Genomic DNA, 55708 nt, shown 5'->3' with positions numbered 1-55708 from the left:
CCGCTGTCCGCCGGTGGTGCGGCTGGGGCTGACCACGTCGTGCTGGTCGAGGCGGCGCAGGTAGGCCTGCTGCACCTGGAGCATCTCGGCGACCTGCCCGAGGGAGTAGAGGGGGGCGTGCTCGTCGTGGAAGGGCAGCTTGGCCATCGGTCCTCCTGGGCGGTGGGGGGCGGGCGAGCGGGCCCGCCCCGCCCGCCCGGATCAGGCCTTGATGGCCTTGGCGTCACCGGTCTGGATCTCGACCTTGCGGGGCTTGGCCCGCTCGAGCACCGGGATGCGGACGAGGAGGACGCCGTTGTGGTAGCCGGCGTCGATCTTGTCACTGTCGAGGTGCTCGGAGAGGTAGACGCGCCGGGTGAAGGTGCCCATCGGGCGCTCGCGGACGAAGACCCGCTCCTGGTCGCCGCGCTCCTCCTCGCGCCGGGCGCTGACGGTGAGCACGCCGCGGTCGACGGTCACCTCGATGGAGCCCGGGTCGATGCCCGGCAGGTCGAAGCGCAGCACGACGTCGTCCGCGCGCCGCACGCCGTCCATCGGCATGATCGACGTACCGCCGGCGGCCTGCTGGGCCAGCCGGTTGAACTGGCGCTCGAACTCCTGGACGAACGGGTCGATCGAGGTCAACAGCATCTCGAACCCTCCTCGCTCTCCTACGGAACCGTTAACCTCTAGTTCGATTTGTAGGTTATATCCTTAAGAGATTTGATGCAACCCGCGACTTCGGCGGTATGCCGTGGGGAACTCCGGCACCCCCGCTGTGTTGGACCGGTCCCGTCCAGGTAGAAAGGACCCAGGACGACAAGGGAGCGGCCGGTGGACGACAACGGTGAGCGCATGCTCGGCGCGCTGATCGCGGCCCACCACCTCGCCACGATCGAGCAACTGCCCGGCCTGGTCGCCGCGCACGTACAGCCACTCGGCTTCACGCACCCCGTCCTCTACGTGGCCGACCTGCAGGAGACGTTCCTCGAACCGCTGCCCGGCCAGCTTCAGCCGGACGGCGAACCGCCGGAGCGGCTGCGCATCGACGGGACCGTGGCGGGCCGCGCCTTCCGCACCTTCGACTGGGTCCGGACGCGGCACACCGAGGACCTCCTCGTCGACGAGACGACCCAGCCGCCGGAGGCGCGCGAGCCGCAGCGCGTCTACGTGCCCTTGCTCGACGGCACCGAGCGCGTCGGCGTGCTGGCGCTCACCGTGCCGCGCGACGACGAGGCCGTCCGCTGGAACGCCGCCCAACTGGCGGGCCTGCTCGCGCTGATCCTGTCCAACAAACGCACCACCAGCGACACCTACGCCCGGCTGGTGCGCGCCCGGCCCATGCAGCTGTCGGCCGAGGTGCTGTGGACGCTGCTGCCCATCCGCACGTTCGCCACCGAACGGGTCGTCGTCAGCGCCGCGCTCGAACCGGCCTACCTCGTCGGCGGCGACGCCTTCGACTACGCCAAGACCGGCGACACCCTGCACCTGGCGATCTTCGATGCGATGGGGCACGACACGGCCGCCGGGCTCACCGCCACGATCGCGATGGGCGCCTGTCGCAACAGCCGCCGCGAGAATTTCGGCCTGCGGGCGACGGGCGAGGCCGTCGACGCGGCCATCGTCGAGCAGTTCGGTGGCACCCAGTTCGCGACCGGCGTGCTGGCCGAGCTCAACGTCACCACCGGGCGGCTCGACTGGGTCAACCGGGGCCATCCCCCGCCGCTGGTGCTGCGCCAGGGTCGCCTGGTCGCCGTCCTGGAGGCCGAGCCGGACCCGCCCATGGGGTTCGGGATGGAGACGTTTCACGAGCCGGCCCACTACCAGCTCGAACCGGGCGACCGGCTGCTCTTCTACACCGACGGGGTGACCGAGGCGCGCAGCCCCGGCGGGGAGGAGTTCGGCCTCGACCGGTTCGCGGACTTCGTGATCCGCCGCGAGGCGGACAACGTGCCCCCGCCCGAGACGCTGCGCCGCCTCATCCAGACGCTGCTGGAACACCAGCAGGACCGGCTGCAGGACGACGCCACCGTGCTGCTCGTGGAGTGGAAGACCCAGCGCCAGTACCAGCTCCTGCTCTGAAGCGGCCCCGCGCCGTCAGTCCACCCCGTCAGCCAGCCCCGTCAGCCCGCCCCGTCGACCCCTGCGCCGCCGGCCCGGACCGCCGAAGCGGGCCGGGCCGGTGCCGGCCTCAGGCGGAGGTCGTCTCCTGCTCCTCGGCCGGGCGCCTGCCGCCTTCGATCGCCTCCACCGTCTCGTGCTCCTTGTCGCGCCGGTACGCGCGGACCGAGTAGGCGACGGCCCCGGCCCAGATCGCCGCGATGACCAGGTAGGCGGCCGTCTGCACGCCGCCGGGGGCGTCGATCCAGTCGCTGCGCAGCAGGGTGCGCACGTTGGTCAGCACGATGACGCCGCCCACGGCCGAGCCGAGGATGCGCGGCGGGATGTGCCGCACCAGCCAGGCCGCGATCGGCGCCGCGATGACACCGCCGAGCAGCAGGACTGCCACCCAGGCGAAGTCGATGTTCTCCGAACCGATGCCGACGAAGAAGCCGACGCTGGCGGCGATCGCGACGAGGAACTCGCTGGCGTCGATCGAGCCGATCACCTTGCGCGGCGCGAGCCGCCCGCTGGCCAGGATGGCGGGCGTGCCGACCGGACCCCAGCCGCCTCCGCCGGTCGCGTCCACGAAGCCGCCGAGCAGGCCGAGCGGGGCGAGGAAGCGCCTGCGCAGTGGCTTGCCCAGGTTGCCGCGCGGCAGCCCGAAGGCGGTGAACCGGACGAGGATGTACGTGCCCAGCGTGAGCAGGATGAGCGACATGACCGGCGCCGCCACTTCGGTGGACAGGCTCGACAGGAACGTGGCGCCGGCGAACGCGCCGATCGCGCCGGGGATGCCGATCCGGGCGACGACCTTCCAGTCGATGTTGCCGAAGCGCCAGTGGGAGATCCCCGAGGCGAGGGTGGTGCCGATCTCTGCGAGGTGCACGGTGGCCGAGGCGGCCGCCGCGTTGGTGCCGACGGCGAGCAGCAGCGTGGTCGAGGTGACGCCGTAGGCCATGCCGAGGCTGCCGTCGACGAGTTGCGCAGCGAATCCGACCAGTCCGAGCAGAATCAGGGCCCGCACGGCGTCCCCTTTCCAAGTTTACCTACTATATAAGTAGGAATATAGGAGTGCTTGATGGGCACGTCAAGACGTGCTTCGTCGACAGGGCGGCGGGCGGCGTGGCGAGCCGAAAATCGATTGAACCCGCGTACTAGCCTGGAAGCGATGCCTCCGGATACCCGCTCATCTCGCCGTCCCCTGCTCTCCACCAACTCCCTGTGGCGGATGAAGTCCTATCTCCGCCCCTACGTGCCCAGACTGGTGTTCATCTGGCTCGTGGCACTCGTCACCATCGGCACCGGCATCGCCCTGCCGCTCGTCGGCAAGGAGGTGATCGACGGGCCCGTCTCCAGCCGCGATCCGGGCGGGCTGCTCTCCCTCGGCCTCGTGGCGCTCGGCGTCGGCGTCGTCGAGGCGTTACTGATCTTCCTCCGCCGGTGGATGCAGATCAGGGCCGTGCTCGGCCTGGAGACCAGCCTCCGCGACGACCTGTACGAGCACCTGCAGCGCCTGCCCATGGCCTTCCACGGCGAGTGGCAGTCGGGCCAGTTGCTCTCGCGCGCCACCACCGACCTGTCGACGATCCGGCGCTTCCTCGGCTTCGGCATGCTCTTCCTGGTCATGAACATCCTGCAGCTCATCACGGTCACGGTGCTGCTGCTGAACATGTACTGGCCGCTGGGACTCCTCGTGGCGGCCTCGGCCGTACCGATCGTGCTGGTGTCGATGCGCTTCGAGAAGCGCTACATCAAGATCTCCAGGCAGGTGCAGGACGAGCAGGGCGACCTCGCCACGTTCGTCGAGGAGTCGGCCCTCGGCATCCGGACGATCAAGGCGTTCGGCCGCCGGCACCACGTCTACGACCGCTACGACGACGCCGCCCGCAAGGTGTACGGCACCTCGATGGACAAGGTGCGCCTGTCGGCCAGGTTCTTCACCTTCCTGGAGGTCATCCCGAACGTCACGCTCGCACTGGTGCTGCTGCTCGGCGCGCTGGCCGTGGGCGGCGGGGCGCTGACGCTGGGCACCCTGGTCGCGTTCACCACGCTGATGCTGCAGCTCGTGTGGCCGATCGCCAGCCTCGGCTACATCCTGGCCATGGCGCAGGAGGCGATGACCTCGGCCGACCGGGTCATGGAGGTCATGGACACCGTGCCCGCCATCGAGGGCGGCACCGCGACCATCGCCGAGCCACGCGGCCACCTGCGCTTCGAGGGCGTCGAATACCGCTTCCCCGGCGCCGAGCAGCCGGTGCTGCGCGACGTGCGCCTCGACGTGCGGCCGGGCGAGACGGTCGCCGTCGTGGGCGCCACCGGAGCGGGCAAGACGACCCTGACCGCGCTGGTGCCCAGATTGATCGACCCCACGGCCGGCCGGGTCACGATCGACGGGCACGACGTGCGAGACCTGGCGCTGCCGTCCCTGCGGCAGATCGTGGCGACCGCGTTCGAGGAGCCCACGCTCTTCTCCATGAGCGTGCGCGAGAACCTCACGCTCGGCCGCCACGACGCCACCGAGGAGGAGCTCGACGACGCCATCCGCACCGCGCAGGCCATGTTCGTCCACGACCTGCCGTGGGGTCTCGACACCCGCATCGGTGAGCAGGGCATGTCCCTGTCCGGCGGCCAGCGGCAGCGCCTGGCCCTGGCCAGGGCGGTGCTGAGCAGGCCGCGCGTCCTCGTGCTCGACGACACGCTGTCGGCGCTGGACGTGGAGACCGAGGCACTGGTGGAGGAGGCGCTGCGGCACGTGCTGCGCGACGCCACCGGCATCGTGGTCGCCCACCGCGCCTCCACGGTGCTGCTCGCCGACAAGGTCGCGTTGCTGCGCGACGGCACCATCACCCACGTCGGCCGGCACCACGAGCTGCTCGACACGGTGCCCGAGTACCGCGAGCTGCTCGCGCAGGACGCCGACCTCGACCCGTCCGAAGGAGCCCTGCGATGACGCCCTCGGTCACCGACTGGCGCGGCGTCGCCTCCGAGGAACGCGACGAACTGCCGGACAAGGTGTCCATCCTGCTGCGGGAGCGGTCCCGCAGGCTGCTCGGCGACCTGCTGACGCCGCACCGCAAGGCCATCGCGGCGCTCACCGCGATCATCGTCGTCTCCAACGCGGCCGGACTGGCCATCCCCTACCTGGTGAAGGTCGGCATCGACTCGGGCATCCCGCCGATGCTGCGCGGCACGGGCCCCGGCACGCTGCTCACGGTGATCGGCGTGATCCTGGCCTCGGCCGCCACCCAGGCGCTCACCCGGCAGGCGTTCCTCAAGCTGTCGGGCCGGATCGGCCAGAGCATCCTGCTGGAGCTGCGCCGCCGGGTGTTCGACCACTTCCAGCGGCTGTCGCTGAGCTTCCACGAGAAGTACACCTCTGGCCGGGTGATCTCGCGGCTCACCTCCGACATCGAGGCCATCGCCGAGATGCTGCAGTCGGGCTTCGACAGCCTCGTCACGGCGGTGCTGACGCTGTTCGGCACGGCCGTGGTGCTGCTCGTGCTCGACGTCCACCTCGGGCTGGTGGCGCTGCTGCCGCTGCCGGTCCTGCTGCTGTTCACCCGGTGGTTCCGCCGCCAGTCGGCGATCGTCTACCGGCGGACCCGCGAGACGGTGGCACTGGTCATCGTGCACTTCGTCGAGTCGATGACCGGCATCCGCGCCGTCCAGGCCTTCCGCCGCGAGCCGCGCAACCAGGAGATCTTCCAGCGGCTCAACGACGACTACCGCGAGGCCAACGCCCGCAGCATGAAGCTGATCGCGGTCTTCATGCCGGGCGTCAAGCTCATCGGCAACGTCACCGTCGCCGTGGTGCTCGTGTACGGCGGCTGGCTCGCCCTGCACGGCGAGGTCACGGTCGGCGTCCTGGCCGCGTTCCTGCTCTACCTGCGCCAGTTCTACGAGCCGATGCAGGAGATCAGCCAGTTCTACAACACGCTCCAGTCGGCGGGCGCCGCCCTGGAGAAGCTGTCGGGCGTGCTGGAGGAGGAGCCGGCCGTGCCGGAGCCGCGCGAGCCGCGCCCACTGCCGGAGCCGCGCGGCGAGGTGCGCTTCGAAGGGGTCCGCTTCGCCTACGTCGAGGAGATGCCGATCCTGCCGGGCCTCGACCTGACCGTCCCGGCCGGGCAGAGCGTGGCGCTGGTGGGCGCCACCGGCGCCGGCAAGACGACACTGGCCAAGCTCATCTCCCGCTTCTACGACCCGACGGCGGGCCGGGTGCTGCTCGACGGGGTGGACCTGCGGGAGCTGGACGAGCCGACGCTGCGCTCCGCCGTCGTCATGGTGACGCAGGAGAACTTCCTGTTCGGCGGCACGGTGGCCGACAACATCCGGTTCGGCCGGCCCGGCGCCACCGACCGGCAGGTGCGCGAGGCCGCCATGGCGATCGGCGCGCACGACTTCATCTCCTCACTGCCCGACGGTTACGACACCGAGGTGGGCAACCGCGGCGGCCGGATGTCGGCGGGGCAGCGGCAGCTCGTCGCGTTCGCCCGGGCGTTCCTCGCCGACCCGGCGGTGCTCATCCTGGACGAGGCCACGTCGAGCCTCGACGTGCCGAGCGAGCGGCTGGTGCAGCGGGCGCTGCGCACCATCCTCGCCGACCGGACCGCGCTGATCATCGCCCACCGGCTGTCGACCGTGGAGATCGCCGACCGGGTGCTCGTCATGGAGCGCGGCGAGATCGTCGAGGACGGCGCGCCCGACCGGCTCGTCGCCGCCTCGGGCCGGTACGCCGGACTGCACCGGGCGTGGCTGGACAGCCTCAACTGAGGCCGCCGGTCCCGCGGCGCCCGTCGGGCCGTCGGCAGACCCGCCGGCACCGGCGGCGCGCCCGTCCGGGCGTCAGTAGAGCCGCCGGGGCACCGGGCTGTGGGGGCTGCGGAGCGGGGTCGCGTCCGGCGCGGCCGGCTCGGTGGGCGGGATCAGCTCGGGGTGGCGGCTCAGGTACCCCTCGGGGAACGTGGTGCACTGCTGGCAACCGCACCGCGGGCAGACGGCGCCCTCCCACGGCGGCGGCACCGGCACGCCGCCGCGCAGCCAGATCTCCCGCTCGTGGCCGTGGGCGTCGGCGCCGTGCCGGACCACGTACTCCTCTTCCCACACGTGCCAGCAGCCGCGGCATTCGAACGGCAGCGTCCTGCGATCCTCGTCCATGGGTCACCCCCTTCTCCGAGTGTCGTCCCGCGCCCGCCTCCCCCGCAAGCGGCCCACCTGCGCATCCATGAGACTCTAGAGTTCCTTAGAGTCATTAAGCCGGATGAGGGGAGTGCGATGGCAGGGCATGGCACCAGCCGCCGCGACAGGCTGCGGCAGGCCACGCTGGCGGAGATCCACGCAGCCGCGCGGGAGCTACTGGTGACGCGCGGGTCGGCCGCGGTGACGATCAACGCGGTCGCCCGCGCGATCGGGATGAGCGGACCCGCCCTCTACCACTACTACGCCGGGCACGAGGAGCTGGTCGGCGCGGTGACGGCGGGCTTCTTCCGCGAGCTGACCGAGGCGATGGAGGAGGCCCGCGACGCCCGCGCCGGACAGCCTGTCGGTGAGCGGCTGTTCGCGGTGTGCCGGGCCATGCGCTCGTGGGCGGTCTCCCATCCGGCCGAGTTCGGCTGGATCTTCGCCAGCCCCGTGGCGCCGCCGGACCGGCGGCCCGGCTCGCCCCGGCACCAGGCGGGCCAGCACTTCGAGCAGGTCCTCCTCGACCTGGTGGCCGAGCTGTGGCGGACCGACCCGTTCCCGGTGCCGCGCCTGGCCGACCTGGACCCGTCGCTGCGCGAGCAGCTCACGGCCTACTCGGCGCTGGTCGAGGGGGCGCTGCCGCCCGAGGCGGCGCACGTCTTCCTGTCGAGCTGGATCAGGCTGTACGGCCTGCTCAGCATGGAGGTGCTGCACCAGCTCGACTTCGCCTACTCCGACCCGGCTCCGCTGTTCGAGGAGTGCCTGCGCGACCTGTCGGCCCTGCTCGGCCTGGACCCGCCCGCCGCTCCCCCGGTTTCCCCGGCGCGCCTCACGGGCTGAGCACGAGCACCACCGCCGAGGCGAGCACGAACGCCACCGCGCCCGCGATTGCGCAGAGCGTGCCGATCCAGGCGAGCAGCGCGTCCGGCCGGCTGTCGATGGGCCGGCCGCCGTGCAGCGCTTCCTGGACGCGCCGGAACCTCACTCCGGTGCGCGTCAGCAGCACGGCGCCGGCGAGGGTGGCGAGCGCGAAAGCGCCGGCGGCCGCCGCGAGGGCGACGGGCGGCAGGCCGTGGCGCAGCACGAGCCCGGTGGCGGCGATGCCGCCGGTGGACAGCATCACGGCGGTGCGGACCCAGGCCAGCCGGGTGCGCTCGCTCTGCAGGCCCGGGTCCCAGATCTCGTGCGACCTCTCCGGCCGGGACATCTCGGCGGCGCCCCCGTCAGGCGGCGAGCAGGATGAGCACGAGGGCGAGGACGGCCACCACCGCGACGCCGTAGCCGAACACGGCCGCGAGGGCGGGCGGCGGCAGCGGCGCCTGGTCGCGCAGCGCCCGCTGGATGTTGCGCCAGCGGGGATAGGCCATGCCGGCCGCCAGCGCGGACAGGGTCACCAGGATGACGGCCAGAGCGGTGCGCGCCCACGGGACGAACACGCCTTCCGGCACCGCCGCCATGGCCACGCCGCCGGCGCTGAGCGCCAGCGCGGTGCTGAGCCACGTCAGGAAGGTGCGTTCGTTCGCGAGCGTGAAACGTGGATCGGGCTCCATGTTCTCGACGCTAGTTGGTCCCCATTCCCCCTAGAGAAGCCGGGGTTCAGCTGCAGGCCTGGCGGATCCGGTCGAGGTAGGCGGCCGTGTCGGTGGTGACCTTCTGGGCGGCGTCGACGGCGTCGTTGACGTTCGTGACGTTGATGTCGCCGAGGGTGGTCGCGAGGTTGTCGGTGGCCTCCTTGAGCGTGGTGTTGGACGCCTTGTCGGCCACCTCGTTGAGCTTGCCGGCGGCGTCGTCGATGGCCTTGTCCATGGCCTGGGGATCGTTCTGGTACTTCGCGATCTCGGCGCCCAGCTCAGTGATGATCTTGGGAGCCTCTAGGCAGGCCTGCGCCTTGTCGATGGTGCTGTTGACCTCGGCGCACCCTGCGGCCAGCACGAGGAGGGCGGATGCGGCGAGGGGCACGAACCGGCTCTGGAAGCGTCGCATGCCTCGACACTACCCAACCGGTCCGCGCCCCAGGCGATCTAGAGCTTGGCGTAGCAGGGGCCGTCGAAGCTGTGGGACTGGGCGGTCGGGCCGACGAAGAAGTCCTTCACCGTGGTGACGCCGGTGGGGGCCTTGTCGTCGACCTTGTTGACGAGGGTCTGCCGGAACGTCGCCGCGTCGGGGTCGCCGGCGAAGTTGCCCGCCTCGGGCGGCAGCATGCCCTCGTAGTCGACGGTCCGCAGGCTCTTGACCGCGGCGAGCAGGCCCTTGCGGCTGACGTCGCCGCTCGCGACCATCTTCTCCAGCGCCGCCTTCATCGGGTACGCCCACGCCCAGCCGGAGGTGTAGCCGTCGTTGGGGGTCACGCCGGGCAGCGCCGCGCGCATGGCCTGGTGGCCGGGCGTGTCGGCGTCCCACGGCCGGCCCGGCGCCGACTGCTCGTACAGAGCCTTCAGGGCGGGGGCGGCGGGCGACTTGAGCAGGGCGGGGTTCCAGGTGGGGCCGGTGCCGATGAACCGGCCCTTGAAACCGGCCGCGGCGGCCTGGCCGACGATCGTGGCGGCGTCGGCGGGCCCGGTGGTGAGGAGGACGAGGTCGGGCTTCTTCTTGGTGATCTCGGTGATGGCGCGCCCCTGTTCGGTGGCCCCGGAGGGCGTCTCGACGCCGGTGAACGTCAGGCCGTGGCGCTCGGCGGCGATCTTGGCGCCGGCGGCGGCGTCGGCCCCGTAGTCGCCGGCCAGGTGGACGGCCATGACGCTCTTGGGCCGGTGGACCTCCATCGCGTAGTCGACGGAGTTCATCGCCTCCACGCAGTAGTTGGCGCCGGTCTCCAGGATGACGTCCTCGAACTCCCACGCCGAGGTCCACGACGCCGGGGCCGCCACGACCCTGTTGGCCTTGAGGTCGCCGAGGATGGCCGCGGTGGTGGGCGAGCCGAGCGTCTGGGCCAGGCCGAGCACCTGGTCCTTCATCTCGTTGTAGACCTGCCGGTGAACCTCGGGGTTGTACTTGTTGTCGCGGACGAACGTGGTGACGTCCACCTCGTACGTGCCGCCGATGCCGCCCGCCTTGTTGACCCGCGCCCAGAACGCCTTCTGCGCGTCGGTGATCGGCACGGCCAGCGCCGCGAACGGCCCGGCGGTCAGGTCGGAGACCGTGCCGAGGTAGATGCAGCCCTTGTTCTTGTCCACCGCCGCGGGGCAGGGCTCGCTGGTGACTCCTGCCGCCTGGGCGCCCTTGCCGCCCTCGTCGTCCCCCCGGATGACGCCGCACGCGGACAGCAGCGCCACTAACGCGACAGAGGTCACTACGTAGCGACTCTTCATGAAAAATCCCTCTCTAGTAGGAGAACGGCCAGGACTTCCAGTAGTTGCGGGCGCGGACCCACAGGCCGAACAGCCCACGCGGCTCGAAGACCAGGAACAGCACGATGAGCAGCCCGTAGAGCACGGTCTCGACCTGGAACACGTTGGGCGTCTGCGTGGTGTCGGCGCTGATCACCGGCAGCAGCGACGGCAGCGCCCGGGTGAGCGGCTGCAGCAGTGAGACGAACAGCGCGCCCGCGATCGCGCCGGACACGGTGGCCACTCCGCCGATCAGCACCATCGCGATGAACTGCACCGACAGCAGCAGGTTGAACGAGCCCGGCTCCACGTACCCGGAGACGCTGTACAGCAGCGCCCCCGCGCAGCCGGCGTAGCAGGAGGAGATACCGAACGCCAGCACCTTGTAGCGGGTGAGCGGCACCCCCATGACCGCCGCTGCGATGTCGCGGTCACGGATCGCCGCGAACGCCCGGCCGACCCGCGACCGGGCGAGGTTGCGCGCCGCCACCGCGAAGGCGACGAGCAGCACCAGCATCAGCAGGTAGAGCACCTGCTCCCGGGTGCCGAGCGGCCCGTCCTGGTCGAGCCGGTAGCCGAACAACTGGGGCACCGCCGCCTCCCGCCCGACGCCGGGCCCGCCGGTGAGCGCCTTCCACTCCTTCAGGACGTGCTCGCCGAGGAAGACCAGGCCGAGCGTGACGATGGCCAGGTAGAGGCCGCGTAGCCGGGTGGCGAGCGGCGCCACCAGCATCCCGGCCGCGGCGGCGACGAGCCCGGCGACGGGCAGCCAGATCCAGATCTCGGCGACGCCGAGCCCGATGACGTCCCCGCCGGGCGGCCCGGACAGGGCGGCCGCGGTGTAGGCGCCGATCGCGACGAAGAAGGCGTGCCCGAGCGACACCTGGCCCGCGTACCCGGTGACGATGTTGAGCCCGATCGCCCCGATGGCCAGCACGTACGCCCCGGCCAGCACCTCCAGGGAACGGTCGGCGAGCACCACGGACAGGCCGAGGGCGAGCAGGACGAGCAGCCCGGCCGAGACCCGCTTGGCCGGGGTGTCGAGCAGCGCCATGTCCTGCGCGTAGGAGGTGTAGAGCTGCGGCCGGCCGCGCACCCGACGAGACCGTCCGGTCGGTATGTTGGGCGCGGACGGCGCCGGCCCGGATTTCGTCTCTGTCATACCCGCTCGACCTCCCGGGTGCCGAACAGGCCGTACGGCCTGACCAGCAGGACGACCAACATCACCACGTACGGCGTGACGACGGCGAAGTTCTGGCCCAGCCACGGCGCGTACTCGCCCTGGTAGGACTGGAACAGCGACTCGACCACCCCCACCACCAGCCCGCCGGCGACGGCGCCGCCGAGCGAGTCGAGGCCGCCCACGATGATCGCGGGCAGCGCCTTGAGCGCGACGACCCAGGTGCCCTGTTCGATGCCCTGCCCGGTGCCGACGAACATCCCGGCGACGGCGGCCAGGAACCCGGCCAGCCCCCACGACAGCGCGAAGACCATGCCCACCGACACGCCCTGGGCCAGGGCCGTCTCCTGGTCGAACGCGGCGGCCCGCATCGCCAGCCCGTACCTGGTGTACCGGAAGAACGCGAACAGCAGTCCGACCAGCACCGCCGTCACCGCGAGCATGGCCAGCCAGCGCTGCTGCACGACCAGCGGGCCGAGCGTGACCTGGTCGAACCCCCACGGGTCGCCCACCTGCCGCACGTCCCTGCCGATGAAGGCGTTCACCACGACGCGGACGACGATGTCGACGCCGAGCGTGATGATCGCCACCACGAACACCGGCCGCCCCACCATGGGCCGGATCGCGACCCGCTCGACGGCCAGGGCCACCCCGGCGATGAGCAGCCCGGCCAGCAGCACGGCGGTGTAGAAGCCGGTCACCTCCGCCAGGTAGCTGACCGCGACCGCGCCGGCCAGCATGAGGGCGGGCTGGGCGAAGCTGATCACGCGGGTCGCCTTGTAGATGATCACGAATCCGAGCGCCAGCAGCGCGTAGACCGAGCCGTTGCCCAGCCCCCTGATGACCGTTTCCAGCAGCGCCTTCACCGCGCGTACATCCCTTCGACGAGGTCCTCGAACAGCCTGGCGACGGCGGAGCGCCTGACCTTCTGGGTGGCGGTCAGCTCGCCGTCCTCGTGGTCGAGCTCCTTGGGCAGGAACGCGAAGCGTTTGACCTGCTCGACGCGGGCGAAGCGGGAGTTCACCTCGTCCACGACGCCCTGGACCAGCTCCCGGACCTCAGGTTTGCCCGAAAGGTCGCGGTAGGTGGTGTAGGTGATGCCGCGCCGCCGGGCCCACTCCCCCACCGTGTCGGGTTCGACGCCGATGAGCGCGACGAGGTAGGGGCGCTGGTCACCGACGACGACGGCCTCCTTGACGTACGGCGACGCCTTGAGCGCGTTCTCGATCTCGCTGGGGGCGACGTTCTTGCCGCCGGCGGTGATGATGATGTCCTTCATCCGGTCGGTGATGCGGACGTGCGTGCCGTCCACCCACTCGCCGACGTCTCCGGTGTGCAGCCAGCCGTCCGGGTCGAGGACGTCGGCCGTGGCTCGCGGGTTGCCCCAGTAGCCGGCGAACGTGCCCGGATGCCGGGTCATGATCTCGCCCGTGGTCTCGTCGATGCGCAGCTCGACGCCGGGGTGCGGCTCGCCGACCGTGCCCAGGCGGACCCGGCCGGGCCGGTTGGCGGTGGCGACGGCGGTGTTCTCGCTCATCCCGTACACCTCGTGCATGGGGATGCCGATCCCCATGTAGAACTTGAGCACGGCGGGGGCGATCGGAGCGGCGCCGGAGGCCGCGTAGCGGACGCGGCGCATGCCGAGCCGCTCGCGCAGCGCCCGGTAGCAGCAGAACCAGCCGGCGGCGTAGAGCAGGCGGGTGGCGGCGGTGTGCCGGCCACCGGTGCGCACCAGCGTGTCGCCGACGCGGTCGGCCACCCGCAGCCAGAACCGGGTCAGCGCCCGCTTGACCGGGGTGGCGGACTCGCGCCTGATGTCCACCTGGGCGAGCACCTTCTCCCACATGCGCGGCACGCCGAACAGGATCGTCGGCTGCACCTCGCGCAGGTTGGCCTGGACGGTGTCGAGGGACTCGGCGAAGTTCACCTGCACGCCGGCCGCCGCGTTGAACCACACGGTGAACGCCCGCTCGGCGACGTGGCACAGCGGCAGGTACGACAGCGCCAGGTCCCGCTCGGACGGCGGCGGCGAGGTGAACCCGCCGCCGGTCACCAGCGTCTCGACGGCGAACTCGACGTTGCGGACGGTCAGCATCACCCCTTTGGGCGGGCCCGTGGTGCCCGAGGTGTAGATGAGCGTCATCACGTCGCCGGGCTCGGCGGCGGCCATCCGCCGTTCGACGGCGTCCGGGTGCTCGGCGCGGTGCCGCTCGCCCAGGGTGAGCAGGTCGGGCCAGGCCAGCAGCCGCGGGTCGGTGTAGCGGCCGCGGATGCCGCGCGGCTCCAGGTGGACGATGTGCCGCAGGCCGGGGCAGTCCGCGGCGACGGCCAGCGCCTTGTCCACCTGTTCCTGGTCCTCGGCGAGCAGGATCGTCGCGCCGGAGTCGGCGAGCAGGTGGGCGACCTCGGCGGCCGGGCTCGTGGGGTAGAGGCCGACCGTGACGGCGCGGACGGCGACGGCGCCGAGGTCGGTGTAGAGCCATTCGGGCCGGTTCTCGGAGTGAACCGCGATCCGGTCGCCGGGCTCGACGCCGAGCGCGAGCAGCGCGTGGGCGACCAGCTCGGCGCGTTCCCAGTAGGCGCCCCAGGTGACCTCCCGCCAGATGCCGAGGTCCTTGTGCCGCATGGCGACGGCGCCGGGGGCGGCCCGGGCGCGCTCGCGCACCCGGGTGACGATGGTGGTCAGACCGGCCGCGTTCCGCTCGCCGATGGTCGCCGTCATGCCGCCCCTCCCAGGTACGCCCGGATCACCTCGGGGTCGCGCTGCACCTCGGCCGGGGCGCCCAGCGCGACGGGCCGGCCGAAGTCCAGCACCAGCACCCGGTCGGCCAGGTCCATGACCAGGCCCATGTCGTGCTCGACGAGCACCATCGGGATGCCCAGCTCGTCGCGGATGTCCAGGACGAACCTGGCCATGTCCTCCGTCTCCTCCAGGTTCATGCCGGCGACCGGCTCGTCCAGCAGGAGCAGCCGGGGCTCCATCGCCAGCGCCCGGCCCAGCTCGACCCGTTTCTGGACGCCGTACGGCAGCAGCCGCACCGGGTGACGCCGCCAGGGCTCCAGCTCCAGGAAGTCGATGATCTCCTCGATCCGGGCGCGGGCGGCCAGTTCGGCCCGCCTGGCCCGGCCGTACCACAGGACGGCGGCGAGCGCGCCGTAGCGGAAGTGGTGGTGGCGGCCGAGCATGAGGTTGTCCAGGACGGTGAGGTTGTGGAACAGCTCCACGTTCTGGAAGGTCCTGGCCAGGCCCATCGCGGCGATCTCGGGCGGCCGCCCGGCGAGCAGGTCCTCGCCGAGGAAGGTGACCCGGCCGCGCTGCGGCCGGTAGACGCCCGACAGCACGTTGAAGATCGACGTCTTGCCGGCGCCGTTCGGCCCGATGATCGCCAGCAGCTCGGCGGGGCCCACGTCGAAGGTGACGCCGTCGATGGCCTTGACCCCGGCGAAGCTGAGGTGCACGTCCTCGACCCGCAGGACCGGCGCGGCCGGCCCGGTGTTCACGACAGCCACCGCTTCCTCCGCTTGTAGTGCTTGACCTCGCGGAAGGACCGGACGGTCCCGAGGTAGAACTCCTTGATGTCCTCGTCGGCCAGCAGCTCTCCCGACGGCCGGTCCATGACGATCTTGCCGGTCTCCATGACGTAGCCGTGGTCGGCGATGGACAGCGCCATGGTGGCGTTCTGCTCGACGAGCAGGACGGTGGTGCCCTGCCGGTTGATCTCGACGACCAGGTCGCGGATCTGCGTGACCAGCGCGGGGGCGAGCCCCAGGCTGGGCTCGTCGAGCAGCAGGTAGCGCGGGCCGGCCATGAGGGCGCGGCCGACGGCGAGCATCTGCTGCTCGCCTCCCGACAGGTAGCCGGCCACGTTCGCCCGCCGCTCGCGCAGGAGCGGGAACAGGTCGTAGACGCGGTCGAGATGGGAGACGCGCTCGGTGTGGCCGCCGACCCTGAGGTTCTCCTCGACGGTCAGCTCGGCCAGGATGCGGCGGCCCTCCATGACCTGACTGATGCCGCGCCGGACGATCTGCGCGGGTCTGAGATGGTGGACGGGCTCGCCCTCAAGGGTGACAGAGCCTTTGGTGATCTTTCCGTCGTGCACGTCGAGCAGGCCCGACAGGGCACGTAACAGCGTGGTCTTGCCCGCGCCGTTGGCGCCGAGCAGGGCGACGATCGAGCCAGGGCGGACCACGAGGCTGACGCCCCGCAGCACGAGCATCACATCGTCGTAGACGACCTCGAGATTGCGGACCTCCAGCAAGCCGGCTCCCCGGGATTGTGGTGTACGTCACTCCCCGTGTGCTCACAATCTGGACCGCGACCCCGCCGATCAGCAAGAGGCGTCGCCGAATTGGAATGCGGTTCTAGTTCTAGGATTTCCCCTATGGCAATTTGTGAGCATCTTTCCAGCGCCACCGATCCGTCCCCCCGCACCCCCGAGGGGTGCGAGGAGTGCCTGGCCATCGGCAGCCCATGGGTGCACCTGCGCCGCTGCCTCACCTGCGGGCACATCGGCTGCTGTGACTCCTCGCCCAACAAGCACGCGACCCGGCACTTCCACGAGGTCGCCCACCCAGTGATCCAGTCGTACGAGCCCGGCGAGCAGTGGCGCTGGTGCTACGTCGACAACGCGATGGGCTGACCCCGGCGTACGAGGACCTCAGCGTTCGAGGACCTCAGCGTTCGAGGACCTCAGCGTTCGAGGACCTCAGCGTTCGAGGATGGCCTCCTCGAAGTCGAGCTGGGCCATCACCTCGCGCATCACCTCGTCGTCGAGACGCCGCTCGTCGCGCAGGCGGACGAAGACCTCGCGCTCGGCCTGGAGCATGTCCCGGCGCAACCGCCGGTAGAGGGCGCTGGGCGTCTCCGCGCCGTTCTGGCCGGTGCCGCCGCCCAGCCGTTCCCACGCGCCGAGCGAGCGCCGCCACGACTTCTCGCGGAGCTGGTCGATGACCTGCCTGCGGATCTCGTCCGGCTCGCCCTCCGACTCGGTCAGCCGGTCCAGCGCTTCGAGCCCGGCACTGAGCGCGGCCTGCTGGGCGTTGGCCTCGGCGAGCGCGTCCTCGTAGCGTTCGTGCTCGCTGGAGACGCCGAGCCTCCTGATCAGGGCGGGGAACGACAGGCCCTGGACGAGCAGCGTGGCGATCACGGTGGTGAAGGTGAGGAAGAGCAGCATCGGCCGGCCCTCGACGCTCTCGGGAATGGCGAACGCGGCTGCCAGCGACACCACGCCGCGCATCCCGGCCCAGCTCACGACCGTCATGTGCGCGGGCGTGGGCGGCGGCTGACCCCGCCCGAGCAGCCGCAGCAGGTACCCCGTCGGGAAGACCCAGACGAACCTCACCAGCACGGTGACCAGGAAGACCACCAGCGCGTAGAGGGCCACCTCCCACGGGCGGTAGCCGTCGATCCCCTCGACCACCGTGCTGAGCTGCAGCCCGATCAGCGCGAAGACGATCGTCTCCAGGAAGAAGTCGGCGACCTTCCACACCGACGTGGACACCAGCCGCGTGCCGAACCCCCGCAGGTGCATCTGGTGGCCCAGGCAGAGGCCGACGATGACCACCGAGATCACGCCCGAGGCGTGTACCGACTCGGCCGTCAGGTAGGCGGCGAACGGGATCAGCAGCATGAGCGTGTTCTCGACGAGCGAGTCGCGCGTGCGCCGGAACAGCCAGGCGGACGCGAACGCCAGCGCCAGCCCGACGGCCACGCCGACGGTCGCCGCGTAGACGAACTCGCCGACCGCGTCGAGCAGGTCCACCGTGCCGCCGACGGCCGCCCCGATCGCCACCCGGTAGGCGGTCAGGGCGGTGGCGTCGTTGAACAGGCTCTCGCCGATGAGGATGGTCAGCGGCCGGCGCGGCAGGCCGAGCCTGCGCCCGACCGCCACCGCCGCCACGGCGTCCGGCGGCGCGATGATGGCGCCCAGCGCGAACGCCGCCGCCAGCGGCAACTCGGGCAGCATCAGGTGGACGACGAGACCGACGACGACCATCGTGGCCAGGACCAGCCCCACCGACAGCAGCGCCACGTGCCGCCTGACGTCCCGCAGCCGCAGGTAGGAGCTGTCGAGCGCGGCCGAGTACAGCAAGGGTGGCAGGAACACGTACAGCACCAGCTCGGGTTCGAGCGGCACGGGGGGCACCAGGGGCGAGGCCAGCAGTCCGGCGGCGACGAGCAACAGCGGAGCGGACCAGCCCCGGCGGCGAGCCACGGCGGCGACGGCTATCGCCCCACCCGCGACCAGCAGCAACTGCAAGCCGGTTGTCGGATTCACGGGCTTTCCTCCCGGTTTGCGGACGGCGCGATGGATTCCATCAGAACCTCCCGATTCCCCCGGCAGCTTCAGTCGCCGGGGGAATCGGGAGCGGGACTGCTGCCAAGGCACGAGTGTGCCCTGATCTGTCAGGTCCGCGCATCAGACACCTCCGTTCACCACGCACTGGTTGTGCGACGCTGTCATATTGATCGGGTGACTCGTCAGGTGCGCCCCTCCCCCGGCGCGGCGTACGACCTCGGGTACCACGTGGTGTGGTGTCCGAAGTGCCGCCGCCCGGTGCTTGGCGGGCGGGTGAAGGCCCGCCTGGAGGAGTTGATCCACGCCAGGGCCGACGAGCACGGGTGGCAGATCGTGGCGCTTGAGGTGATGCCCGACCGCGTACACCTGTTCGTCGAGCCGCACCCGGAGAACTCGCCGTCGTATGTGGCCAACCAGTTCAAGGGTTTCACCTCCCACCACCTGCGCGCCGAATGCGCACACCTTCGCTCCCAGTTGCCCACGCTGTGGTCGCGGTCCTGCTTTGTGGCCGCCGTCGGCGCCGTGTCCGCCGGGACGGTGCGGCGTCACATCGACACTCAGGACGAGCGGGCGCCCAGGGCGAGTGTTCGTGCGTAGGTCCTACAAGTTCCTGCTGCGCCCCACCAGCAGGCAGGCCGCCGCCCTTACAGCATGCCTGGACGACCACCGAAGCCTGTACAACGCCGCGTTGGAGCACCGGCGCACCGCCTACGCCAAGGCGGGTGTCACGGTCCGGTACGGCGATCAGTCGGCGGAGCTGAAGCACATCCGCGCCGACGATCGGGAGGGTGCGGGCCGGTGGTCGTTCTCCTCCCAGCAGGCCACGCTGCGACGGCTCGACAAGGCGTTCCGGGCGTTCTTCGACCGCGTCAAGGCCGGGCGCACGCCCGGGTTCCCGCGTTTCAAGGGGCGGGGCTGGTTCGACACGGTGCAGTGGCCGAAGGACGGCGACGGCTGCCGGTGGGACTCCCAACCCGAGCATCCGGCCGCCACGTTCGTGCGCCTTCAGGGCGTCGGCCACGTCCGGGTGCACCAGCACCGGGCCGTGAAGGGCCGGGTGAAGACGATCAGCGTCAAGCGCGAGGGCTCGCGCTGGTACGTGGTGTTGTCGTGTGACGAGGTGCCCGCGCAGCCGCTGCCCGCCACGGGTGTGGTCGCCGGGGTCGACCTGGGTGTCGCCTCGCTGGTCACGACCAGCGACGGCCATCACATCGACAACCGGCGGCACCTGGCCGCCTGCGCCGGCCGTCTGGCATCGGCCCAGCGCGATCTCGCCAGGAAGAAGCGCGGGTCCAAGCGCCGGCGTAAGGCGGTCGCCCGGGTGGCGGCGTTGCACGCCAAGGTCCGCCGCCAGCGGATCGACCGCGCGCACAAGGCCGCCTTGGCGTTGGTCGGCGGCTACGACGTGATCGTGCACGAGGACCTGCGGATCGCGAACATGACGCGCTCGGCGTCCGGCACGATCGACGCGCCCGGTCGTAACGTCGCCGCCAAGGCCGGTCTCAACCGTTCGATTCTCGACGCGGGTTGGGGGGTGTTCCTGACGATCCTCGCGCACAAGGCTGAAAGCGCCGGTCGAGAGCTGATCGCAGTCGATCCCCGCAACACCTCCCGCACCTGCGCCCGCTGCGGGCACTGCGCGAAGGACAACCGCCTCACCCAGGCCGCGTTCGCCTGCACGGCGTGCGGGCACACCGCGCACGCCGACGTGAACGCGGCGACCAACATCCGCAGGGCAGGGCTTGCCCTTCGCCAGGCCGCCCAAGCGGCTTAGCGAGAAGCCGCTCCCTTCAGGGAGCGGAGGAGTCACCATGCCGTCTGGTCCGCCGGGACCCCGCCCAGGCCGATGCCCGCGCCCGCCGGGGTGGCCCGGCGGCGGGTCACCAGCCCCAGAGACCGGTCCGCCAGCCCCGGCGGCCGGTCACCAGTCCCGGCGCTCGCCCCTGTCGTCGTAGCCGCGCTCGTCGTAGCGGCGGTCGTACTGCGCCTCCCCGTAGGGCCGTTCGTCGTAGCGGCGGTCGTCGTACCGCTCCTCGGGGTGCAGCCGTTCGCCGGTGGAGAACATCGAGTCGCCGGCGACGTAGGGGCGGGACAGCGGCGTGGCGTCCTGCTGGGGATGCTGCGGGTGCGGAGGGCCGGGCTCGCTCAGGGCCAGCAGCGGGTCGACCGGATTGGCCGGGCTCTGGCGGGGCGGCGGGTAGGCGTCCTGGCCGGGGTACGTGTCCTGGCCGGAGTAGCCGTCGGCGCTCCGGTAGGCGTCGGGGTAGGGGGTGTCCAGGCTGGAGTACGTCTCCTGACCGGCGTAGGTGTCCTGACCTGCGTAAGGGTCCTGACCGGCATAGGTGTCCTGGCTCGGGTAGCGGTCGTGGGACGGGGGCGGCGGGGCGGCGTCGCGGCGGCGGCCCGCGCCGGGAATGCCGTGCATCGGGGTGCCCAGGCCGGCCGTCCCCGCGCTCTGCTGGTAGCCGGAGTCGGACGTGGCGTAACGCTCCTGGCGGGGCTCGCCCCTGGGCTCGCGGCGGGGCGTGCCGAGCGGGTCGGCGGCCTGCGACGGGAAACCGAGCGGGTCGGTGGACAGCGGCGCCGGCCGGAGCTGGTAGCCGCGCTCGCCGGAGGCGGCCACCTGGTGCGGACCGGAGAAGGGGTCGGGGTCCAGGCTGTACTGCGGGCCGGTGGGGGTGGCCTCGTCGACGTACTGGGGCCCGGTGAAGGGATCGGCTCGGCCCGGGTCGCGATAGGAGGAGCCGCCGTAGGACTGGCCGGCGCCCGGGTCGGTGTACTGCGGGCCGGTGAACGGGTCGCGCTCGGGGTACGGGGGCGGCTGCTGGGGGGCCGGGGTGCCGCGCGGCGGCGTGGTCTCGCTGTAGGAGGCCACCAGCTTGTCCTGCGGGGCCGGCTTGTCAGGGGCGGGCGTGCCCCTGGCCACCAGCACATCGTTGGGCGAGAGCGTCGCGGTGGGGCGCTCGTCGGAGTGCTGCGCCTGCGGCATGGGCTGCTGAACCGGCTGGGACACGGGCTGGGACACGGGCTGGGGCGGGCGCTGGTACTGGCCGGTGCCCGGGATGACCTCGGTGCCCGGATCGTGCGCGGGCACCGCGGGCTGCTCGCCCGTCGCCTCCGCGTAGCCGTCGTCGAGGGTGTCGAGCAGGCGGCCGACGTCGTCCATCGGCATGCGGAAGCTGGCGGTGCACATCTCTCCCCGCCACAGACTGAGGACCAGTGTGCCCTCGTGCCACGTCACCCGGAGGCACCGCTCCTGACCTCGGGCATCGAAGAACACTTCACCGAACGACGGCAACGGGACAACTTCCGACATGGCAGACATACTGCTTTAACCAGCCTTTATTCGTCCACTCAACCCCGGAAAACCCTACCTAACCGGACTTCCCACCCCCATCGGGAACCCCTGCCGTCACTCTATGCGATGCCAGCCGGAGTCCCGATCGTTCAGTGTGCCACGCACACCGCCGAACGACTCCGCGAACCACGGGATGCGTCCACACCATCACACCGCGCTGTGGCCCGCGCCGTGGAACCCGGCGCCTGTGGACGAGCGCGCTCCGGACGCCCCGCCTGTGGATGTCCGGCGCGGCGCGCCCCCGAATGCGGGTACCGTTTACCTCCGTGCCGGACTCCCATCTCCCGCCAGTCGACGAACTGCTCAGCATCGCGGTCAACGCTCTCGGAGGGAGCGAGCGGCAGGGCCAGATCACGATGGTCCAGGCCGTGCAGCGGGCCATCGACAGCGAGGAGCACCTCGCCGTCCAGGCGGGCACGGGCACGGGCAAGTCGCTCGCCTACCTCGTGCCCTCGATCCGCCACGCCATGGAGTCCGACACGCCCGTGGTGGTCTCCACGGCCACGATCGCCCTGCAGCGCCAGCTCGTCGACCGCGACCTGCCCCGGCTGTCGGAGGCGCTGGCCAAGGAGCTGCCGCACGAGCCCACGTACGCCATCCTCAAGGGCCGGCGCAACTACCTGTGCCGCTACAAGGCGACGGCGGGCTGGCCGGAGGAGGACGAGCAGGACCAGTTGTTCGACCCGCGCGAGGTCAGCGCCACCGGCCGGATGGTCCAGCGCATCCAGGAGTGGGCCGAGGAGACCGAGACCGGCGACCGCGACGAGCTCGTGCCGGGGGTCAGCGAGCAGGCGTGGCGGCAGTTCTCGGTGAGCGCCCAGGAGTGCCTGGGCGCCAGCCGCTGCCCGAGCGGCGCCGAGTGCTTCGCCGAGCTGGCCCGGGCCAAGGCCGGCGAGGTGGACGTGGTCGTCACCAACCACGCGCTGCTGGCCATCGACGCGATGGGCGACCTGCCGGTGCTGCCCGAGCACGACATGGTGGTCGTCGACGAGGCCCACGAGCTGGTCGACCGGGTGACCTCGGTGGTGACCGGCGAGCTGTCGGAGACGTCCGTGTCGCTGGCCGTGCGACGGGTGGCCCGGCTGATCGAGCAGCCCATCGCCGACCAGTTGCAGGAGGCCGGCGAGGACCTCAAGGCGCTGCTGGCCGCCGCCCCGGCGGGCCGGGTCGACGAGCTGCCCGAGGTCCTCGCGCTGACGCTGGCGCTGGTCCGCGACTCCGCGGCCCGCTGCCTCACCGCACTCGGGCCGCGCGGCGCCGACCGCGACGACCCCGACAAGGCCGGGCAGCGCAAGGCGGCGTTCACCGCGCTGGACGAGGTGCACGACACCGCGGTGCGCATGCTGGAGGCCTACGGGCACGCCTCGGAGGCCGACCGGGCCGAGGTGGTCTGGCTCGACGCCGCCACCGACCGCCGCCCGCCCGCGCTGCGCGTCGCCCCGCTCAACGTCGGCGGCATGCTGCGCGACCGGCTGTTCGGCGACCGCACGGTCGTGCTGACCTCCGCCACGCTCGCCCTCGGCGGCACGTTCGACGGCATGGCCCGCCAGTGGGGCCTGGGCGCCGCACCCGGCCCCGGCCCCTCCCCCGCCAGCGGGTCCGCGGAGGGGCCCGGCAAGGCGCGCGGCTGGCAGGGCATCGACGTCGGCTCCCCGTTCGACCACCCCCGCGCCGGCATCCTCTACGTCGCCAAGCACCTGCCCCAGCCGGGCCGCGACGGCCTGCCCGAGCAGTACGTCGACGAGATCGCCGAGCTGATCGAGGCGGCGGGCGGGCGCGCGCTCGGCCTGTTCTCCTCGATGCGGGCAGCCAAGGCCGCCACCGAGGCGCTGCGCGACCGCCTCGACGTGCCGCTGCTGTGCCAGGGCGACGACTCGACCATGCTGCTCGTCAAGCAGTTCGCCGAGGACGAGCCGACCTGTCTGTTCGGCACGCTGTCGCTGTGGCAGGGCGTCGACGTGCCCGGCCCGTCGCTGCGACTGGTCATCATCGACCGGGTGCCGTTCCCGCGTCCCGACGACCCGCTCACCTCGGCCCGGCAGCGTCACGTGGCGGCCAAGGGCGGCAACGGCTTCATGACGGTCGCCGCCACCCACGCGGCGCTCCTGCTCGCCCAGGGCACCGGCCGCCTGCTGCGCTCCCAGCACGACAAGGGCGTCATCGCGGTCCTCGACCCCCGCCTTGCGACGGCCCGCTACAGCGGATTCCTGCTGGGCTCGCTGCCGCCGTTCTGGCGCACCACCGACCCGGCGATCCCCCGCGCCGCGCTCAGACGCCTCGCCACCGAAGGCTGAGCCGCACGCCACACTCCAGACGCCTCGCCATGTGGGCGCCTCCCCTGTGGGCGCCTCCCGCCGGTCCGCTCGGCCGTCCCGCCCCGTGATCGCCGCACCCGCAGGCTCCGGAGACAAGGCGGAGCCGAGGTCACAGGGGGCGGATGAGGCCCTTCTTGGTGGCGGCGGCGGTGGCGGCGGTGCGCGAGTCGACGTCGAGTTTGGCGTAGATGCGGACGAGGTGCGTCTTCACCGTGGTCTCGCTGAGGAAGAGAGCCTTGCTGATCTGCCGGTTGGACAGGCCGGCGGCGACGTGGCCGAGCACCTCCAGCTCGCGAGGCGTCAAGGTCGTCTCAGGTGTCCGGACGCGGCCCAGCAACCGCGTGGCGACGCTGGGCGCCAGCGCGCTGTCGCCGATCGCGGCCGAGCGGATGGCGGCGTGCAGCTCGCCTGACGGGGCGTCCTTGAGGAGATAGCCCGTGGCGCCCGCCTCGATCGCGGCCACGATGTCGGCGTCCGTGTCGAACGTGGTCAGCACCAGCACCCGGGGGCCGCCGAGAGCCACGATCCGGCGCGTCGCCTCGCTGCCGTGGATGCCCGGTCCGAGCTGGAGGTCCATCAGGACCACGTCGGGCGCGACCTCGCGGGCCAGCTCGACACCCTCCTCCCCGGTGGCGGCCTCACCGGCCAGGTGGAAGTCGGGCTGGCCGGCCAGCATGGCACGCAGGCCGGAGCGCACCACGGGGTGGTCGTCCACCAGGACGATGCGGATCATCGCACCTCCCTGGCGGGCAACGGCAGCGTGGCCGCGATGGCGGTGCCTTCACCGGGGACCGACTCGACGGTGAGGGTGCCGCCCAGGGCGGACACGCGGTCACGCATGGCCAGCAGCCCGTATCCGGTTCCGGCCGTCGGACCGGAGGGACACCGGGGGTCGAACCCGCGGCCATCGTCGTACACGTCCAGCACGACCATGTCGTCCAGAAAGGTGAGCGTGACGCCGGCGCGTTCGGCCCCCGCATGGCGGCTGACGTTGCCCAGGGCGCCCTGTGCGATGCGCAGCAACGCCACGTCGTAGTCCGCGGGCAGCGCGACCGGCGTGCCCGACACCTCGAAACGCACCTGGGTCGCGGCGGCGGCCGAGATCGACTCACCGACCATGCGCAGCGCGGCGGCCAGCGAGGACTGCCGCAGGGCGGGCGGGGCCAGGGCCCGGACGAAGCTGCGCGCCTCCTCCAGGTTCTCCTGCGCGGCGCGCTCGGCCTCGGCGATGCGTCGCTCGGCCGCTTCCGGCTCGCCGGCCAGGTCACGGCGGGCGGCGCGCAGCAGCAGGATGATGCTGGACATGCCCTGGGCCAGGACGTCGTGGATCTCGCGGGCCAGGCGCTCGCGCTCGGCCAGCCGGGCTGCGTCGCGTTCGGCTTCCACGAGTCTGCCCCGGGTGCTGACCAGATCGTCGATGAGCCGGCGGCGTTCCTCGCTCTCGGCGTGCAGCGCCTTGTAGACCAGCGCCATGAGCGTGGCCACGGCCGCGCCGATGGTCGGGCCGATGATCTGGGCGGCGGATATGCCGCCCGCGTGCCAGCCCGCCGCCGCGATGGCGGCCACGGTCAGCACGGCCACCCCGGGCAGCGCGATCGCCAACGGCAGCAGGTGCAGGCAGGCGAAGAAGAGGGGGAAGGCCAGCCAGACGAACTGCGGTCCGGACAGGGCGAGCGCCGCCCAGCCGAGCGTGATCGCCAGCAGCCACAGGCGCGACGGCCACAGGTGTGCCGGCCGCAGGCGCGTCAGCCATCCCTCGATGAGGATGCCGGCCGCGTAGAGGACCCCCAGGAGCAGGCCGCCCAGCGCGAGCCCGACGTGCTCCTGCCTGCCGACGCCGACGACCGCGATCACCAGCAGGATGGCGAACGTGCCGTGAATGGCCCAGCGGAGCAGCAGCAGCGCGGGCGGGAACGGATGGTTCATCATGTCCGGCTCACCGTATGTGACGGCGTTCGGCGGTCGCGTCGTTCGAAAGGTGTATTCGGGGCGGCCCGCTCGCACGACGCGCGGGGAGGCCGGGGGCACCCAGGCTGGAGCCGTCCGTATCGGCCGCCCGTATCGGCCGCCCGATTCAGCCTCCCGTGTTCGGCTGTCTGGGATCGGCTGTCTGGGATCGGCTCCGTCCACAAGGGGGTTGCGCCGTGTTCGTGGCGCTGAGAGACCTGCGCTTCGCGAAAGGACGCTTCGCCCTCATGGGCGCTGTCGTCCTCCTCATCACCCTGCTGGTGACCATGTTGTCCGGCCTGACCGCCGGACTGGCCCGGGAGAACGTCTCGGCGGTGGAGAACCTGCCCGCCGACCACATCGTCTTCGACAGCGGGGACAAGCCCGCCTTCTCCGACAGCCGCATCACCGTGCAGACCTGGCGGGAATGGCGGCAGGTCGACGGAGTCACCGCCGAGCGGCTCGGGGTGTCCATGGGGCGGCTCGCCTACGGTGACGACCACGGTGACGACCACGGTGACGACCGCAGTGACGACCGCAGTGCGGCGGTCGCCCTGTTCGGCGTCCAGCCGGGCGGCGCGCTCGCCCCGGAGCCGGCCGCCGCGGGCAAGGTGGTGCTGTCGGCCGCGCTCGCCGCCGACACCGGCCTCACGACCGGCGCCACCGTGCGGATCGCCGGCCGCGAGTTCACCGTCGCCGCGACCGGTGGCGAGGCTTCCTACAGCCACGCCCCGGTCGCGTGGATCAGCATCGACGACTGGGAGCCGATGGGGCGCCAGAGCGGCGCCGACACCGTGGCGACCGTCCTCGCGCTACGCACCGGCGGCACGCCCGACCTCGCCGCGGCCGGCGCCCGGTCGGGCACCATGGTGGTGCCGCTGTCGCAGGCGCCCGCCGCGATCGGCTCCTTCTCCTCCGAGAACGGCTCTCTCCAGCTCATGCGCGGCCTGCTGTTCGCGATCTCCGCGCTCGTCATCGGCGCCTTCTTCACCGTCTGGACGATCCAGCGCCGCGGCGACGTCGCCGTCCTGAAGGCCCTCGGCGCGAGCACCGGTTACCTGCTGCGCGACGCGCTCGCCGGGGCCGTCATCGTGCTGCTCGCGGGATCGGGCATCGGGGGCGCGCTGGGCGCCGGGCTCGGCGCGCTGGCCCGGGACACCGTCCCGTTCGTGTTGTCACCGGCCACGACCGTCGTTCCGGTGACCGTGATGATCCTGCTCGGCGCCGGCGGTGCCGCGCTGGCCGTACGGAAGATCACCTCTGTCGACCCGCTGACCGCTCTGGGAGCCGCCCGATGACCCTCGAACTCACCGACGTCGTGTTGACCTACCCTGACGGGGAGCGCACCCTGACCGCGCTCGACCACGTGGACCTCACCGTCGGCCCGGGGGAGTTCGCCTCTGTCGTGGGCCCCTCGGGCTCGGGCAAGTCGAGCCTGCTCGCCGTCGCCGCCACGCTGATCAGGCCCGCCTCCGGGTCCGTCCGCGTCGCCGGGCAGGACGTCTCCCAGGCCGGCCAGGCGGCCCGGACCAGGATCCGCCGCGACCACATCGGCATCGTCTTCCAGCAGCCCAACCTGCTCCCCTCCCTCACCGTCCTCGACCAACTGCTGGTCATGGCACACCTCGCCGGGGGCTCGCCACGGGCCGCGAGCGCCCGCGCCCGCGAGCTGCTGCTGGCCGTGGACCTCGGGGGCAAGGAAGGCAAACGCCCGCACCAGCTCTCCGGCGGCGAACGCCAGCGGGTCAACATCGCCCGCGCGCTGATGAACGCCCCCGACGTGCTGCTGATCGACGAGCCCACCAGCGCGCTCGACCATGAACGCGGCTCCCGGATCGTCTCCCTGCTGGCCGATCTGACCAGACGGCACAAGCTGGCGACCGTCATGGTGACGCATGATCTGGCGACCCTGGCCCTGGTCGACACGGTGCTGACCATGACGGATGGCAAGCTCACCGCCGATGCCGTCGCCTCCGACCCGTCCGGTCGCTGACAGCGGACACGCGAACGCCGGAGTACGCCTCCGTGCCCGTCGCCGGGCCGGCGCCGTGGGCCGGGGCGGGGCTCCGGGCGGAGCCGGAGCGCTCAGGAGGTCCAGGGCGCCAGGTCGGGACGCTTGGGGTCGAGGCCGTCGCCGGAGGACGTGCCACGGAGACGGCGGGCCACCCACGGCACCAGGTGCTCCCGAAGCCACTGGGTGTCCTCGCGGCGCCTGGCCCGCGGGTCGACCTCGCGCTGCGGCCACTCCCTGCGCCAGTCGTCGAACGGCACCCCCAGCACGTCGAGGACCCGGGCGGCGACGAGGCGGTGGCCGTCCTCGTTCATGTGCAGCCGGTCGTCGCTCCAGGCGCGCCAGTCGCGGAGCGGCTGCATCGACCACAGGTCGATCAGGTGACAGCCGTACAGGTCGGCGATGGAGCGGATGTGCAGGTAGTAGATGGCGAAGCGGCCGCGCAGCCGCCGCATGAGCGGGGTGTCACGCGGGTCGACGCCGCTGAACAGCAGCACGTCGGCCCCGCAGGCGCGCACCTCACGCACGGCCCGGGCGAGCGTCTTGGCCATCACGTCGGGGTCGCTGCCGGGCCGGAGCAGGTCGTTGCCGCCGGCGCACAGGCTCACCAGGTCGGGCGCCATGTCGACGGCGAGCGGCACCTGCTCGGTGACGATCTGGTCGAGCAGCCTGCCGCGCACGGCCAGGTTGGCGTAGCGGAACGCAGGGTCGTCGGCCGCGAGGCGCTCTGCCACCCTGTCCGCCCAACCGCGGTAGTGGCCGTTCGCGCCGGGGTCGTTCAGGCCTTCGGTGAAGCTGTCGCCGAGGGCCACGAAGGAACGGTAGTGACGGGTCACGAGCCGCCGCCTCTGCTGTCGGGGTGACGGGTGCCCGCCGGCCGCGGGGCGGGGATCATCGGGAGATCTCCCGGTAGGCCGCCTCCAGCAGGTCCTCGGCCGGGTCTTCGAGACGGCTCGGCCGGGCGAGGTCGTCGAGGACGACGAAACGCTGCTTGGCCCCGCGGTTCTTCTTGTCGAGCCGCATGTGGTCGCGCAGCTGCGGCCAGGCGTCGGCGCGGTAGGCGGTGGGCAGGCCGACGGAGGTGAGGATGGAGCGGGTGCGCTGAACCAGGTCGGCGCCGATGCGCCCGTCGAGACGGGACAGCTCGGCGGCGTAGACCATGCCGATGGCGACGGCCTCGCCGTGGCGCATCTGGTAGTGCTCGGCACGTTCGATGGCGTGGGCGAGCGTGTGACCGTAGTTGAGGATCTCGCGCAGCCCGGCCTCGCGCAGGTCGGCGCCGACGACGTCGGCCTTGACGCGGACCTTGCGTTCGATGAGCTCACGGGTGTGCCGGCCGTCGGGCCGGGTGGCGGCCTCGGGGTCGGCCTCGACCAGGGCGAGGATCTCCGGGTCGGCGATGAAGCCGCCCTTGATGATCTCGGCCAGCCCGGCGACGTAGTCGGCGCGCGGCAGCGTGGGCAGCGTGGCCAGGTCGCACAGCACTCCGGCGGGCGGCAGGAACGTGCCGACGAGGTTCTTGCCCTCGGGCGTGTCGATGCCGTTCTTGCCGCCGACCGCGGCGTCGACCATGGCGAGCAGCGTGGTGGGCACGAGCACCACCTGGACGCCGCGCAGCCAGGTGCCGGCCACGAACCCCGCCAGGTCGGTGGTGGCTCCGCCGCCGACGCCGACCACGGCGTCGGAGCGGGTGACGCCGTAGCGGCCGAGGGCCGACCAGAGCTGGGCGGCCACCTCGACGGTCTTGGCCTGCTCGCCGTCGGGGACCGGCAGCGCCACCACGTCGTGGCCGGCGTCGGACAGCGCCTGGCACACCGGGCGGGACATCTCGGGCAGGCTCGCCGGATGGATCACGGCGACCGTGCGAACCCCGGGTTTGAGCAGCCCGGGCAGCTCACCGAGCACGCCCGTGCCGACGACCACGTCGTACGGGCTGTCACCGGTGACCGTGATCCTGGTCGCGGCCGTCGTCATGGCGTGTGCTCCCTCCGTCGTCTCGCCGGCCCGGCAGCGGTCGGCGCCGTCATGCCGGCAGTCCCTTCACGATCTCGTCGGCCAGCTCTCCCGGGTCACGGTCGTCGGTGGCCACGGTGAGGACGGCGAGCCGCTCGTAGACGGGACGGCGCTCCTCCATGAGCTTCTTCAGCCGGCTGCGCGGGTTGAGCACGAGGAGCGGCCGGGCCGAGGCGAGGCCGACCCGCTGCACCGCGGCGGCGAGGCCGACCTGCAGGTAGACGACGCGGTGACCGGCCAGCAACGCCTGCGTCTGCTCGTTGAGCACCGCGCCGCCGCCGAGCGACAGCACGCCGTCGTGCTCGGCCAGCGCCGAGCGCACGGCCGCCAGCTCCAGCTCGCGGAAGCGGGCCTCGCCCTCGTCGACGAAGATGTCGGCGACGGGCTTGCCGGCGACGGCCTCCACGTCGGCGTCGGTGTCGCGGAAGGCGACGCCGAGCCGCTCGGCGAGCAGCCGGCCGAGGGTCGTCTTGCCGGATCCGGGCGGGCCGATGAGCACGGCCCTGGGCCGCGTGTCGCCAGTCACTTGATCACCATCGAGGACAGGTAGCCGGACAGGTTGCGGGCGACTTCCTCGACCGAGTCGCCGCCGAACTTCTCCAGCGCCGCGTCGGCCAGCACCAGCGCGACCATCGCCTCGGCGACGATGCCGGCCGCGGGGACGGCGCAGACGTCGGAACGCTCGTGGTGGGCCTTGGCCGCCTCACCGGTCTTGACGTCGATCGTGGCCAGGGCCCGCGGCACGGTGGAGATGGGCTTCATGGCGGCGCTGACCCGCAGGACCTCGCCGTTGGTCATGCCGCCCTCGACACCGCCCGCGCGGTTGGTGATGCGGCGCACGCCGTCGCCCTCGGTGTATTCGATCTCGTCGTGGGCGCGGGACCCCGGCCGGCGAGCCGTCTCGAACCCGTCGCCGACGGCCACGCCCTTGATCGCCTGGATGCCCATGAGCGCCCCGGCCAGGCGGGAGTCGAGGCGGCGGTCCCAGTGGGTGTAGCTGCCCAGGCCGGGCGGCAGGCCGTAGGCGAGCACCTCGACGACGCCGCCGAGGGTGTCGCCATCCTTGTGCGCCCTGTCGATGACCTCGACCATGGCGGCGCTCCCCTCGGGGTCGGCGCACCTGACGGGGTCGGCGTCGACGCGCCCCAGGTCGCCGGGGCCGGGCAGGACCTCGGCCGGCGTGCGGGCCGCACCGATGGACACCACGTGGCTGACGATGTCGACGCCGAGCGCCTGCTTGAGGAAGCGCCTGGCCACCTCGCCGAGCGCCACCCGGGCGGCGGTCTCGCGGGCGCTGGCCCGGTCGAGGACCTGCCGGGCGTCGTCGAAGCCGTACTTCTGCATGCCGGCCAGGTCGGCGTGGCCCGGCCGGGGCCGCGAGCGTGGGGCGTTGCGGGCCAGCCCCTCCAGCTCGGCGGGGTCGACCGGGTCGGCGGCCATGACCTTCTCCCACTTCGGCCACTCGGTGTTGCCGATGCGGACGGCGACCGGGCTGCCCATGGTGCGGCCGTGGCGGACGCCGCCGACGATCGTCACCTCGTCCTGCTCGAACTTCATCCGGGCGCCGCGGCCGTAGCCCAGGCGGCGGCGGCGCAGCGCCTCGTCGATGGCGGCCGTGGTCACCTCGACCCCGGCCGGCAGGCCTTCCATGATGGCAACGAGCTCAGGGCCGTGAGACTCTCCGGCGGTCAACCAGCGCAACATGCGTACAAGTCTTCCACGTGCCGCCCAGTGGGATGGCCGGGCGTTCACCAGCCGAGACGTCAAAGCCCGAGACAGAGCGCGGCGAGCGCGCCGAGCAGCATGAACGGGCCCAGGGGGAACTGGGTGTCGCGGCGGGCCCGGCCGGTGGCGAGCAGCGCCAGCGCGTACAGGGCGCCGCAGAGCTGGCCGGCCACGGCGGCCACGACCCACGCGGACCAGCCGAGCGAGGCGGCGGCCATGCCGATGAGCCCGGCCAGTTTGACGTCGCCGAGCCCCATCGCGGCGGGCCTGGCGAACCACAGCACCCCGTAGACGGCGGCCAGCGCCGCCGCGCCGAGCAGCGCGCGCGGCAGCTCTCCCGCCGGCAGCAGGCTGAGGGCCAGCAGCGGGTACGCCGGGAGCGTGATCGCGTCGGGCAGCCTGCTGGTACGCCAGTCGATGATCGCCAGGGTCGTGCCGGCGAGGGCGAGGAACACGTACGGCAGGCCCGCCCGCCAGGCGACCAGGGCGGCCACGGCGGCGGTGGCCAGTTCGACGGCCGGCGGCCAGGCGGGGACGGGCACGGTGCGCAGGGTCCGGGCGAAGGCGGCGCGCACCTCGGCGCGGGTGTCGGCGGGATCCTCCTGGAAGGCTCCGGCCAGGGTCCGGACGTAGGGGCCGGCGAGGAGGCCGAGCAGCGCCACCAGTGCTACCACGGGGCGACCCTAGTGCGCCGGGCGGCGCGGCGCGGGGGTTCGGCCGTTGCGGGCGTCCCGAAGGCGGGTTCCGGCAGGGTCCCGGCCTCGGGGACGGTCAGCTCCTGCGGGAGAACCAGCGGCGCCTGCGGGACGGCTCGACGGGGGCGGGCTCGGCGGGGGCGGGCTCGACGCGGGCCACGGTGACGCCGGGCAGCGTGCCGAGCGTGCCCGACTCGACGGCGGCCAGCGCCTGCAGCACCTCCCCCTCGATCACGAACGTGACCGGCCCGGCCACGTCCACGACGACGGCGGCGGCCTGCTCGCCCACGGCGGCCCGGCAGACCTGCAGCGTGCTCGCCTGGATGGGCCGCGCGTCGGGCCGCCACCGGGCCAGCGGGCGGGCGCCGGTGAACGCGAGCACCGCCTGCCTGCCGTCCTTGCCGACCAGCTTGGGCAGCGCCATCTCGCTCTCCTTCTCCTGGCGCAGCCCGTGCTCCCCCACCTCCGACGAGGTGAGCAGGGCGACCACGGGCACCAGGAGCCGGGCCCCGGTCAGGGCGCCGAGGACCTCGGCGGGACCGGCCGTGCCGTCGGCGTACGCGGCGAGCGCGGCGGCCACGGCGGGCGCGGCGCTGCCGTCGTCGTCCGGGTCGAGAGGTTGTGGGATGGTCGGCACAGGCCGAGACTACCCGTGGCCGCCCGCGGTCCCGTATCCGACCGCTCGGGCCTCCTGCCTGGGAACCGCTCGGACCCCGTTACCTGGGACTCGGACCTCGCTACCTGGGAAAGGTGAGGACATGTACGTGCGGCACGCGAGCGAGATCTGGCGGGACTTCCCGGAGCTGGTCCCCGGGGTGCTGTCGGCGGGCGGGATCGCGACGGAGGTGCGCGGGGAGGCCGTGGACGCCGTGGTGGCCGAGCACGAGCGGGCGGCGCTGGCCCGCCTGGCCGTCTCGCCGGAGGGTGAGCTGGCGGAGGTGCGGGCGTGGCGGCGGGCGTTCGCGCGGATGGGGCTGAAGCCCACGCAGTACCGGTGCGCCGCGGAGTCGCTGCTGCGGCGGTTGCGCAAGGAGGGGGCGCTGCCGCGCATCCACCCGCTGATCGACGTGTGCAACGCGCTGTCGGTGGCGTACGCGATCCCGGTGGCCGTGTTCGACGTCTCCGCCGTCGCGGACGGCCTGGAGGTGCGGTACGCGAGCGGGCAGGAGACGTACCTGACCTTCTCGGGGGAGACGGAGCATCCGGCGCCGGGCGAGGTGGTCTTCGCCGACGGGGCCGGGCGGGCGCACGCCCGGCGGTGGACGAACCGGCAGAGCGGGCTGTCGGCCGTCCGCGACGCCACGAGCGAGGTGCTGGTGGTCGCCGAGGCGCTGCACGAGTCGGCGCCCGCCGACGTCGGCAAGCTCCTGGCGGCGCTCGCCGGGGTGCTGGGCGACCTCTGGGGAGGCCGCCCGGCGCACACCGTCCTGACCGCGTCCGCACCGCGCTTCGACCGCTGACACGTCCGGCCCGGCCCGCGAGCCCGGGGGCCGAGCGCGGGCCAGGGTGCGGGTCAGGGAGCGGGTCAGGGAGTGGAGATGGCCGCCACCGGGCCGCCGCCCGACGGCCCCTGGTGAACGGCGGCCACCGACACGAACACGGCCGGGTCGCCGGTGACCGCGGCCGCCACGCCGCCCACCGCGGCCTTGATCTGCCGGTGCCAGTGGACGTCGGAGTCGTCGAGCATGATGTTGCGCCGGCCCCGCACCCGGCCCGACGGGTCGGCCTCGCACTTCATGAAGACGTTCACCAGGCGGTCGCCCAGGTCGGACGGGTGGGGTCGGTCGGGCAGGGCGAGGCCGGAGTCGCGGATCGCCGCCCAGATGCCGTCGGCGTCCAGCGCGTCCCTCATGACGCCGTGCCCGATCCGGTACCGGCCGCCGATGCCGCGGACGTTGCCGACCAGCACGATCTGCGCCCGGTCGAGCTCCACCCCGGAGGAGCAGGACGCGACCGACGAGTAGAGGGACAGGTCCTTGTGGATCTGGTCGGCGCGCGGCATCTCGATCTCGCCGAGGGCGACGGCGATGCCGAGGGCCGTGGTGGAGTTCGACAGGTCCATGGAGGGGCCGGTCTCCTCGATCACGGTGTCCTTGCCGCGGCTCCTGGCGTCGGTGATGGTGGCGAGGGTGAGCAGCGGGGTCTTGGTCTGCACGTAGTGGACGTCGCGCGGGTCGTCGATGCCGGCGATCTTCATGGCCTCGCGGACGCCGGCCGCGACCTTCCCCACCATGGCGGGCCGGCCGATGTCCTCCGGCAGGATCACCTCGCTCATCGCGACGCCGACCGACACCCGAGGCTCGTCCGACGGCACGGCCGTGGCGGGGTCGAGGGTCGCGAACACGGTGGCGTGCGGGCTGAGGACGCCGTCGGTGCCGCCCGACCACACCAGCGGCACGTTGTCGGGCGCCGGGTGGCCCTTCCTGGCGAGCACCTCGCGGAAGGCCCGGTCGGCCAGGATGCGCGTGTAGTCGTTCACGCCGCCGTTGCCCTCGGTCTTGCCGATGACCGCCAGGACGCGGTGTGCCTCGATCACCCCGTCGTCGATGAGCCGCTCCAGGCCGGAGGCGTCGGTCACGCTCTCGATCGGCACCTTGCGCACTTCAATCGGATCCGGCATCGTTCGCCCTCTCTGCACCTGTCCGGCGGGACACCCCACCACGTGCCCGGCACGCGGCCACCCCACGCGGGCCTCCGCGCGAAGGACGCGCAAAGATCCCGCAGAGCACCGCAGGACCACGACGCTACTCAGCCTCGGCGCCCGTTTTCATGGGCAATGTCTGCCCAAGGACGCGGCTCCCGCCTGTGGGACGGGGCCGGGTAGGGTGCGGACGTGATTCACGCAGCGGACGTCAACGGGATCAGTCTCACCTTCCGTGCGGAGGGGGACGCCGCGGCGCCCCCGATGGTGCTGCTGCACGGCCGCACCGCCGACCACAACGACTGGAACGGCGTCACCCAGCACTTCGCCGCCCGCCACCACGTCATCGTGCCGGACCTGCGCGGGCACGGCGCCAGCGGACGTCCGGACGGCTACCTGCTGCCCGACATGGCCGGTGACGTCGCCGCCCTCCTCGACCACCTCGGCCTCGACCGGGCCACGGTGGTGGGCCACTCCCTGGGCGGCGTGGTCGCCTGCGTGCTGGCCGTACGCCATCCGGACCGGGTGGAGCGGCTGGTGCTGGAGGACGCCCCGCCGCCGTATCCGCTGGAGGGGCGGCCACCGCTGGTGGAGGACGGCTCCACGCACTTCGACTGGCGGATGATGCACGAGACCGAACGGCAGCTCGTCCGGCCGGACCCGGCCTGGGCCGAGGCGCTGCGGCGGCTGGAGGTGCCGACGCTGGTGCTGTCGGGCGGCTCGGCCAGCCCGTTCCGCTCCGAACGGCTCGCCGAGCTGATCCCCGGCGCGCGGCTGGTCACGATCGAGGTCGGCCATCTCATCCACGTCGGTGACCGCAGGGCGTTCCTGCGGGCCGTGGACGACTTCCTCACCGACACGGGCGCGGGCACCGCCACGGGCACCGGCAGAGGCGCGGGCGCGGGCGTCAGCTGAGGCAGACGCGGAACAGCCCTCCCGGCTCCTTGTCTCCACTTGTCTCCACGCGCACGACAATGGGGTCAGTGGGACGTACGGCAGGCGGCGAGCGGATCACCCGGCGAATTCGGGGAAAGGATTCACGGGTGTGTGGCTTGACCGTAATGTCACCCGGATCGGACAGGGTGGAGGAGTGAGGACCAGGCTCGGCGAGCACGCGCGGGCACGGCGGGAGGCGTTCGCGGTCGTCGCGCCGTCGATCGCGCAGGCCGCCGTCGGCGCCGGCCTCGCCTGGACCATCGCCGTCAACGTGCTCGGCCACTCGCGCCCGTTCTTCGCCCCGATCGCGGTGCTGATCGGCCTCGGCGTGGGCCTGGGGCAGCGGCTGCGCCGGGTGGCCGAACTGGTCGTCGGGGTGAGTCTCGGCGTCGGCGTCGGCGACCTGCTCGTGGCCTGGATCGGGTCCGGCCCGTGGCAGATCGCGCTCGTGGTCGCCCTGGCCATGACCACGGCCGTGCTCCTGGACGGCGGCGCGCTGTTCGTCGGGCAGGCGGGCTCGTCGGCGGTGCTCGTCGCCGCGCTGCTGCCCGGCGACGACTCCGGCGGGCTCGACCGGATGCTCGACGCCCTCACCGGCGGCCTCGTCGCCATCGCCGCCGTCGCGCTGCTGCCCGCCAGCCCGTTCTACCTCGCCGCCCGGCACGCCTCCACCGTGCTCGACGCCCTGTCCACGGTCCTCGAACGGGCCGCGCAGGCGATCGAGTCACGCGACGCCGACCTCGCGGCCGAGGCGCTGGAGGAGGCGCGCGGCACGCAGCACGCCATCGAGGAGTTCCAGCAGGCGCTCGCCACCGGCAAGGAGATCGCCACGATCTCGCCCCTGCACTGGCACCGCCGCCCCCGGCTCGCCCGTTACGAGCGGGCCGCCGTGCCGATGGACCACGCGATGCGCAACGCGCGCGTGCTGGCCCGCCGCACCCTGGCGGCACTCGGCGAGGCCGACCCGCCGTCCGCCTCGCTCGCCGAGTCGCTGCGCGAGGTGTCGGAGGCGGCCCTGCTGCTGCACCTGGAACTGGCCGCGGGCCGCGAACCCGAACTGGCCCGGCAGGCGCTCGCCGCCGTCGCCGCGCGGCAGCGCCCCGAACGGCTCGGTTTCTCGGCCGACGTCATCGTGGCGCAGCTACGGTCCATCGTCGTGGACCTGATGCTGGCCACGGGCGCCGAGCCCGAGGAGGCCGGAGCCGCACTCGCCCCGCTCGACTCCCGCACCCGCGACCGCAAAGGCCCCGAACAGCCCGAATAGCGCCCAAGGAGCCGCGGACAGGTCAGGCCGACAACCGCTTCAGCCGCGCCACCGCCTCGTCGATCACCTCGTCCTTCTTGCAGAACGCGAACCGGACGAACTGCCTGCCCCGCTCCGCGTGGCTGTAGAACACCTGCGTCGGGATGGCCACCACACCCGCCAGCTCCGGCAGCCGCCGGGTCAGCTCAAGCCCGTCGGCGAAGCCCAGCGGCCGGATGTCGGTCTGCACGAAGTAGGTGCCCGCCGGCCGCAGGACGTCGAACCCGGCCGCCGCCAGCCCCTCCATCAGCCGGTCCCGTTTGTCCTGCAGCTCCGCCCGCAGCCGCGCCACCCAGGCCAGCTCGTGCCGCAGGCCGTGGGCGACGGCCAGTTGCCAGGGCGCGCCCGCGGTGAACGTCGTGAACTGCTTGACCGTCGCCACCGCCCCGACCAGCTCCGCCGGCGCGCACACCCAGCCGGTCTTCCAGCCGGTCACGGAGAACGTCTTGCCCGCCGAGGAGATCATCACCGTGCGCTCACGCATGCCGGGCAGCGTCGCCAGCGGCACGTGCTCCGTCCCGTCGAACGTCAGGTGCTCGTACACCTCGTCGGTGATCGCGATCAGCCCCCGCTCCCGGCACAGCTCCGCGACGACCTCCAGCTCCTCGCGGCTGAAGACCGTGCCCGTCGGGTTGTGCGGCGAGTTGACCAGGATCGCCCGGGTCCGTGGCGTGACGGCCGCCCGCAACTCGTCCGGGTCGAACGTGAACCGCCCCGCCACCGGCCGCATCGTCACCGCCACCAGCTCCGCCTGGGAGAGCGCGACCGAGGCGGCGTAGGAGTCGTAGTACGGCTCGAAGGCGATCACCTCGTCACCCGGCTCGCACAGCGCCAGCACGGCGGCCGCGATCGCCTCGGTGGCGCCGACCGTCACCAGCACCTCGCCGTCGGGCGCGTAGTCGAGCCCGTAGTGCGCCCGCCGGTGCTCGGCGACCGCCCGGCGCAGCTCCGGCACCCCCGGGCCCGGCGGATACTGGTTGGCGCCCGCCCGGATGGCCCGCACCGCCTCGTCGAGCATCGCCTGCGGCCCGTCTGTGTCGGGGAACCCCTGACCGAGGTTGATCGCACCGGTCCGGGCGGCCAGCGCGCTCATCTCCGCGAAGATCGTGGTGCCGAACACGCGCATGCGCGCCACAAGTGCATCGTTCACGACCTCAGACTATTAGGCTCGTCCCCTGGTGACCCGGCCGTCCGCCGGGACGTTTCGCCGTAGGGTGGTTCGTCTGGTGGCCAAGACGCGCATTCGCGAGCTGGACGCCCTCCGCGGTTTCGCGGTGGGCGGCATCATGCTGGTCAACACCTGGCAGCACGCGGTGAACGGCGTGCCGGCCGACGCCCGCAACGGCCTCGACTGGACGATGCAGGCCATGGTCCAGGGCCGGTTCTACCCCATCTTCTCGCTGCTGTTCGGGATCAGCTTCGTGCTGTTCCTGGAGCGGGCGGGCCGGTGGATGCTGCTCCCCCGGCTGTTCTGGCTGTTCTGGATCGGCATCGTGCAGCACACCTTCTACGAGGGCGAGGTGCTCACCGACTACGCCTTCTACGGGCTGCTGGTGCTGCTGCCCGCGTCGTTCCTGTCGAGCGGGCCGCCCGTCCTCGTGCTGGGCATCGCGGTGGTCGGCTGGGCGCTGGGACAGGACAGGTCCGCGCTGCTCCTCATCCCCGGCCTGTTCCTGATCGGCATGGCCCTGATGCAGATGCGGCCGTCCCCGCGGCTGCTGTGGCCCGGCTTCGCCGTGAGCGCCGTGGCCGCCGTGCTGCTCACCGCCGCCTACGAGACGGCCGGCGGCGGAGTCGTCTACCGGCTCGCCGCGCTCGCCGGAGCCGCCGCCTTCATCACCGGGATGCTGCTGCTGCTCCGCTCCCGCTGGGCGGGGCCGATCTCGACGGCGCTGGAGCCGCTCGGCAGGATGGCGCTGACCAACTACGTCACCGGCACGGTCGTCATCGTGCTCACCGGGGGGCTCCTGCACGCCGACCCCACCCGCTGGTCCGTCCCCGTCATCGCGGCGGTCACCCTGGTGGCGCAGGCGGAGGCCGGCCGGTGGTGGCTGGCGAGGCACCGGTACGGCCCGCTGGAGTGGGTCTGGCGGTGCCTGACCTGGTTCAGGCCGGTGCCGAACCGGCTAGAGTCGGGCCGTGACCACAATCGCCCTCTGCCAGATCCCGGTCTCTCCTGATCCGGCGGCCAACCTCAAGCGGGTCCGCGAGGCGCTCGCCAAGGCAGCCGGCGCAGACCTGGCGATCTTCCCCGAGGCGACGCTCACCCGCTACGGCCGGCACATCACCGACCTGGCCGAGCCGCTCGACGGGCCGTTCGTGTCCGGCCTGGCCGAGGCCGCCCGCGAGCACCACACGGCCGTGATCGCCGGGGTGTTCGGCCCCGGAGACCGCCCGGGCCGCGTGCGCAACACGGCCGTGGCGCTCGACGCCTCCGGCGAGCTGCGCGCCGCCTACCACAAGATCCACCTGTTCGACTCGTTCGGCGCGAAGGAGTCGGAGCTGGTCGCGCCCGGCGCCGAGCCCGTCGTCGTCGAGCTGGCCGGGCTCCGCGTCGGCCTGGTCACCTGCTACGACGTGCGTTTCCCCGAGCTGACCCGGGCGCTCGTCGACCGGGGCGCCGAGCTGTTCGCGGTGATCGCCGCCTGGGGCTCCGGGCCGCTCAAGGAGGACCACTGGGTCACCCTCGTCCGGGCCCGCGCCCTGGAGAACACCACGTGGACCGCCGCAGTCGGCCAGGCGCCCAACCCCGCCGAGTCCTCCGACGGGTTCGGCGTCGGCCGCAGCATGCTGGTCGACCCGCTCGGTGTCGTCCGCGCCGACCTGGGCACCGCCCCCGGCGTGCAGGTCGTCCAACTGGACCACGAGGCGACCGCCGCCGCCCGCGCCACCCTGCCCTGCCTCGAACATCGCGTACTAGGGGTCAACAGATCGTAAAGTGGGAAGCGTGAGCAGAACGCAGATGCAGAAAGTGGTCCCGCCGCGTCTGCTCGTGCCCTATCTCTCGGGCAAGCGCACGGTCATCTCCGGCTACGTCTACCGGGTGCAGGACTGCGAGCGGCTGACCACCCCCCGTGACCTCTACTTCGGCCTCGACCTGTCGTTCGACGGCTCGGAGCTGACGGCCGACGTGCCCGAGCTGTACGTCCTGCGCTGGCACACCCGCGACGTCGACACCTACGTGGTGCCGTACGGGCCGCACATGGGCGGCGACTGGAGCGATGTGGCGCCGTTCGCCGGCAACGGGTTCACCAGCTCGGCCCAGCACGCGGTGCCGCAGTTCCACACCGTGCCGATGCCGATCCCCGCCGGCGCCGAGATCGTGCACGTCACCGCGGCGGGCGAGCGGCCGTTCGCCTCCTACGACGGGCTCACCTGGCGGCAGGCCGCATGAACGCCGACCTGACCCCCGTGGCCTCCGGTTTCGTCGCCCGCTACGGCGAGCGCACCCTGCCCGCCGCGCTCGGCCCCGACAGCGACGAGGTCGTGCTGTTCAGCGAGGAGGAGCTCGACGGGTTCGAGCAGGCGTCCGGCTACTGGCGGCGCACGGTGCGCCGCGCGGAGCTGGAGTGGCTGACGCTGGTCCGCACCGTCGGCGCGTTCGGCGGCGAGCCGTGCGTCGTGCTCGACGAGGACGAGGACGGCCTGCACATCGCCTACCTCGGCCACAGCGGGATGAAGGCCGAGGCGCTCGGCTACTGGATGGTCGACCACGGCGCCTACGAGGTCGTGGTGCCGCGCGAGGAGGTCGTGTCCCTCCGCGTCGAACGCGTCCCCGTCCCCTGAGCGCGTTCCGCGCGGGGGCTGTCAGGGGAGGCCGAGCGTGCGGAAGCGGGCCTGGCGGGCGGCCAGGCGGGTGTCACGGTCCTGCCCGAGCAGCCCGGCGATCTCGTACTCCAGCGCCCGCCCCACCCGCTCGCAGAACGCCCGGTGCTCGTAGGCGGCGTCGGGCACCTCCGGGATGACCCGGTCCACCACCCCCGAACGCCTCAGATCGGTGGCCCGCACCCCCTGCGCCTGGGCGATCTCCGGCGCGAAGTCCGTGGACCGGTAGAGGATCGCCGAGGCGCCCTCCGGCGGCAGCGGCGACAGCCACGCGTGCTGCGCGCACAGCACCCGGTCGGCCGGCAGCAGCGCCAGCGCCGCACCACCCGCGCCCTCCCCCAGCAGCAGGCAGACGGTCGGCGCCGGGAGAGTCACCAGGTCGGCCAGGCAGCGGGCGATCTCGCCGGCCAGCCCGCCCTCCTCCGCCGCCTTCGACAGCGCCGCCCCCGCCGTGTCGATCACGGTCACCAGCGGCAGCCCCAGCTCGGCGGCCAGCCGCATGCCGCGCCTGGCCACCCGCAGCCCCGCCGGACCCAGCGGCGAGCTGGACCGCTGCCGGTGCCGGTCCTGCCCCAGCACCACCGCCGGGGCGGCGCCGAACCTGGCCAGCGCGAGCAGCAGCCCCGGCTCGTTCTCCCCCACCCCCGTGCCGTTGAGCGGGGTGACGTCGGCGGCGGCCAGCTTGAGCAGGCTGCGGACCCCCGGCCGGTCGTCGCGTCGCGACCGGGTGATCGCCTCCCACGCCTCGACCGGCCGCAGGTCCTCCTCGGGCGCCACCCCCGGCTCCAGGCCGCTGGTGTCGGCGCGCAACACCGAAAGGGCCCGGATCGCCACGTCACGCGCGTCGGCGGCCGACACCACGGCGTCGATGAGACCGTGCCGGTAGAGGTTCTCGGCCACCTGCACCCCCTCCGGGAACGGGTAGCCGTGCAGCGACTCGAACACCCGGGGCCCGAGGAACCCGACGAGCGCGCCCGGCTCGGCCGCCGTGACGTGCCCGAGCGACCCCCACGACGCCAGCACCCCGCCGGTCGTGGGATGGCGCAGGTACACCACGTGCGGCAGACCCGCCGCGCGGTGCGCCTGCACCGCCGCGGTGATCTTCACCATCTGCACGAACGCCGTCGCGCCCTCCTGCATGCGCGTGCCGCCGGAGGCGGGCGCGGCCAGCAACGGCAGCCGCTCCGCGGCCGCCCGCTCCACCGCCAGGGTGATCCGCTCGGCCGCCGCCACCCCGATCGACCCGGCCATGAACGAGAACTCGCTGGCCACGACCGCGACCCTGCGCCCGTCGAGCAGCCCCTCACCGGTGACGACCGCTTCGTCGTACCCCGACTCGGCCCGCGCCGCGGCCAGCTCCTCGGCATAGGAGGAACCGGGCACGGCCGGGTCGACGGGGGGCGCGTCCCACGACTTCCACGACCCCCTGTCGAGGACCGTGTCGATCAGTGCGCGCGCGTCCGGTCGGCTCACCAGTGCTCCTTACTGTCATGCGGTGCTGCAATGTTGACGCACGAACGCACCGGCCGGTGCCATGAAATGCCGATCATCTCTCTCGCGCTTCGAGCCAGGCGAGCACCGCGTCGCCGTCCTGGCCGAGTGACGGCGGCGCCGTGTGCGCCGTCCCGGCGACCCCGTCGAAGCGCAGCGGCGGGCCCGGTAGCTCGATCCGGCCCAGCACCGGATGGTCCACCTCCACGACCAGCCCCTGCGAACGCGTCTGCTCCCAGGAGTAGACCTCGTCCAGCGAGCGGATCGCCCCCGCGGGCACGCCCGCCTCGCCCAGCCGGGCCAGCCAGTGGTCGCGACCGTGGGCGGCCAGCGCCTTCTCCATGTCGGCGATCAGCTCCTCGCGGTGGGCGAACCGGTCGCGGTTGGTCGCGTAGCGCGGCGCGCCGGGGTCGATGCCGAGCAGCGCGGCGGTCCTGCGCCACTGGCCCTCGTTGGCCACGGCGATCTGCAGCAGGCCGTCGGCGCAGTGGAACGCCCCGTAGGGGGCGATCGAGGCGTGGTGGTTGCCGTTGGCCCCCGGCACCTGCCCGGCCACGGTCCAGGCGGTGCCGTGGTAGGAGTGCACGCCGGTCACCGCGGCCAGCAGGGAGGTGCGGACCACCCGTCCGTGGCCGGTGCGTTCGCGCTCGTAGAGGGCGGCGGCGACGCCGTACGCGCCGTGGATGCCGGCGAGCAGGTCGGCGATCGAGGCGCCCACCCGGTACGGCTCGTCGCGCGAGGGGCCGGTGAGCGACATGAGGCCGGCCTCGCCCTGCGCGATCTGGTCGTAACCGGGCCGGCCGCCCTCCGGGCCGTCATGGCCGAACCCGGTGATCGACAGGATGACGAGGCGCGGGTTGAGCGCGTGCAGGCGGTCGACGGGGAAGCCCAGCCGGTCGAGGACGCCGGTGCGGAAGTTCTCGACCAGCACGTCGCTCTGCCGGACGAGCCGCTCGACGAGCCGCCTGCCTCCGGGGGACTTCAGGTCGACGGCGATGGACTGCTTGTTGCGGTTGGCCGCCAGGAAGTAGGTGGATATGTCGTGATCTGGCCCGACGAAAGGCGGTCCCCACCCGCGCGACTCGTCACCCCCGTCCGGATGCTCCACCTTGATCACTCGTGCCCCGAGATCGCCCAGCATCTGGGCCGCGTGGGGCCCGGCGAGCGCCCTCGACAGGTCCAGCACCACGATGTCACCAAGAGGTCCGGGCACGGTCGTCCTCCAGCCTGGTTCGCGGGGAAGGACATTCTCCCCCTTCCCCGGCATGTCCCCTAGCCTGGGTGCGTGCAAGCACTTGCCGACCGCATCCTGGCGCTCCCGCCGTCATGCGGGCCCGTCCGCCTCGTCGCCGTGGACGGCCCGGCCGGGTCCGGCAAGACCACGTTCGCCGGCCGGCTGGCGGCGGCGCTCGGCTGCCAGGTGGTGCACAGCGACGACTTCCCGGTGCCATGGGAGGACGGACCCGGACCGTGGTTCGGCGCGCTGGAGGACCAGGTGCTCCGGCCGCTGCGGCGCGGCCGGCCGGGCGCGTTCCGCCGTTACGACTGGGAGCGCGGCGCGTACGCGGAGGTCGTGCCGGTCCCCGCCGCGCCGGTGCTGATCGTCGAGGGCGTCGGGACGGCCCGCAGGCGGGCCGCCGCGCTGACGGCGTTCGCCGTCTGGGTGGAGGCGCCGGAGGCGCTGCGGCTGCGGCGGGTGACCAGGCGCGACGGCCCCGGCCTGGCGGACCGGTGGCGCGTCTGGTTCGAGGCCGAGCGCGCCTGGTTCGCCGAGGACGGCACCCGCGAGCGGGCCGACCTCGTGCTCGACGGGCGCCGTCCCGTCCCGTCCGGCGCCGGGTAGGGGGGCGCGCCGCCGTCACCTTCTCGCTCCTTCTCGGCCACGAGGCCGGCCCTTTACAAAGTAGATTTCTTTGGACTTTTCACGGCAGGCCCGAGCAAGACGCTCGATGACCGTGAACCTGCCCGGACAGGTCAGCCGGCGGGGAGTCCGGGCTGTCAGCTGTCCATGCCACCGGCGAAGGGCGTCGTCTGCCACTGGTCGACGGCGGGCTTGAGGTACTCCATCAGCTCGGGCAGCTGCGGGACCAGCGTGAGGGTGGCGATGACCCGCAGCATGCCCAAGGCGTTGACGAAGGCGAGGACCTCCTCGTCGAGCGGCCTCGTGCCGTTGCGTCGTGCGCCACGGTTGTAGGCGGCTTGGTGTTCGGGTCCGAGAGCGGCCAGGTCCCACTCGACGGGCCCCAGCGTGACCAGTTCGAAGTCGGCGTAGAGGTCGCCGTCCACCGCGTTGAAGATGTTCGCGGGCGGGGAGTCGCCGTGGATGGGCTGGAGGCCGACGCCGGGGAACCGGGCCTCGAAGGCACTGCGTGAGCGTACGAGGGGTTCGAGGAGCTGCCATTCGCGGCGGGCCCGGTCGAGCTCGGCCGCTCCGATCAGGTCGGGATGCTGGTCGAGCAGGGCGAGGCTGCCCGCGATGAACCGCGGGTCGGCCGCCGACAGGAACTCCAGGCGGTGGCCCGGGTAGGCGCGCAGTGCCGCGTGCAGGTCGGCGGTGCTCTCGGCGTTCGCGACGTAGTCGGGTTCCTTGTCCCGGGCCTCCTCGACGAACGGCCAGAACGTCATCGAGAACCCGTCGTGCTGCACGGGTTCGCGCGGCACGAGCGGGCTTGGGGCGATCACAGGAATCTTCCGGTCGGCCAGCCACCATGTGACATCCAGTTCGTCCTGCTGGCGGCGCGCGAGGGCGGCCAGGTCGTCCGGACGAGGCAGAACGGTGGGGATCCGGGCCACGACCGGCGAGGGAGCCAGCTGGACGACGACCGAGAAGACGTCGTGGAGCACCGTGGGCTCGGTGACGGTCAGGCCGAGCCCACGCCCGGCCTCGACGGCTGCCTCGACGGCGGCGGAGGTGCGGTCGGCGCGCTGTTGTGGTGTCAGGAAGGTGGTCATGAATCGTTCTTCCTTCTGTCGAGGTCGCGCCCTCAGCTTGCGCTACCACGGCCGGCTCGGATAGCCCTTACCCGGCAAGGGCCGGACTACGTCGACGCCGTCCTGGCGGGCCGTGGCCTCCGGCTGAGCAGACCTCCCGGCGCCGCGGCGCACCCGGGCATGGCACACCTCGGCGGTCAGGCGGCGGTCAGGCGGCGGTCAGGCGGCGAGCACCTTGGCGAAGGCCTCGGCGATGTCCGCGGCGCGGGCGGGATCGTCCATGAGCATCGGCTGGCGTACCCACACCACGCTCCGGGCGGCCTCGGCGGCGGCCGGGCACGGCTCGGCGCGGGCCCCGGCGCCGGTGAGCGCGTCCATCGTGCCCAGCGGCGGATATCCGGCGTCCAGCGGCACCCCCTCGGCGGCCATCGCGGCCAGCAGGAAGTCACGTCCCACGGAGGCGTCTACCCGCAGCATGAGCAGGTGGCGGGAGTCGCGGGTGGTGCCGGGCGGGCGGGGCACCACGGTCACCGGCGGACCCCCGGCCGAGCCGCCTGCCGGCAGGTGCGCCAGCTCGCGTTCGACGGCCGAGCAGAAGGCCTCCCGGCGGGCGACCTCGCCGTCGAGCCGGTCCAGCCACGGCAGCAGCAGGGCGGCCTGCACGTCGGTCAGCCGGAGGTTCCAGCCGACGGAGGGATGGCCGTACCACTGGCCGCCCAGGTCGCGCCCGACGTTGCACGCCGACCAGATCGCCCCGTGCACCGCCTCGTCCCGGCAGACGATCAGCCCGCCCTCCCCCGCGGTCATCGCCTTGCTCGACTGGAAGCTGTAGACGCCCGCGTCGCCGATGCCGCCGACCGGCCGATCCCGGTAGGCGGCGCCGTGCGCCTGGGCGGCGTCCTCGACGACCGCCAGGCCGTGCTCGGCCGCCAGGGCGGTGAGCGGGTCCATGTCGGCGGGGCTGCCGGCGAGGTGGACCGGCATGAGGGCCGCGGTCCGGCCCGTCAGCGCGGCGCGTACGGCCTCCGGCGACAGGTGCAGGTCGGCCGGGTCCACGTCGGCGAGCACGGGTGTGGCGCCGGCGAGCAGCACCGCGGTGGCCGAGGCGACGAAGGTGTAGGCCGGCACGATCACCTCGTCGCCCGGCCCCACCCCCAGCCCGCGCAGCGCGGCGAACAGCCCGAGCGTGCCGTTGGCGACCGGCACCCCGTAGGGCACGCCGGACCGGCGGGCGAAGGCGGCGGCGAGCTCACCGGACACCCGGCCGCCCTGGGCGGCCCCCCACAGGCCGCTCTCCAGCACCTCGGTGACCAGCCTGCGTTGCGCGGCGTCGAGCGGCGGCGGCCAGGAGGGCCACGGGTCGGCGCGGACGGGGGTGCCGCCGTGCAGGGCGAGGGTCACGGGATGTCCCTTCGGGTGGCGGAGCCTGGGTTGAGGTCGAGGATGCGCGGGCCGAGGATGCGGGCGAGGTTGCCGCCCTGGACGAGCGCCCGGTCGGCGGCGGAGAGCGGGGCGAGGGCGACGCGGCCGTAACCGGTCCTCAGGTCGAGGAAGCACGCGTCGGAGCCGAACACCACCCGCTCGGCGCCGGCCGTCGCGACCAGCCGGGCGATCCACCGGCCGGTCATCTTGGACCCGCATACCTCCAGGTACAGGTTGGGGTGGCCGGCCGCCAGCCGGGCCGCGCGGTCGAACCCGTACGGCCAGAGCCCGGTGTGCCCCATGAGCAGGGGAACGCCGGGATGGCGGGCGGCGACGGCGGCGAACAGGGCGGGGTCGCTCCACGGCGAGTCGGTCTGGCCGTGGGCGAGGACGGGCAGGCCGAGCCGCCAGACGGGGTCGTAGCGGGGGTCGTCGAGCGGGCACTGGTGGACGTCGGGGTGCAGTTTGATCCCCCACACGCCGTCGCGGGTCAGGGGTGTGCGGTGGTGCGGGTTGTAGACCTGCCAGACGCCGAACCGACCCGGGAATCGCGTGGCGGCCTCCATGGCCAGCCGGTTGCCCGTCTCGGCGTCGGGGCCGACGGCGAGCAGGTGGCTGACGCCCATGGCGGTGACGCCGATCGCGTCCATCGTGGCCACCAGGCCCTCGGCGGTCGGATCGGGGATGAGGAAGTCGGGCCAGGTGCCGATGTGGCCGTGCGCGTCGAGCACCGGCGGGCCGGGGGTCACAGCAGCCTGCCCAGCGAGCCGGCGGCGATCAGCTCGACGTCGGCCGGCTCCAGGTCGAGGTGGTCGAGCAGGAAGCGCGGGCCGCAGTCGTCGGCCACCGGCGCCCCGGTGCCGAACACGAGCCGCCCGGCGCCGAACCTCTCGGCCAGCCACTCGACGCCGCGCTGGGTGTTCACGGTGCCGATCTCCACCCACGCGTCGGGGCTCGCGGCCATCAGCTCGGCGAGGGCCCGCAGCCCGCGGTAGCCGGGGTTGAGCACGAGGAGGCGCAGTCCGGGCAGCCGCTCGGCGAGCGTGCGGAGCGCCGCCGGGGAGGTCTCGTCCAGATCGATCGCGACGGGCAGGCCCAGCTCCGCCAGCCAGCGCAGCGCCACGGGCCCGGTGAGGTCGAAGCGGTGCCGCTGCGGGCAGAGCCTGATTAGCCGGACGCCCCACTCCAGCACCTCGGCGGGGGCCGACGGGGCGGACGCCCCCGGCACGCCCGGCACCACCACGGGCACCGGCACGAGCCGGGGGTCGGCCAGCCGCAGGAGGGCGTCGTTGCCGGCCTGCGGGTCGGAGTAGAGGCTGAGCGCGTGCGTCACGCAGGCGCGGTCGATGCCCAGCCGGTCCATCTCGGCCCGCGGGTCGGCGGGCAGGTCGTCGAACGGGACGGGGCCGATCAGCCGGTGGGCATCGATCACGAATTTCGGCACAGACCGAAATCTAGTTGCTGGCCGGTGAGACGGTCAAGGGCGGGCAGGCCGGGTCCAGCCGGATCTTGGCGAGGTCGCGGCCGACGAGCGCCCAGGCGTTCCAGCTGCCCGGCTCGAAGTGGAGCTGGGGATTGGTGTACCACTCGTCACCGAGGCCGGTGGCCAGCAGCTTGGCCTCGACGCCCAGCACGTAGGCGTTGCCACCGCCGCGGAAGACGGAGGTGAAGACCTTGCCCCGGTGGACGGTCAGCTCGCCGTACCCGGCGATCATGCCCTGGCGCACCACCTTGCGGGTGGTCAGGTCCATGGCCATCCAGGCGCCGGAGTCTCGCTTGTAGACGCCGTACAGCAGGTTGCCGTGCACCTTGATGTCCTGGAACGTGCGGTGGCCGGGCATCGGCTCCACCCGCCAGAGCACCTTGCGCGACCTGAGGTCGAAGGCCGCGACCGAGGCGGTCGTGTGCACGGGCGGGACACCGCCGCCGCCGAGCACGTCACCGCCCAGGTAGACCACGCCCCGCTTCGCGTCGAGCGAGAGGCTCATGAGGCTCTGGTCGGGGATGACGTCCACATAGACGTCGGCGGCGCCGGTGTCGGGGTCCACCACCGACAGGGCCCCCTTGAGGTTCGCCCCGAGCGGGGCGCTGGCCACCAGCAGCTTGTCGGTTACCGGGTCGTACTCGATGTCCCACGGCCGCTGCTGGCCGTGTCCCAGGAACGCCACGCCGCGCACCTCGTCGGTGTGCAGGTCGATGGAGATGATCTGTCCACTGGGGTACATGGCGGCGTAGATCTTGTCGCCCCGCCGCACCAGGTCCTTGGGCTCGCCCGGCACCCTGAACCGCCGCTTGTCGCCGGTGCGCAGGTCGCGGACCTCCATCGAGAAGTGGCCGCCGACGTACACGGCCCGGTTGGGGACGAGGAGCATGCTCTGCGGCCGCTCGGTGCCGGCGGGCAGCCCCGCGTCGAGCAGGTCCGTGAACTCCGACGCGCCGGTGCGCGGGTCAAGCGTCCACACGCCGCCGCTGCCCGCGAAGCCGATGAGGGCGTGCTCGCCGGCCGGATGGATCAGCCGGGTCTCGTCGCCGGGCGCGGGCGCTTCGGCGACCTTGGTGAGCGCGGTGTCACCGGTCCGGTACCGGTGGACGGCGCCGTCCGGTCGGGAGGTGGCGTAGACGGTGCCGTCGGCCGCGACGGCCAGCGCGTCGAGGCTGCCCGAGTCGAGCCTGACCCGCCGGGGGTCGGAGCCGTCCTTGCGCACGTCGATCAGCTCGCCTCCGGCGGCCGCGAGCACGCGGTCGCCGTGCAGGGTGACGACGCCCACGCCGGTGGGGGCGGTCGCCAGTTCCTGGACGGCGCCGCTGGCCCGGTCGATCCGCACCAGCTTCGCCTTGTCGAGCAGGCCCGCGTAGACGTGTCCGGCGTCGGCGGCGACCGCGCGCGCGTACCGCTCGCCCTGGGCGAGCACGCCGAAGTCACGGACCGCGCCAGTGGCGGGGACGTACTCGAAGACCCGGCCGCCGGGATAGGTGCCCGCGTAGAGGGTGCCGTCGGGGGCGGCGGCCAGGCTCCACACGTAACCGCCGTTGCGGCCGAAGGAGTGCAGGTGGCGCACCTCGCCGGTGGCGATGTCGAAGCTGTAGAGGTCGGGCACCGGGTAGGTGCCGACGTACACCTTGCCGCCGGAGACGGCGACGCCCCAGCCTCCCTCCGGCTCGCCCGTGGCCGGGCCGTCGGGGAGGGTGACACTCCTGATCACCTTGCGGGTGCTCAGGTCGAGTTCGGCGAGCACGGGCGGCTTCGGGCCGCGGGTCACGACGTAGGCGCGCCCGTCGTGCACGGCCGAGCCGACGATGGCCCCGGTGACCGAGGCCGGGCCGTACGTGCGTACGGCCGGTTCGGCGCAGGTGGCGGCGGCCTGTGCGGCGGGGGCGGTGAGGAGGGCGGGGAGCAGCCCGGCCACGGCGGCCAGGACACGTCGGAGCATGCCGAGCACCTCGCGTTCATTTCCGTTCGATTTAGGTCCAGACCGTAACTTTATGAGCGCGGTACGTCAATGGCATGATGGCGCGCATGACGACAAGGGATGGGACCGGCACGGCGTTCGACGCGTGGAGGCTGATCGGGGACCTGGAGGTGACGCTCGACGTGGACGTGCTCGTGGGCGCCTATCCGGATCGCGACGGCCCGCCAGGCGCGCCCGGCCAGGTGCTCGCCACGCTGGCCCGGCACCGGATCCGGGCGGGCGCGGCGGCGAGCCTGCGCGCGGCCCTGTTCGACGTCCGCAGCGGCAACGACGAGGCGCTGGCGCTGCGCGCGCTCCGGGCGGAGGGGTCGGCGTTCGTCCCGGTGGGCGCGGTGGACCTGCGCGACCCGATCCGGGCGGCGCGCGAGCTGGAGCGGCTGGCGGCGCAGGGCACCCGGGCGGTCCGGCTCTTCCCCGAGGAGCAGGGCGTGGAGGCCGGCTTCCCGTCCGTCCGGCACGTCGCGCGCCGCGCGACGGCGCTGGGCCTGACCGTGCTCACCGGGGGTGACGTGCGCAGGTTCTGGCGGCCGTTCGCGGGGATCGGCGCCCGCGTGGTCTTCCTCGACACGCACTTCTACCATCTGGGCGACTTCCTGGTGGCGGCCGCCGACGAGCCGGGGTTCCACACCTCCACCCGGCTGCTCAACTCCCCCGACGCGCTGGAGACCGTGGCGGCGGAGGCCGGCGCCGACCGCCTGCTGTACGGCTCGCGCGCCCCGCACTGCGAACCGCTCGTCCCCCTGCTGCGCCTGGCCACCGGCGGACTGAAGCCCGACGAGGTCGCGGCGGTGGCCGGCGGCAACGCCCGGAGGCTGCTCTCATGATCATCGATGTGCACGCCCACTGGGGGCCGTGGTTCTTCACCATGGACGTGGCCGAGGCGAACCTGGCCGTCATGGACCGCTACGGCATCGACCGGGCCGTCATCTCGGCCACCGAGGCGGTCATCTACGACGCCCCCGTCGGCAACCGGGCCCTCGCCCGGGTGCTGGAGGGGCAGGACCGCCTGCTCGGCTACGTCACGGTCAACCCGCGCCGGTTGCGCGAGGCGGCCCGCGACCTGGACGCGTACCTGCCCACCGGCCGGTTCGTCGGCGTGAAGATCCACACCGACTACACGGGGTCACCCGTCACCTCGCCGCAGCTCCGGGAGGCCCTGGCGCTCGTCGCCGAGGCCGGCTGCCCGGCGCTCGTGCACACCTGGGGCGCCTCCGTGCTGGACCTGGCCCAGGTGTGTCTGGACACGCCGGGGCTGCGGGTGATCGCCGGGCACATGGGCGCCGACGGTTTCCGCTACGCCATCGAGGCCGCCGCCGGGTGCGACCGGCTCTACCTCGAACCGTGCTGGTCGCACGCCCCCGCCGGGCGCATCGCCGAGGTGGCGGCGGCCGTGGACGGGCGCCGGCTGCTGTTCGGCACGGACGCCACGCTCATCGATCCGTCGTCGGCCTTCGGCGCGGTGGCGGCGGCGGGACTGTCCCCCGAGGCGGCCGAGCGGGTCGCATGGCGCAACGCGGCCGGCCTGTTCGGGATCTAGACATTACGGACGGGCCCGTTATAGCGTGCGGCAAACTTCACCAGGGAGCCGCACATGATCCCCCGCCGTCGATTCCTGCAGGCGGCGGCCACCACCACGGTGGCCGCCACCCTGCCCGCCGCCCTCTCCCCCGCCACCGCGCAGGCCGCCGCCGCACAGGCCGCCGCACAGGCCTCGCACGCAGAGGGGACCGTCACCGACCTGGGCCCCGCCAGCGTCGCCAGCCCACTCGGCAACGCCGAGATCGTGGGCGACGTCCTCTACGCCGGATCGCGCGGCCTGTCGCCCAACGTCGTCGGCGCGTACGACCTGTCCAAGGATTCGGTCACGACCCATTTCGACATCCCGACGGGCATCGGCATCTGGGCGATGTGCCGGGCCGGCACCGACGTCTACGCCGGCACGCACGCCCGCTCCGACCTCTACAAGATCGACACCGTGGCGGGCACGGTGACGAAGGTCGCCGAGTACCCCGACCACTTCATCTGGACCATGGCCGCCTCCCCCGACGGGAAGATCTACCTGGGCACCTCGGAGCCCGGCCGGGTCCGCGAGTACGACCCGGCCACCGGCACGAGCCGCGACCTGGGCGAGGCCAGCCCCGGCGAGTCGTACGTGCGCAGCATCCAGGCCGACGAGACGCACGTCTACGCCGGCGTCGGCGCGAACGCCCATCTCGTGGCGATCGACCGCGCCACCGGCGAGCGGCGCGACCTGCTCCCGCCGGAGCTGGCCGACCGCGACTGGGTGTCGAGCATGAGCGTCTCGGCCACCCACATCGCCGGCGGCATGAACTCCCTCGCCGAGGTCGTCGTCCTGGACAAGGCCGACCCCACCCGCTACAAACTCGTCAAGGCCACCGCGCCGGGCGAGAAGTACATCGTCTCGGTCCTCCTCCACGACGGGTACGTCTACTTCGCCGGCCGCCCCACCGGCACCCTCTACCGCTACTCGATCGGCGAGGACCGCCTTGAGGTGCTCGGCGTGCCGTACTTCGAGGCCGCCACCCACCGCCTCCTCGCCCACCAGGGACGCGTCTACGGCGTGCAGGACAGCGCGGTCTTCGTCTACGACCCGGCCACGGGCACGACCGACTACCGCAACCTGGTCCAGCGCGGCTTCCGGGCCGCCCCCGAGGAGCCCATGTCGGTCCACTCCGACGGCGGGCGCGTCTACGTCGGCGGCAAGAGCGGCGCCGACGTGCACGACCTGGCGACCGGCAAGGTCACCCGGCTCGGCATCCCCGGCGAGCCGAAGACCATGCTCACCGTGCGCGACACCACCTACATCGGCGTCTACACCCAGGCCGCCCTGTACGCGCACCGCCCCGGCCAGGCCGAGGCGAAGCTGCTCGCCCGGGCCGGCAACCAGCAGGACCGGCCGCGCGACCTCGCCTACGACGCGCGCACCGGGCTGATCGTGATGCCCACCCAGCCGGAGCCCGGCCACATCAACGGCGCGCTGTCGCTCTACTCCCCCCGCACCGGGAAGCTGGAGACGTACCGGCCCGCCGTGGAGCGGCAGACGGTCTACTCCGTCGTCACCCGGCGCGGCACGGCCTACCTCGGCACCCTCATCCAGGAGGGGCTGGGCCTGCCGCCGGTCACCACCACCGCCCGGCTTGCGGCCTGGGACCTGACCGGACGCCGGCTGCTGTGGCAGCTCGAACCGGTGCCGGGCGCGCGCTCCATCACCTCCCTCGCGCTCGGCCGGGCCGAGACCATGCTGTACGGCATGGCGAGCACCGGCGAGGTGTTCGAGTTCGACCTGCGCGCCCGGAAGGTCACCAGGACGCTCAAGGTGGGCGCCAAGGGCGCTGAGCTGTTCGTCACCGGCGGGGTGGCCTACTGCACGGACGGCGACAAGGTGTACAAGATCGACCTGCGGTCGTTCACGGCGAAGGCCATCGTGACGGGACTGGCCGGCCAGTGGTTCGGCGGCGAGCCCAAGCTGGCCCTCGACCCCTCGCGGCGCGCCCTGTACGGCCTGCGCGGCCGCAACCTGGTCCGCATCGCCATCTCCGGCCGCCCCTGACGCCTCTCATCGCGCTCGTCAGGCCCGGGGCCCGCCCGCCCACCGTCCGGCAGTGTTCGGTCTCACCGACCGTCCGCCCGGGTGCGGCCCCGGTGCCGGACCACCTCGGCGCGTTCCGCCTCGGGCAGCGGCGGGCCGTACGGGTCGTGCGCGTACGCGCCGGGGACGCGGCCCTCGGCCGCCGCCAGCCACAGCATGCGCTGGACGTACCCCTCCATGGGCTCGGTGAAGGTGGCCCCGGCGAGCCGGTCGAGACGGGCGGACGCCTCCTCGAACGCGCGCAGGTCCCGGCCCCGGAAGGCGGCCAGCACGGCGGCCGTGATCTCCACGCCGGCCGCGGCGATGCCCACCAGCGCGGCCTCGGCGCCCCACAGCAGGGAGGGGCCGAACATGCGGTCCTCGCCGGTGATGGCCAGCCGGCCGGCCTGCCTGGCGAGCGCGATGGCGCGCTGGCAGCCCATCGCGTCGGAGAGCAGGGCCGTCTTGAGCGCGGCCACGCCCTGGTGGGCGAGGATCGCGGCGAGCACGTCCGGCGGGCACGGCCTGGTGTAGAGGTCGAAGGCGACCATCGGCAGCCCGGACGCCCGCCAGACGGCGTCGTGCAGCGCCACCCGGTCGCCCGCCGCGGGGAACACCAGGACGCCCGCCGCGCCCAGCCCGGCCGCCACCCGCGCCTCGGCGACCGTCCGCTCCACCGCCGCCTCGACGGCCGCGTCCTCCGCAGCGGCCGCCTCCATGGCTGCCTCGGTGGCCGTCCGGCCGGCGCGTGGGGCGGCGGGGTGACCGCCCACGCCGACGAGCACCGGGACGCCGAGCGCCACGGCCCGCTCGATCACGCCCGCGCGGGCCTCCGGCGCCAGGAACGGTCCCCGGCCCGTGTGGGCCAGCACCGCCAGGGCGCCGGCCCCGTCGGCGACCAGCCCGGCCAGGTAGCGGGCGGCCACGTCGAGATCCACCTCGCCGTCCGCCGTCATGGGGGTGGCCGCGGCCGCGATCAGGGAGCCGCGCAGGCGGTCCCGGAGACTCTGTGCCGAGATGTGCATCCCAGAGAGCTTAGGCCAGCATGCCCGGCTACTTGAGGCCGGTCATCGCGATGCTGTTGACCAGGTAGCGCTGGAGCAGGAAGAACACCACCAGGCAGGGCACCACCGAGATGGTCGCCGACGCCATGAGCACCGACAGTTGCATCTCCTCCGTCCGCAGCGTGGTCAGCCCCACGGTGAGCGTCCGCGTGGTGTCGCTCTGGCCCACGATCAGCGGCCACAGGAAGTCGTTCCAGTGCCACAGGAACACGAACACCCCCAGCGTGGCCAGGATGGGCCGGGTCAGCGGCACCACGATCGTCCAGTAGACCCGCAGCTCGGAGGCGCCGTCCACCTTGGCGGCGTCGAACAGCTCGTCCGGCAGGCCGAGGATGAACTGGCGCATCAGGAAGACCGCCTGGGAGTTGGCCAGCGTCGGCACGATCAGCCCCCAGAACGTGTCCACCCCGCCCAGCTCGTTCACCAGGACGAACGTCGGGATGAGCGTCGCCTGGAACGGCACCATCATGGTCGCCAGGAACGTCCAGAACATCGCGTCCCGGCCGGGGAACCGCTTCTTGGCGAAGGCGTAGCCGGCCATGGAGGCGGTGAGCAGGATGACGACCACGGACACCGCGGAGTAGACCAGCGAGTTGACCGTCCACGAGGCGAACCCGGTGGACGACAGCACCCGGGTGAGGTTGTCCAGGGTGAGCGATTCGGGCCACTGCCCCGGCACGGTCGGCCGGCCGGCGGGCGACAGCGCGACGACCACCATGGCCACGAACGGGCTGACGGTCAGCAGCGACAGCACGCCCAGCAGGGCGACGAGCGGCCACCTGGCCTTCGGGCGGGGGGGGGGGGGGGGGGGGGGGCCGCCGCGCGGCGCGGCGGCGGGGGGGGGGGGTGGCGGCCGCGGGCTGGACGATGGCGGCGCCCAAGCCGAGGCGCTGGCGCCCCGCCCCTC

55 protein-coding genes (1 of these 55 cut by a window edge) are annotated in these 55708 nt (G+C 72.9%); 21 read left to right on the top strand and 34 right to left on the bottom strand.

Features of this window, described 5'->3' with window-relative positions; translation table 11 throughout:
* A protein-coding gene (locus tag ACGF0J_RS04295; RefSeq protein WP_393142004.1) for a helix-turn-helix domain-containing protein crosses the window boundary here: on the bottom strand, window positions 1-147 show its beginning. It extends 165 nt beyond the left edge of the window; only the first 147 of its 312 coding nucleotides appear in the window; it begins with the start codon at window positions 145-147; its stop codon lies beyond the left edge, outside the window.
* 54 nt (window positions 148-201) lie between these two features.
* Window positions 202-630, bottom strand: coding sequence for an Hsp20/alpha crystallin family protein (locus ACGF0J_RS04290; protein WP_393142003.1), 429 nt, complete (start codon window positions 628-630; stop codon window positions 202-204).
* 183 nt (window positions 631-813) lie between these two features.
* Here ACGF0J_RS04290 and ACGF0J_RS04285 point away from each other — a divergent pair, with 183 nt between their 5' ends.
* Window positions 814-2061 (top strand): PP2C family protein-serine/threonine phosphatase, encoded by a 1248-nt coding sequence (locus ACGF0J_RS04285; RefSeq protein ID WP_393142002.1) that lies wholly within the window; start codon window positions 814-816, stop codon window positions 2059-2061.
* Between the two features lie 109 nt (window positions 2062-2170).
* Here the strand turns inward: ACGF0J_RS04285 and ACGF0J_RS04280 are convergent, their stop codons facing one another.
* Window positions 2171-3106 (bottom strand): sulfite exporter TauE/SafE family protein, encoded by a 936-nt coding sequence (locus ACGF0J_RS04280; RefSeq protein WP_393142001.1) that lies wholly within the window; start codon window positions 3104-3106, stop codon window positions 2171-2173.
* Between the two features lie 204 nt (window positions 3107-3310).
* On the opposite strand from ACGF0J_RS04280, the gene ACGF0J_RS04275 reads away from it, so the two are divergent.
* Complete coding sequence (locus tag ACGF0J_RS04275; protein ID WP_393142000.1) at window positions 3311-5032, top strand: ABC transporter ATP-binding protein; 1722 nt, start codon at window positions 3311-3313, stop codon at window positions 5030-5032.
* The gene (locus ACGF0J_RS04270; protein WP_393141999.1) at window positions 5029-6852 is read left to right on the top strand and encodes an ABC transporter ATP-binding protein; all 1824 of its coding nucleotides are present in this window, start codon (window positions 5029-5031) and stop codon (window positions 6850-6852) included. The genes ACGF0J_RS04275 and ACGF0J_RS04270 overlap by 4 nt, the downstream gene beginning before the upstream one ends.
* 72 nt (window positions 6853-6924) lie before the next feature.
* On the opposite strand, the gene ACGF0J_RS04265 is transcribed toward ACGF0J_RS04270, so the two are convergent.
* Window positions 6925-7236, bottom strand: a complete 312-nt coding sequence (locus tag ACGF0J_RS04265; RefSeq protein WP_393141998.1) for a hypothetical protein — start codon at window positions 7234-7236, stop codon at window positions 6925-6927.
* 117 nt (window positions 7237-7353) lie between these two features.
* On the opposite strand from ACGF0J_RS04265, the gene ACGF0J_RS04260 reads away from it, so the two are divergent.
* The gene (locus ACGF0J_RS04260; RefSeq protein ID WP_393141997.1) at window positions 7354-8100 is read left to right on the top strand and encodes a TetR/AcrR family transcriptional regulator; all 747 of its coding nucleotides are present in this window, start codon (window positions 7354-7356) and stop codon (window positions 8098-8100) included.
* Here ACGF0J_RS04260 and ACGF0J_RS04255 read toward each other — a convergent pair.
* The 9 genes from ACGF0J_RS04255 to ACGF0J_RS04215 form a co-directional block, all read right to left on the bottom strand.
* Window positions 8090-8467: a DUF202 domain-containing protein gene (locus tag ACGF0J_RS04255; RefSeq protein WP_393141996.1), complete on the bottom strand. Its 378-nt coding sequence runs from the start codon at window positions 8465-8467 to the stop codon at window positions 8090-8092. The two genes, ACGF0J_RS04260 and ACGF0J_RS04255, sit on opposite strands and share 11 nt — an antisense overlap.
* 16 nt (window positions 8468-8483) lie before the next feature.
* Window positions 8484-8810, bottom strand: a complete 327-nt coding sequence (locus ACGF0J_RS04250; protein ID WP_393141995.1) for a YidH family protein — start codon at window positions 8808-8810, stop codon at window positions 8484-8486.
* Window positions 8811-8856: 46 nt separating this feature from the next.
* Window positions 8857-9243 (bottom strand): hypothetical protein, encoded by a 387-nt coding sequence (locus tag ACGF0J_RS04245; RefSeq protein WP_393141994.1) that lies wholly within the window; start codon window positions 9241-9243, stop codon window positions 8857-8859.
* Window positions 9244-9281: 38 nt separating this feature from the next.
* On the bottom strand, window positions 9282-10568 hold the full coding sequence (locus ACGF0J_RS04240) for an ABC transporter substrate-binding protein (RefSeq protein ID WP_393141993.1): 1287 nt from the start codon (window positions 10566-10568) through the stop codon (window positions 9282-9284).
* A gap of 13 nt (window positions 10569-10581) precedes the next feature.
* The gene (locus ACGF0J_RS04235) at window positions 10582-11682 is read right to left on the bottom strand and encodes a branched-chain amino acid ABC transporter permease (protein WP_393141992.1); all 1101 of its coding nucleotides are present in this window, start codon (window positions 11680-11682) and stop codon (window positions 10582-10584) included.
* Between the two features lie 62 nt (window positions 11683-11744).
* Window positions 11745-12632, bottom strand: coding sequence for a branched-chain amino acid ABC transporter permease (locus ACGF0J_RS04230; protein ID WP_393141991.1), 888 nt, complete (start codon window positions 12630-12632; stop codon window positions 11745-11747).
* Entirely contained in the window at window positions 12629-14488 is a 1860-nt protein-coding gene (locus ACGF0J_RS04225) for an AMP-dependent synthetase/ligase (protein WP_393141990.1), read from the bottom strand. Before ACGF0J_RS04225 ends, ACGF0J_RS04230 begins: the two co-directional genes overlap by 4 nt.
* The gene (locus ACGF0J_RS04220) at window positions 14485-15276 is read right to left on the bottom strand and encodes an ABC transporter ATP-binding protein (protein WP_393141989.1); all 792 of its coding nucleotides are present in this window, start codon (window positions 15274-15276) and stop codon (window positions 14485-14487) included. The genes ACGF0J_RS04225 and ACGF0J_RS04220 overlap by 4 nt, the downstream gene beginning before the upstream one ends.
* On the bottom strand, window positions 15264-16025 hold the full coding sequence (locus ACGF0J_RS04215; RefSeq protein ID WP_393141988.1) for an ABC transporter ATP-binding protein: 762 nt from the start codon (window positions 16023-16025) through the stop codon (window positions 15264-15266). Before ACGF0J_RS04215 ends, ACGF0J_RS04220 begins: the two co-directional genes overlap by 13 nt.
* A 123-nt stretch (window positions 16026-16148) precedes the next feature.
* On the opposite strand from ACGF0J_RS04215, the gene ACGF0J_RS04210 reads away from it, so the two are divergent.
* Window positions 16149-16406, top strand: a complete 258-nt coding sequence (locus ACGF0J_RS04210; protein WP_393141987.1) for a ubiquitin carboxyl-terminal hydrolase 14 — start codon at window positions 16149-16151, stop codon at window positions 16404-16406.
* A 66-nt stretch (window positions 16407-16472) separates the two neighbouring features.
* Here ACGF0J_RS04210 and ACGF0J_RS04205 read toward each other — a convergent pair whose 3' ends face one another.
* Window positions 16473-18044, bottom strand: coding sequence for a Na+/H+ antiporter (locus ACGF0J_RS04205; protein WP_393141986.1), 1572 nt, complete (start codon window positions 18042-18044; stop codon window positions 16473-16475).
* 195 nt (window positions 18045-18239) lie between these two features.
* On the opposite strand from ACGF0J_RS04205, the gene tnpA reads away from it, so the two are divergent.
* Both tnpA and ACGF0J_RS04195 read left to right on the top strand, forming a co-directional pair.
* The gene (tnpA, locus tag ACGF0J_RS04200) at window positions 18240-18662 is read left to right on the top strand and encodes an IS200/IS605 family transposase (protein WP_393141985.1); all 423 of its coding nucleotides are present in this window, start codon (window positions 18240-18242) and stop codon (window positions 18660-18662) included.
* On the top strand, window positions 18655-19839 hold the full coding sequence (locus ACGF0J_RS04195) for an RNA-guided endonuclease InsQ/TnpB family protein (RefSeq protein WP_393141984.1): 1185 nt from the start codon (window positions 18655-18657) through the stop codon (window positions 19837-19839). The genes tnpA and ACGF0J_RS04195 overlap by 8 nt, the downstream gene beginning before the upstream one ends.
* Window positions 19840-19986: 147 nt before the next feature.
* On the opposite strand, the gene ACGF0J_RS04190 is transcribed toward ACGF0J_RS04195, so the two are convergent.
* Window positions 19987-21258 carry a hypothetical protein gene (locus tag ACGF0J_RS04190; protein WP_393141983.1) on the bottom strand — a complete coding sequence of 424 codons (1272 nt, stop codon included), beginning with the start codon at window positions 21256-21258 and terminating at the stop codon, window positions 19987-19989.
* A gap of 410 nt (window positions 21259-21668) precedes the next feature.
* Here ACGF0J_RS04190 and ACGF0J_RS04185 point away from each other — a divergent pair, with 410 nt between their 5' ends.
* Window positions 21669-23717, top strand: coding sequence for an ATP-dependent DNA helicase (locus ACGF0J_RS04185; protein WP_393141982.1), 2049 nt, complete (start codon window positions 21669-21671; stop codon window positions 23715-23717).
* A gap of 130 nt (window positions 23718-23847) precedes the next feature.
* Here the strand turns inward: ACGF0J_RS04185 and ACGF0J_RS04180 are convergent, their stop codons facing one another.
* Both ACGF0J_RS04180 and ACGF0J_RS04175 read right to left on the bottom strand, forming a co-directional pair.
* A complete protein-coding gene (locus tag ACGF0J_RS04180) occupies window positions 23848-24471 on the bottom strand; it encodes a response regulator (protein WP_393141981.1) in 624 nt (207 codons plus the stop codon).
* Window positions 24468-25667, bottom strand: coding sequence for a sensor histidine kinase (locus tag ACGF0J_RS04175; RefSeq protein ID WP_393141980.1), 1200 nt, complete (start codon window positions 25665-25667; stop codon window positions 24468-24470). The genes ACGF0J_RS04180 and ACGF0J_RS04175 overlap by 4 nt, the downstream gene beginning before the upstream one ends.
* 215 nt (window positions 25668-25882) lie before the next feature.
* Here ACGF0J_RS04175 and ACGF0J_RS04170 point away from each other — a divergent pair, with 215 nt between their 5' ends.
* Window positions 25883-26983, top strand: a complete 1101-nt coding sequence (locus tag ACGF0J_RS04170; protein ID WP_393141979.1) for an FtsX-like permease family protein — start codon at window positions 25883-25885, stop codon at window positions 26981-26983.
* Window positions 26980-27678, top strand: a complete 699-nt coding sequence (locus ACGF0J_RS04165) for an ABC transporter ATP-binding protein (RefSeq protein ID WP_393141978.1) — start codon at window positions 26980-26982, stop codon at window positions 27676-27678. Before ACGF0J_RS04170 ends, ACGF0J_RS04165 begins: the two co-directional genes overlap by 4 nt.
* A 92-nt stretch (window positions 27679-27770) precedes the next feature.
* On the opposite strand, the gene ACGF0J_RS04160 is transcribed toward ACGF0J_RS04165, so the two are convergent.
* The 6 genes from ACGF0J_RS04160 to ACGF0J_RS04135 all read right to left on the bottom strand — a co-directional run bounded on the left by ACGF0J_RS04160 (window position 27771) and on the right by ACGF0J_RS04135 (window position 32766).
* Complete coding sequence (locus ACGF0J_RS04160) at window positions 27771-28532, bottom strand: SGNH/GDSL hydrolase family protein (RefSeq protein WP_393141977.1); 762 nt, start codon at window positions 28530-28532, stop codon at window positions 27771-27773.
* 55 nt (window positions 28533-28587) lie between these two features.
* Window positions 28588-29670, bottom strand: coding sequence for a 3-dehydroquinate synthase (gene aroB, locus ACGF0J_RS04155; RefSeq protein ID WP_393141976.1), 1083 nt, complete (start codon window positions 29668-29670; stop codon window positions 28588-28590).
* Window positions 29671-29719: 49 nt separating this feature from the next.
* Window positions 29720-30235 carry a shikimate kinase gene (locus ACGF0J_RS04150; protein WP_393141975.1) on the bottom strand — a complete coding sequence of 172 codons (516 nt, stop codon included), beginning with the start codon at window positions 30233-30235 and terminating at the stop codon, window positions 29720-29722.
* On the bottom strand, window positions 30232-31413 hold the full coding sequence (aroC, locus tag ACGF0J_RS04145) for a chorismate synthase (RefSeq protein ID WP_393141974.1): 1182 nt from the start codon (window positions 31411-31413) through the stop codon (window positions 30232-30234). Before aroC ends, ACGF0J_RS04150 begins: the two co-directional genes overlap by 4 nt.
* 59 nt (window positions 31414-31472) lie before the next feature.
* A complete protein-coding gene (locus ACGF0J_RS04140; RefSeq protein ID WP_393141973.1) occupies window positions 31473-32108 on the bottom strand; it encodes a prepilin peptidase in 636 nt (211 codons plus the stop codon).
* Between the two features lie 97 nt (window positions 32109-32205).
* A complete protein-coding gene (locus tag ACGF0J_RS04135) occupies window positions 32206-32766 on the bottom strand; it encodes an SseB family protein (RefSeq protein WP_393141972.1) in 561 nt (186 codons plus the stop codon).
* A gap of 121 nt (window positions 32767-32887) precedes the next feature.
* On the opposite strand from ACGF0J_RS04135, the gene ACGF0J_RS04130 reads away from it, so the two are divergent.
* Window positions 32888-33589, top strand: a complete 702-nt coding sequence (locus ACGF0J_RS04130) for a B3/4 domain-containing protein (RefSeq protein ID WP_393141971.1) — start codon at window positions 32888-32890, stop codon at window positions 33587-33589.
* A gap of 65 nt (window positions 33590-33654) precedes the next feature.
* Here ACGF0J_RS04130 and ACGF0J_RS04125 read toward each other — a convergent pair whose 3' ends face one another.
* Window positions 33655-34749: a ring-opening amidohydrolase gene (locus ACGF0J_RS04125; RefSeq protein WP_393141970.1), complete on the bottom strand. Its 1095-nt coding sequence runs from the start codon at window positions 34747-34749 to the stop codon at window positions 33655-33657.
* A 213-nt stretch (window positions 34750-34962) separates the two neighbouring features.
* Between ACGF0J_RS04125 and ACGF0J_RS04120 the strand changes: the two genes are divergently transcribed.
* The gene (locus ACGF0J_RS04120; RefSeq protein ID WP_393141969.1) at window positions 34963-35685 is read left to right on the top strand and encodes an alpha/beta fold hydrolase; all 723 of its coding nucleotides are present in this window, start codon (window positions 34963-34965) and stop codon (window positions 35683-35685) included.
* Between the two features lie 175 nt (window positions 35686-35860).
* Window positions 35861-36970, top strand: coding sequence for an aromatic acid exporter family protein (locus ACGF0J_RS04115; RefSeq protein ID WP_393141968.1), 1110 nt, complete (start codon window positions 35861-35863; stop codon window positions 36968-36970).
* A gap of 22 nt (window positions 36971-36992) precedes the next feature.
* On the opposite strand, the gene ACGF0J_RS04110 is transcribed toward ACGF0J_RS04115, so the two are convergent.
* Window positions 36993-38159 carry a pyridoxal phosphate-dependent aminotransferase gene (locus ACGF0J_RS04110; protein WP_393141967.1) on the bottom strand — a complete coding sequence of 389 codons (1167 nt, stop codon included), beginning with the start codon at window positions 38157-38159 and terminating at the stop codon, window positions 36993-36995.
* A gap of 76 nt (window positions 38160-38235) precedes the next feature.
* On the opposite strand from ACGF0J_RS04110, the gene ACGF0J_RS04105 reads away from it, so the two are divergent.
* From ACGF0J_RS04105 to ACGF0J_RS04090, 4 genes are read left to right on the top strand one after another with little or no spacing between them, the layout of a single operon-like run.
* Window positions 38236-39189 carry a DUF418 domain-containing protein gene (locus ACGF0J_RS04105; RefSeq protein ID WP_393141966.1) on the top strand — a complete coding sequence of 318 codons (954 nt, stop codon included), beginning with the start codon at window positions 38236-38238 and terminating at the stop codon, window positions 39187-39189.
* The gene (locus ACGF0J_RS04100) at window positions 39149-39946 is read left to right on the top strand and encodes a carbon-nitrogen hydrolase family protein (RefSeq protein ID WP_393141965.1); all 798 of its coding nucleotides are present in this window, start codon (window positions 39149-39151) and stop codon (window positions 39944-39946) included. Before ACGF0J_RS04105 ends, ACGF0J_RS04100 begins: the two co-directional genes overlap by 41 nt.
* A gap of 10 nt (window positions 39947-39956) precedes the next feature.
* On the top strand, window positions 39957-40403 hold the full coding sequence (locus ACGF0J_RS04095; protein ID WP_393141964.1) for a hypothetical protein: 447 nt from the start codon (window positions 39957-39959) through the stop codon (window positions 40401-40403).
* Window positions 40400-40795 carry a hypothetical protein gene (locus ACGF0J_RS04090; protein ID WP_393141963.1) on the top strand — a complete coding sequence of 132 codons (396 nt, stop codon included), beginning with the start codon at window positions 40400-40402 and terminating at the stop codon, window positions 40793-40795. The genes ACGF0J_RS04095 and ACGF0J_RS04090 overlap by 4 nt, the downstream gene beginning before the upstream one ends.
* 21 nt (window positions 40796-40816) lie before the next feature.
* Here ACGF0J_RS04090 and ACGF0J_RS04085 read toward each other — a convergent pair whose 3' ends face one another.
* Window positions 40817-42307, bottom strand: coding sequence for a carboxyl transferase domain-containing protein (locus tag ACGF0J_RS04085; RefSeq protein WP_393141962.1), 1491 nt, complete (start codon window positions 42305-42307; stop codon window positions 40817-40819).
* 73 nt (window positions 42308-42380) lie between these two features.
* Window positions 42381-43538: a CaiB/BaiF CoA transferase family protein gene (locus ACGF0J_RS04080; protein WP_393141961.1), complete on the bottom strand. Its 1158-nt coding sequence runs from the start codon at window positions 43536-43538 to the stop codon at window positions 42381-42383.
* A 72-nt stretch (window positions 43539-43610) separates the two neighbouring features.
* Here ACGF0J_RS04080 and ACGF0J_RS04075 point away from each other — a divergent pair, with 72 nt between their 5' ends.
* Entirely contained in the window at window positions 43611-44168 is a 558-nt protein-coding gene (locus tag ACGF0J_RS04075) for a uridine kinase (RefSeq protein WP_393141960.1), read from the top strand.
* Between the two features lie 155 nt (window positions 44169-44323).
* Here ACGF0J_RS04075 and ACGF0J_RS04070 read toward each other — a convergent pair whose 3' ends face one another.
* The 5 genes from ACGF0J_RS04070 to ACGF0J_RS04050 all read right to left on the bottom strand — a co-directional run bounded on the left by ACGF0J_RS04070 (window position 44324) and on the right by ACGF0J_RS04050 (window position 50109).
* Window positions 44324-45277 carry an aminoglycoside phosphotransferase family protein gene (locus ACGF0J_RS04070; protein WP_393141959.1) on the bottom strand — a complete coding sequence of 318 codons (954 nt, stop codon included), beginning with the start codon at window positions 45275-45277 and terminating at the stop codon, window positions 44324-44326.
* A 198-nt stretch (window positions 45278-45475) separates the two neighbouring features.
* On the bottom strand, window positions 45476-46657 hold the full coding sequence (locus ACGF0J_RS04065; RefSeq protein ID WP_393141958.1) for a DegT/DnrJ/EryC1/StrS family aminotransferase: 1182 nt from the start codon (window positions 46655-46657) through the stop codon (window positions 45476-45478).
* A complete protein-coding gene (locus ACGF0J_RS04060) occupies window positions 46654-47427 on the bottom strand; it encodes an amidohydrolase family protein (protein ID WP_393141957.1) in 774 nt (257 codons plus the stop codon). Before ACGF0J_RS04060 ends, ACGF0J_RS04065 begins: the two co-directional genes overlap by 4 nt.
* Window positions 47424-48122: an amidohydrolase family protein gene (locus ACGF0J_RS04055; RefSeq protein WP_393141956.1), complete on the bottom strand. Its 699-nt coding sequence runs from the start codon at window positions 48120-48122 to the stop codon at window positions 47424-47426. Before ACGF0J_RS04055 ends, ACGF0J_RS04060 begins: the two co-directional genes overlap by 4 nt.
* Before the next feature lie 10 nt (window positions 48123-48132).
* Window positions 48133-50109 (bottom strand): PQQ-binding-like beta-propeller repeat protein, encoded by a 1977-nt coding sequence (locus ACGF0J_RS04050; RefSeq protein WP_393141955.1) that lies wholly within the window; start codon window positions 50107-50109, stop codon window positions 48133-48135.
* Window positions 50110-50195: 86 nt separating this feature from the next.
* On the opposite strand from ACGF0J_RS04050, the gene ACGF0J_RS04045 reads away from it, so the two are divergent.
* The 3 genes from ACGF0J_RS04045 to ACGF0J_RS04035 are packed head-to-tail and all read left to right on the top strand — an operon-like array spanning window position 50196 to window position 53719.
* Window positions 50196-50972: an amidohydrolase family protein gene (locus ACGF0J_RS04045; RefSeq protein WP_393141954.1), complete on the top strand. Its 777-nt coding sequence runs from the start codon at window positions 50196-50198 to the stop codon at window positions 50970-50972.
* Window positions 50969-51685 (top strand): amidohydrolase family protein, encoded by a 717-nt coding sequence (locus ACGF0J_RS04040; protein ID WP_393141953.1) that lies wholly within the window; start codon window positions 50969-50971, stop codon window positions 51683-51685. The genes ACGF0J_RS04045 and ACGF0J_RS04040 overlap by 4 nt, the downstream gene beginning before the upstream one ends.
* 54 nt (window positions 51686-51739) lie before the next feature.
* Complete coding sequence (locus tag ACGF0J_RS04035) at window positions 51740-53719, top strand: hypothetical protein (protein ID WP_393141952.1); 1980 nt, start codon at window positions 51740-51742, stop codon at window positions 53717-53719.
* Between the two features lie 62 nt (window positions 53720-53781).
* Here the strand turns inward: ACGF0J_RS04035 and ACGF0J_RS04030 are convergent, their stop codons facing one another.
* Both ACGF0J_RS04030 and ACGF0J_RS04025 read right to left on the bottom strand, forming a co-directional pair.
* Window positions 53782-54762, bottom strand: a complete 981-nt coding sequence (locus tag ACGF0J_RS04030; protein ID WP_393141951.1) for a dihydrodipicolinate synthase family protein — start codon at window positions 54760-54762, stop codon at window positions 53782-53784.
* Window positions 54763-54790: 28 nt separating this feature from the next.
* Window positions 54791-55555: a carbohydrate ABC transporter permease gene (locus tag ACGF0J_RS04025; RefSeq protein ID WP_393141950.1), complete on the bottom strand. Its 765-nt coding sequence runs from the start codon at window positions 55553-55555 to the stop codon at window positions 54791-54793.
* Window positions 55556-55708 lie beyond the last annotated feature (153 nt).

The sequence above is a fragment of the Nonomuraea sp. NPDC047897 genome, assembly GCF_043204415.1.
Classification (GTDB): Bacteria; Actinomycetota; Actinomycetes; order Streptosporangiales; family Streptosporangiaceae; genus Nonomuraea.
This window is presented reverse-complemented; position numbering and strand designations above follow the sequence as displayed.

What these genes read in the sequence shown, in the direction of transcription:
- ACGF0J_RS04125 (WP_393141970.1), bottom strand. Translation starts at nt 34,749, where the DNA reads ATGCCGGATCCGATTGAAGTGCGCAAGGTGCCGATCGAGAGCGTGACC.
- ACGF0J_RS04040 (WP_393141953.1), top strand. Translation starts at nt 50,969, where the DNA reads ATGATCATCGATGTGCACGCCCACTGGGGGCCGTGGTTCTTCACCATG.
- ACGF0J_RS04045 (WP_393141954.1), top strand. Translation starts at nt 50,196, where the DNA reads ATGACGACAAGGGATGGGACCGGCACGGCGTTCGACGCGTGGAGGCTG.
- ACGF0J_RS04130 (WP_393141971.1), top strand. Translation starts at nt 32,888, where the DNA reads ATGTACGTGCGGCACGCGAGCGAGATCTGGCGGGACTTCCCGGAGCTG.
- ACGF0J_RS04050 (WP_393141955.1), bottom strand. Translation starts at nt 50,109, where the DNA reads ATGCTCCGACGTGTCCTGGCCGCCGTGGCCGGGCTGCTCCCCGCCCTC.
- ACGF0J_RS04225 (WP_393141990.1), bottom strand. Translation starts at nt 14,488, where the DNA reads ATGACGGCGACCATCGGCGAGCGGAACGCGGCCGGTCTGACCACCATC.
- ACGF0J_RS04245 (WP_393141994.1), bottom strand. Translation starts at nt 9,243, where the DNA reads ATGCGACGCTTCCAGAGCCGGTTCGTGCCCCTCGCCGCATCCGCCCTC.
- ACGF0J_RS04210 (WP_393141987.1), top strand. Translation starts at nt 16,149, where the DNA reads ATGGCAATTTGTGAGCATCTTTCCAGCGCCACCGATCCGTCCCCCCGC.
- ACGF0J_RS04180 (WP_393141981.1), bottom strand. Translation starts at nt 24,471, where the DNA reads ATGATCCGCATCGTCCTGGTGGACGACCACCCCGTGGTGCGCTCCGGC.
- ACGF0J_RS04240 (WP_393141993.1), bottom strand. Translation starts at nt 10,568, where the DNA reads ATGAAGAGTCGCTACGTAGTGACCTCTGTCGCGTTAGTGGCGCTGCTG.
- ACGF0J_RS04035 (WP_393141952.1), top strand. Translation starts at nt 51,740, where the DNA reads ATGATCCCCCGCCGTCGATTCCTGCAGGCGGCGGCCACCACCACGGTG.
- aroB (WP_393141976.1), bottom strand. Translation starts at nt 29,670, where the DNA reads ATGACGACGGCCGCGACCAGGATCACGGTCACCGGTGACAGCCCGTAC.
- ACGF0J_RS04270 (WP_393141999.1), top strand. Translation starts at nt 5,029, where the DNA reads ATGACGCCCTCGGTCACCGACTGGCGCGGCGTCGCCTCCGAGGAACGC.
- ACGF0J_RS04265 (WP_393141998.1), bottom strand. Translation starts at nt 7,236, where the DNA reads ATGGACGAGGATCGCAGGACGCTGCCGTTCGAATGCCGCGGCTGCTGG.
- ACGF0J_RS04250 (WP_393141995.1), bottom strand. Translation starts at nt 8,810, where the DNA reads ATGGAGCCCGATCCACGTTTCACGCTCGCGAACGAACGCACCTTCCTG.
- ACGF0J_RS04260 (WP_393141997.1), top strand. Translation starts at nt 7,354, where the DNA reads ATGGCAGGGCATGGCACCAGCCGCCGCGACAGGCTGCGGCAGGCCACG.
- ACGF0J_RS04275 (WP_393142000.1), top strand. Translation starts at nt 3,311, where the DNA reads ATGAAGTCCTATCTCCGCCCCTACGTGCCCAGACTGGTGTTCATCTGG.
- ACGF0J_RS04175 (WP_393141980.1), bottom strand. Translation starts at nt 25,667, where the DNA reads ATGATGAACCATCCGTTCCCGCCCGCGCTGCTGCTGCTCCGCTGGGCC.
- ACGF0J_RS04070 (WP_393141959.1), bottom strand. Translation starts at nt 45,277, where the DNA reads ATGACCACCTTCCTGACACCACAACAGCGCGCCGACCGCACCTCCGCC.
- aroC (WP_393141974.1), bottom strand. Translation starts at nt 31,413, where the DNA reads ATGTTGCGCTGGTTGACCGCCGGAGAGTCTCACGGCCCTGAGCTCGTT.
- ACGF0J_RS04255 (WP_393141996.1), bottom strand. Translation starts at nt 8,467, where the DNA reads ATGTCCCGGCCGGAGAGGTCGCACGAGATCTGGGACCCGGGCCTGCAG.
- ACGF0J_RS04290 (WP_393142003.1), bottom strand. Translation starts at nt 630, where the DNA reads ATGCTGTTGACCTCGATCGACCCGTTCGTCCAGGAGTTCGAGCGCCAG.
- ACGF0J_RS04165 (WP_393141978.1), top strand. Translation starts at nt 26,980, where the DNA reads ATGACCCTCGAACTCACCGACGTCGTGTTGACCTACCCTGACGGGGAG.
- ACGF0J_RS04030 (WP_393141951.1), bottom strand. Translation starts at nt 54,762, where the DNA reads ATGCACATCTCGGCACAGAGTCTCCGGGACCGCCTGCGCGGCTCCCTG.
- ACGF0J_RS04190 (WP_393141983.1), bottom strand. Translation starts at nt 21,258, where the DNA reads ATGTGCACCGCCAGCTTCCGCATGCCGATGGACGACGTCGGCCGCCTG.
- ACGF0J_RS04090 (WP_393141963.1), top strand. Translation starts at nt 40,400, where the DNA reads ATGAACGCCGACCTGACCCCCGTGGCCTCCGGTTTCGTCGCCCGCTAC.
- ACGF0J_RS04185 (WP_393141982.1), top strand. Translation starts at nt 21,669, where the DNA reads ATGCGGGTACCGTTTACCTCCGTGCCGGACTCCCATCTCCCGCCAGTC.